The organism is Lysinibacillus sp. NPDC093210, from assembly GCF_044753985.1.
Taxonomy (GTDB): domain Bacteria; phylum Bacillota; class Bacilli; order Bacillales_A; family Planococcaceae; genus Lysinibacillus.
Genome location: NZ_JBIVOE010000009.1, coordinates 57,672 through 115,342, shown reverse-complemented (window position 1 = coordinate 115,342; position 57,671 = coordinate 57,672). Strand labels below are relative to the sequence as shown.

At 36.5% G+C, this 57,671-nt stretch carries 54 protein-coding genes and 1 riboswitch (2 of these 55 cut by a window edge); of the genes, 45 read left to right on the top strand and 9 right to left on the bottom strand.

The features are described 5' to 3' along the window. Positions 1–72, top strand: the 3' portion of a protein-coding gene (locus ACIP9C_RS19050; protein WP_401013154.1) for a C40 family peptidase. It extends 1,086 nt beyond the left edge of the window; 72 of the gene's 1,158 nt are visible here — the last part of the coding sequence; its start codon lies beyond the left edge, outside the window; it ends in the stop codon at positions 70–72. Between the two features lie 351 nt (positions 73–423). Here the strand turns inward: ACIP9C_RS19050 and ytvI are convergent, their stop codons facing one another. Beyond that, positions 424–1,482, bottom strand: a complete 1,059-nt coding sequence (gene ytvI / locus ACIP9C_RS19045) for a sporulation integral membrane protein YtvI (RefSeq protein ID WP_401013152.1) — start codon at positions 1,480–1,482, stop codon at positions 424–426. Positions 1,483–1,575: 93 nt separating this feature from the next. On the opposite strand from ytvI, the gene ACIP9C_RS19040 reads away from it, so the two are divergent. The 20 genes from ACIP9C_RS19040 (at position 1,576) to ACIP9C_RS18945 (ending at position 21,964) form a co-directional block, all read left to right on the top strand. Beyond that, a complete protein-coding gene (locus ACIP9C_RS19040; protein ID WP_401013149.1) occupies positions 1,576–2,124 on the top strand; it encodes a hypothetical protein in 549 nt (182 codons plus the stop codon). A gap of 231 nt (positions 2,125–2,355) precedes the next feature. Further along, positions 2,356–2,901, top strand: a complete 546-nt coding sequence (locus ACIP9C_RS19035) for a glutathione peroxidase (RefSeq protein WP_401013146.1) — start codon at positions 2,356–2,358, stop codon at positions 2,899–2,901. Between the two features lie 154 nt (positions 2,902–3,055). Beyond that, positions 3,056–3,264, top strand: a riboswitch (cobalamin riboswitch). A gap of 155 nt (positions 3,265–3,419) precedes the next feature. After that, positions 3,420–3,962, top strand: a complete 543-nt coding sequence (locus ACIP9C_RS19030) for a hypothetical protein (RefSeq protein ID WP_401013143.1) — start codon at positions 3,420–3,422, stop codon at positions 3,960–3,962. Between the two features lies 1 nt (position 3,963). Beyond that, the gene (locus ACIP9C_RS19025) at positions 3,964–4,923 is read left to right on the top strand and encodes an ABC transporter substrate-binding protein (protein WP_401013140.1); all 960 of its coding nucleotides are present in this window, start codon (positions 3,964–3,966) and stop codon (positions 4,921–4,923) included. A 288-nt stretch (positions 4,924–5,211) separates the two neighbouring features. Next, positions 5,212–5,979, top strand: coding sequence for a tyrosine-protein phosphatase (locus tag ACIP9C_RS19020; RefSeq protein ID WP_401013137.1), 768 nt, complete (start codon positions 5,212–5,214; stop codon positions 5,977–5,979). A gap of 144 nt (positions 5,980–6,123) precedes the next feature. Then, positions 6,124–7,503, top strand: a complete 1,380-nt coding sequence (locus ACIP9C_RS19015) for an MATE family efflux transporter (protein ID WP_401013134.1) — start codon at positions 6,124–6,126, stop codon at positions 7,501–7,503. Continuing rightward, positions 7,504–8,334: a putative RNA methyltransferase gene (locus tag ACIP9C_RS19010; RefSeq protein WP_401013131.1), complete on the top strand. Its 831-nt coding sequence runs from the start codon at positions 7,504–7,506 to the stop codon at positions 8,332–8,334. Between the two features lie 88 nt (positions 8,335–8,422). Next, complete coding sequence (locus ACIP9C_RS19005; RefSeq protein ID WP_401013128.1) at positions 8,423–9,031, top strand: lysophospholipid acyltransferase family protein; 609 nt, start codon at positions 8,423–8,425, stop codon at positions 9,029–9,031. A 59-nt stretch (positions 9,032–9,090) separates the two neighbouring features. Beyond that, positions 9,091–9,555 (top strand): low molecular weight protein-tyrosine-phosphatase, encoded by a 465-nt coding sequence (locus ACIP9C_RS19000; protein WP_401013126.1) that lies wholly within the window; start codon positions 9,091–9,093, stop codon positions 9,553–9,555. Between the two features lie 218 nt (positions 9,556–9,773). Continuing rightward, on the top strand, positions 9,774–10,493 hold the full coding sequence (locus ACIP9C_RS18995) for a YebC/PmpR family DNA-binding transcriptional regulator (RefSeq protein ID WP_401013123.1): 720 nt from the start codon (positions 9,774–9,776) through the stop codon (positions 10,491–10,493). A gap of 183 nt (positions 10,494–10,676) precedes the next feature. After that, positions 10,677–11,972, top strand: a complete 1,296-nt coding sequence (locus ACIP9C_RS18990) for an arsenic transporter (RefSeq protein WP_401013121.1) — start codon at positions 10,677–10,679, stop codon at positions 11,970–11,972. Positions 11,973–12,063: 91 nt separating this feature from the next. Next, on the top strand, positions 12,064–13,812 hold the full coding sequence (locus ACIP9C_RS18985; RefSeq protein ID WP_401013118.1) for a methyl-accepting chemotaxis protein: 1,749 nt from the start codon (positions 12,064–12,066) through the stop codon (positions 13,810–13,812). 209 nt (positions 13,813–14,021) lie between these two features. Continuing rightward, positions 14,022–15,764 carry a methyl-accepting chemotaxis protein gene (locus ACIP9C_RS18980; protein ID WP_401013116.1) on the top strand — a complete coding sequence of 581 codons (1,743 nt, stop codon included), beginning with the start codon at positions 14,022–14,024 and terminating at the stop codon, positions 15,762–15,764. A gap of 86 nt (positions 15,765–15,850) precedes the next feature. Continuing rightward, positions 15,851–16,426: a YdcF family protein gene (locus ACIP9C_RS18975; RefSeq protein WP_401013113.1), complete on the top strand. Its 576-nt coding sequence runs from the start codon at positions 15,851–15,853 to the stop codon at positions 16,424–16,426. An 81-nt stretch (positions 16,427–16,507) separates the two neighbouring features. Beyond that, positions 16,508–18,205, top strand: a complete 1,698-nt coding sequence (locus ACIP9C_RS18970; RefSeq protein WP_401013110.1) for a M3 family oligoendopeptidase — start codon at positions 16,508–16,510, stop codon at positions 18,203–18,205. A gap of 506 nt (positions 18,206–18,711) precedes the next feature. Next, complete coding sequence (locus ACIP9C_RS18965) at positions 18,712–19,800, top strand: AI-2E family transporter (RefSeq protein ID WP_401013107.1); 1,089 nt, start codon at positions 18,712–18,714, stop codon at positions 19,798–19,800. A gap of 13 nt (positions 19,801–19,813) precedes the next feature. After that, complete coding sequence (locus ACIP9C_RS18960) at positions 19,814–20,431, top strand: NUDIX hydrolase (RefSeq protein ID WP_401013104.1); 618 nt, start codon at positions 19,814–19,816, stop codon at positions 20,429–20,431. 230 nt (positions 20,432–20,661) lie between these two features. Further along, entirely contained in the window at positions 20,662–21,126 is a 465-nt protein-coding gene (locus tag ACIP9C_RS18955; protein WP_401013102.1) for a hypothetical protein, read from the top strand. A gap of 22 nt (positions 21,127–21,148) precedes the next feature. Further along, the gene (locus ACIP9C_RS18950; RefSeq protein WP_401013099.1) at positions 21,149–21,340 is read left to right on the top strand and encodes a hypothetical protein; all 192 of its coding nucleotides are present in this window, start codon (positions 21,149–21,151) and stop codon (positions 21,338–21,340) included. Positions 21,341–21,358: 18 nt separating this feature from the next. Then, positions 21,359–21,964, top strand: a complete 606-nt coding sequence (locus ACIP9C_RS18945; protein ID WP_401013096.1) for an alpha/beta hydrolase — start codon at positions 21,359–21,361, stop codon at positions 21,962–21,964. A 55-nt stretch (positions 21,965–22,019) separates the two neighbouring features. Here ACIP9C_RS18945 and ACIP9C_RS18940 read toward each other — a convergent pair whose 3' ends face one another. The 3 genes from ACIP9C_RS18940 to ACIP9C_RS18930 all read right to left on the bottom strand — a co-directional run bounded on the left by ACIP9C_RS18940 (position 22,020) and on the right by ACIP9C_RS18930 (position 26,134). Next, on the bottom strand, positions 22,020–24,128 hold the full coding sequence (locus ACIP9C_RS18940; protein WP_401013094.1) for an MMPL family transporter: 2,109 nt from the start codon (positions 24,126–24,128) through the stop codon (positions 22,020–22,022). A 348-nt stretch (positions 24,129–24,476) separates the two neighbouring features. Beyond that, entirely contained in the window at positions 24,477–25,493 is a 1,017-nt protein-coding gene (locus ACIP9C_RS18935; RefSeq protein ID WP_401013091.1) for an inorganic phosphate transporter, read from the bottom strand. Positions 25,494–25,513: 20 nt separating this feature from the next. After that, positions 25,514–26,134 (bottom strand): DUF47 domain-containing protein, encoded by a 621-nt coding sequence (locus ACIP9C_RS18930; RefSeq protein WP_173479367.1) that lies wholly within the window; start codon positions 26,132–26,134, stop codon positions 25,514–25,516. 422 nt (positions 26,135–26,556) lie between these two features. Between ACIP9C_RS18930 and ACIP9C_RS18925 the strand changes: the two genes are divergently transcribed. Together ACIP9C_RS18925 and ACIP9C_RS18920 are read left to right on the top strand one after the other, a co-directional pair. Beyond that, entirely contained in the window at positions 26,557–27,243 is a 687-nt protein-coding gene (locus tag ACIP9C_RS18925; RefSeq protein ID WP_401013088.1) for an ABC transporter ATP-binding protein, read from the top strand. A 1-nt stretch (position 27,244) separates the two neighbouring features. Further along, on the top strand, positions 27,245–28,564 hold the full coding sequence (locus ACIP9C_RS18920; RefSeq protein WP_401013085.1) for an ABC transporter permease: 1,320 nt from the start codon (positions 27,245–27,247) through the stop codon (positions 28,562–28,564). Between the two features lie 41 nt (positions 28,565–28,605). Here ACIP9C_RS18920 and ACIP9C_RS18915 read toward each other — a convergent pair whose 3' ends face one another. Then, a complete protein-coding gene (locus tag ACIP9C_RS18915) occupies positions 28,606–29,766 on the bottom strand; it encodes a class I SAM-dependent methyltransferase (RefSeq protein ID WP_401013083.1) in 1,161 nt (386 codons plus the stop codon). Between the two features lie 195 nt (positions 29,767–29,961). On the opposite strand from ACIP9C_RS18915, the gene putP reads away from it, so the two are divergent. The 12 genes from putP to ACIP9C_RS18855 all read left to right on the top strand — a co-directional run bounded on the left by putP (position 29,962) and on the right by ACIP9C_RS18855 (position 43,917). Continuing rightward, positions 29,962–31,452 carry a sodium/proline symporter PutP gene (gene putP, locus ACIP9C_RS18910; protein ID WP_401013081.1) on the top strand — a complete coding sequence of 497 codons (1,491 nt, stop codon included), beginning with the start codon at positions 29,962–29,964 and terminating at the stop codon, positions 31,450–31,452. A gap of 327 nt (positions 31,453–31,779) precedes the next feature. Beyond that, positions 31,780–33,066 (top strand): GTPase HflX, encoded by a 1,287-nt coding sequence (gene hflX, locus ACIP9C_RS18905; RefSeq protein ID WP_401013079.1) that lies wholly within the window; start codon positions 31,780–31,782, stop codon positions 33,064–33,066. Between the two features lie 377 nt (positions 33,067–33,443). Beyond that, complete coding sequence (locus ACIP9C_RS18900; protein WP_401013077.1) at positions 33,444–34,931, top strand: peptide MFS transporter; 1,488 nt, start codon at positions 33,444–33,446, stop codon at positions 34,929–34,931. 436 nt (positions 34,932–35,367) lie between these two features. Further along, positions 35,368–36,495, top strand: a complete 1,128-nt coding sequence (locus ACIP9C_RS18895; protein WP_401013075.1) for a M20 peptidase aminoacylase family protein — start codon at positions 35,368–35,370, stop codon at positions 36,493–36,495. Positions 36,496–36,510: 15 nt separating this feature from the next. Beyond that, positions 36,511–37,335 carry a GNAT family N-acetyltransferase gene (locus tag ACIP9C_RS18890; protein ID WP_401013073.1) on the top strand — a complete coding sequence of 275 codons (825 nt, stop codon included), beginning with the start codon at positions 36,511–36,513 and terminating at the stop codon, positions 37,333–37,335. 21 nt (positions 37,336–37,356) lie between these two features. Next, complete coding sequence (gene menC, locus ACIP9C_RS18885; protein ID WP_401013071.1) at positions 37,357–38,466, top strand: o-succinylbenzoate synthase; 1,110 nt, start codon at positions 37,357–37,359, stop codon at positions 38,464–38,466. 73 nt (positions 38,467–38,539) lie between these two features. Continuing rightward, positions 38,540–39,595 (top strand): YkvI family membrane protein, encoded by a 1,056-nt coding sequence (locus ACIP9C_RS18880; RefSeq protein WP_401013069.1) that lies wholly within the window; start codon positions 38,540–38,542, stop codon positions 39,593–39,595. Between the two features lie 285 nt (positions 39,596–39,880). Next, positions 39,881–40,831, top strand: a complete 951-nt coding sequence (locus ACIP9C_RS18875; protein ID WP_401013068.1) for an ABC transporter permease — start codon at positions 39,881–39,883, stop codon at positions 40,829–40,831. Then, positions 40,824–41,777 carry an iron chelate uptake ABC transporter family permease subunit gene (locus tag ACIP9C_RS18870; protein WP_401013066.1) on the top strand — a complete coding sequence of 318 codons (954 nt, stop codon included), beginning with the start codon at positions 40,824–40,826 and terminating at the stop codon, positions 41,775–41,777. Before ACIP9C_RS18875 ends, ACIP9C_RS18870 begins: the two co-directional genes overlap by 8 nt. Then, entirely contained in the window at positions 41,774–42,535 is a 762-nt protein-coding gene (locus ACIP9C_RS18865) for an iron ABC transporter ATP-binding protein (RefSeq protein WP_401013065.1), read from the top strand. The genes ACIP9C_RS18870 and ACIP9C_RS18865 overlap by 4 nt, the downstream gene beginning before the upstream one ends. 58 nt (positions 42,536–42,593) lie before the next feature. Next, positions 42,594–43,601: a siderophore ABC transporter substrate-binding protein gene (locus tag ACIP9C_RS18860; RefSeq protein WP_401013063.1), complete on the top strand. Its 1,008-nt coding sequence runs from the start codon at positions 42,594–42,596 to the stop codon at positions 43,599–43,601. Position 43,602: 1 nt separating this feature from the next. Then, positions 43,603–43,917, top strand: a complete 315-nt coding sequence (locus ACIP9C_RS18855; protein WP_401013061.1) for an antibiotic biosynthesis monooxygenase family protein — start codon at positions 43,603–43,605, stop codon at positions 43,915–43,917. A 324-nt stretch (positions 43,918–44,241) separates the two neighbouring features. On the opposite strand, the gene ACIP9C_RS18850 is transcribed toward ACIP9C_RS18855, so the two are convergent. Then, on the bottom strand, positions 44,242–44,880 hold the full coding sequence (locus ACIP9C_RS18850; protein ID WP_401013059.1) for a hypothetical protein: 639 nt from the start codon (positions 44,878–44,880) through the stop codon (positions 44,242–44,244). A gap of 376 nt (positions 44,881–45,256) precedes the next feature. On the opposite strand from ACIP9C_RS18850, the gene ACIP9C_RS18845 reads away from it, so the two are divergent. The 8 genes from ACIP9C_RS18845 (at position 45,257) to zupT (ending at position 52,578) form a co-directional block, all read left to right on the top strand. Continuing rightward, positions 45,257–46,159, top strand: a complete 903-nt coding sequence (locus ACIP9C_RS18845; protein WP_401013057.1) for a polyprenyl synthetase family protein — start codon at positions 45,257–45,259, stop codon at positions 46,157–46,159. 11 nt (positions 46,160–46,170) lie between these two features. Continuing rightward, positions 46,171–46,329 carry a competence pheromone ComX gene (comX, locus tag ACIP9C_RS18840; protein ID WP_139860011.1) on the top strand — a complete coding sequence of 53 codons (159 nt, stop codon included), beginning with the start codon at positions 46,171–46,173 and terminating at the stop codon, positions 46,327–46,329. Positions 46,330–46,376: 47 nt separating this feature from the next. Continuing rightward, on the top strand, positions 46,377–48,620 hold the full coding sequence (locus tag ACIP9C_RS18835) for a sensor histidine kinase (protein ID WP_401013448.1): 2,244 nt from the start codon (positions 46,377–46,379) through the stop codon (positions 48,618–48,620). Then, complete coding sequence (locus ACIP9C_RS18830) at positions 48,604–49,218, top strand: response regulator (protein ID WP_401013446.1); 615 nt, start codon at positions 48,604–48,606, stop codon at positions 49,216–49,218. The genes ACIP9C_RS18835 and ACIP9C_RS18830 overlap by 17 nt, the downstream gene beginning before the upstream one ends. A gap of 441 nt (positions 49,219–49,659) precedes the next feature. Further along, entirely contained in the window at positions 49,660–50,559 is a 900-nt protein-coding gene (locus tag ACIP9C_RS18825) for a hypothetical protein (RefSeq protein WP_401013055.1), read from the top strand. Positions 50,560–50,599: 40 nt separating this feature from the next. Continuing rightward, entirely contained in the window at positions 50,600–50,731 is a 132-nt protein-coding gene (locus ACIP9C_RS18820) for a hypothetical protein (RefSeq protein WP_401013460.1), read from the top strand. 89 nt (positions 50,732–50,820) lie between these two features. Next, entirely contained in the window at positions 50,821–51,426 is a 606-nt protein-coding gene (locus tag ACIP9C_RS18815) for a phosphatase PAP2 family protein (protein WP_401013443.1), read from the top strand. A gap of 342 nt (positions 51,427–51,768) precedes the next feature. Beyond that, on the top strand, positions 51,769–52,578 hold the full coding sequence (gene zupT / locus ACIP9C_RS18810) for a zinc transporter ZupT (protein WP_340821997.1): 810 nt from the start codon (positions 51,769–51,771) through the stop codon (positions 52,576–52,578). A 56-nt stretch (positions 52,579–52,634) separates the two neighbouring features. Here the strand turns inward: zupT and ACIP9C_RS18805 are convergent, their stop codons facing one another. From ACIP9C_RS18805 to thrC, 3 genes are read right to left on the bottom strand one after another with little or no spacing between them, the layout of a single operon-like run. Next, positions 52,635–53,300 (bottom strand): 2-hydroxy-3-keto-5-methylthiopentenyl-1-phosphate phosphatase, encoded by a 666-nt coding sequence (locus ACIP9C_RS18805; protein ID WP_401013052.1) that lies wholly within the window; start codon positions 53,298–53,300, stop codon positions 52,635–52,637. A gap of 52 nt (positions 53,301–53,352) precedes the next feature. Next, a complete protein-coding gene (thrB, locus tag ACIP9C_RS18800) occupies positions 53,353–54,246 on the bottom strand; it encodes a homoserine kinase (RefSeq protein ID WP_401013050.1) in 894 nt (297 codons plus the stop codon). Continuing rightward, the gene (gene thrC / locus ACIP9C_RS18795; RefSeq protein WP_401013048.1) at positions 54,243–55,295 is read right to left on the bottom strand and encodes a threonine synthase; all 1,053 of its coding nucleotides are present in this window, start codon (positions 55,293–55,295) and stop codon (positions 54,243–54,245) included. Before thrC ends, thrB begins: the two co-directional genes overlap by 4 nt. Before the next feature lie 204 nt (positions 55,296–55,499). On the opposite strand from thrC, the gene ACIP9C_RS18790 reads away from it, so the two are divergent. Both ACIP9C_RS18790 and ACIP9C_RS18785 read left to right on the top strand, forming a co-directional pair. Next, positions 55,500–56,714 (top strand): MFS transporter, encoded by a 1,215-nt coding sequence (locus ACIP9C_RS18790; RefSeq protein ID WP_401013046.1) that lies wholly within the window; start codon positions 55,500–55,502, stop codon positions 56,712–56,714. Between the two features lie 356 nt (positions 56,715–57,070). Next, positions 57,071–57,671, top strand: partial view of a MurR/RpiR family transcriptional regulator gene (locus tag ACIP9C_RS18785; RefSeq protein ID WP_401013044.1) — the 5' portion only. Its footprint extends 266 nt past the window's final position; the window shows 601 of its 867 coding nt (coding positions 1–601); the start codon lies at positions 57,071–57,073; its stop codon lies beyond the right edge, outside the window.

Below are 57,671 nucleotides of genomic sequence, written 5' to 3'. Positions count from 1 at the left end.
AATAAAGGGGTAGTCATTGAGTCACTTGATTGGTGGAACCAATATTTGGTGGGATTCGGTCGTATTCAATAAGCCTATATTAGTTAGACGATTTGAATAGCAAAAAAGTTAAATAAACTAATAAATAGCATTCATTATCAAGTAACGATAATGGGTGCTATTTTTATTTGGAAATTACACGAATAAAACGATTACGCCAACTGCTTACATTACCCGTGTAGAAGGAGCGGTAATAATCGAACGCTTTTTTAAGAATGCGGAATTAATCAATTTATAACTTCATATTTTCGTAGTCGTAAATAGCCAATAATATAAGGCACCCTCTGTTTAAAAAGAACAGAGGGTGCCTTTTGGTATTTATACTTTTGTGATGCCCATCAAATAGAATATCCTCAACTGCAGTATATTCTTTTCAATCTTATATTAAATTTTGATATTCAATTTGATAACCCCTGTTTCTTTTAAGGTGAAGAGGAAGATGATAACAAATGGTCCTACGAATAAGCCGATGACGCCAAACAATTGTAAACCGATAAACATCGCGATTAATGTTGGCAGAGGGGGTAAACCGATATGTGCACCCATTACTTTAGGCTCGACAGTTCGGCGAATAATTAATAAAATAGCTGCAAGAACAAAGAGCTTAATGCCAATCGCTGTATTACCCATCAGGAGGTGATAAGTTCCCCAAGGTGCTAAAATAATAATTGAGCCAAGGAAAGGGATAATATCAATAATCCATATAATAATGGTCATAACTATCACATATTTCGGTTGAATAAGTAGTAAACCTACAAGTGTAACCCCAGCTATAATAAAGCTAACAAGAATCTGAGCCTTCATAAAACCGAAAAATGCGTCTTTTAAACGATTAGTAATAATTTTCAATTTTTCTTCAGTTGTAGGCATTAAATATTTATAAGTTGACTGTTTTAATTTTGGTAAATCTAGCATAAATAGAAATAGGGCGATCATATAAACAAGAAGACTTATAAAGAGGCTTGGAATTTGTGAAAAGAAGGTCGTAACTTTGGTATAATTAAAGAAGTTTAAAAAAGAATCTTCAACTTTCTCAATGAAGTCGGTTGTCGTTTTTTGAAGTGAAGCACTCACTTCAGTTGGAAAGTCTTCTGTATATTTTGAAATATTCTCTTGCATATGACCCCACATCTCGGATAATTTAGAGATATAGTAAGGTGCTTGCTTTGAAATGGAAATAATTTGCGACATTAGTTGCGTAATAGTAAAGTAACAAATAATAGAAATAAAAATAACGCTTACTATGTATATAAAAGCAACAGCTATTTTGCGCGACATTTTCCATTTTCGTTTAAAAAACATAACAATGGGTTCTAATAAAAAAGCTGTAACACCTGCTAAAATAATTGGCACGGAGACAGGAATGATAAAATATACGGCTATAAGTAGGCATATAATCGCTAGCGTTCGTATAATCAACTTTCGAGTTATAGTTCTATTCATAAGCTCTCCTTTTATCGTTATTTTTAAGTAAAGTGTACCATAAAAAAAATAAAATTTGAAAACGTTCTGAAAGAATGAAGGTAGGGATAAATCATGGAAAAAGAGATTTTGCAACTTTTTAGTAATTTAACAGAGCGTGACCGTGAGATTGAATACGCGTCGTACAGAAAATTGATAAAAATTATGCAAGAACCAGTAGATTGGACATATGCTGTTTGGGAACAGCTTATTAAAGCCCTTACATATACAGATGGACATGCTCGTGCACGGGCAGCACAGTTTTTATGTGCATTAGCAGCAAAAAGTGACCCTGAAGAGCGTGTTCTGGATGATTTTTTAAAAATTTGGGCAGTAACATATGATGAAAAAACAGTAACAGCAAGGCATGCTCTTCAAGCAATTTGGCAAATTGGGCTTGCTGGACAAGTTCAAAGGGATTTAATTGTTTCATATTTAGCGAAAAGGTTCCAAACATGTATCGATGAAAAGCAACCATCGCGTATTCGATATGATATTATTGTCTCCTTCAAGAAGTTGTTTGATGCTACGAATGATCAAAACTTACTGGATATTGCAAAGAGATTAATAGATGAAGAGCAGGATATAAAATACAAAAAGAAATATAAAACAGCCATCCGTTAAAATAGCGAGATGGCTATTTTTATGCCCAAGTGTGTTGTTTTGAAGAAAGGAGAGTTATTGCTTATAATAAAAATAGGAGGATGGATTCAGTTTTTGATAGGTCTTATATACTGATGTAAGCAATGGTATAAGTGAGAGCTAGAAATATCTATAAAGGGGAAACACGTAAATATGCAACTGTGTATAGCATAATAACAGTATAATTTTGGTAAATTAGAAAGGGTCGAGAAAATGGGAATTTATAATTATTTAGTGAAAAAGCCTAACGGTGAAATTTTATCAATGGAGACGTATCGTGGAAAGACAATGTTAATCGTCAACACCGCCAACCAATGTGATTTTACATATCAATTTGAAGATTTACAAAAAATGTATAATAAATACGACAAGGAGAATTTCGTTGTTTTAGGTTTCCCATGTAATCAGTTTGGGCAGCAGAACCCAGAAGATGGAGTGGAGACAACACAACTTTGTCAAATTAACTACGGGGTATCTTTCCCGATTTTTGAACTAGTCCAGGTTAATGGAGAAGAGACACATCCGTTATTCAATTATTTAAAGCATGAAGTAGATTTTCGTGAATTCGGAAAAGCGAATATGCAGGAAAAGATGTTAGCTGAAGCTATTATCCAAATTGCGCCTAGCTTTTTAGATGGACGTAACATTCGTTGGAACTTTACGAAATTTTTAGTTGATAATCAAGGTAATACAGTTGAGCGCTTTGAACCAACAGATTCACAATTAGATATTGAACAAGCAATTGAAAAAATTTTATAGCAAGCTATTTTAATCAGAATTTTTAGGTTGGAATAACAAATAGCTGATCACTATGTAGAAATAGTGCTAAGTTTTGTATAAATATATTCGAATATTCCACAATCTCACAACTACTTTTTCAAATCAATATATGATAAACTGCTAATCAAGTGAATAATTCTTGCAGAATAATGGTGCTAATTTAGCATAATCGGGAATTCGGTGTAAAACCGAAGCTGTTTCCGCAACTGTAAGTACAAGAATCATAAAAAATGCCACTGTCGAAAAGGGAAAGTTCCGAGATGGGAAGGTTTTATGATATCGCTACTGCATTGGGTAGTGAGCTGTACGAGCCAGGAGACCGACCTTTATTTAATGTATAAAAACTCTTCGGAAGCTAGGAGGATATACGGCAAATACATAGGCAATGTCGCGTGAGGCGGCACTATATATGCTATTTTCGTCGTTCCCTAGGGAGCGACGTTTTTTTTATGCACCTTAAAGCAAAATCTGTTCATGAAAGAAAGAAGGGACTAAGTATGAAAAAAGATGCCCGTTATTCTTGCTACCCGTTCATGCGTGAAAAAATATCTACTGTAGAGTTTGAGATTCGTACGGATAGTTTAACAACTCATGTCGGTGTAGCATTGACGGCTGTAAAAGCTGAAGAAGTTGAAGTAGTGGCGACAGATTTATTGACTATTTTGCCAATGGCCTACCATGTAAATGGCTCAGTACGTGGCAAATTAGCGGTAACGGAAGAAGATTTGTTATGGCTTAGCAATCGCTATGATTTTTATGTAGGGCATGTAAAGGAAGAAATTCAGAACTTTGTTTTACCACAAGGTACGGGGGCTGCAACTGCGCTTCATTTATGTCGTAGTGAGGCAAAAAAATCATACCGTGTTCTACATAAAGTTTCTGAGGAAAGAGAAGTACCAGCCATCCTTTTCGATTACTTAGGATTATTAGCTAATGTATTTTTTGTAATGGCTGTATACATGAATCAACAGGCTGGTATTGCTGAAATACCGTTTATAAGCAAATCATATCCGATGAAGAAAAAGAAGGAGAATGTGTAAAGTGAAGAAACTATTTAATTTCCAATGGCTTTCAGTGTTAATGTTAGCCCTTGTATTGGCAGGGTGCGGCACAGCAAATGAAGCTAAAAAGGACGATACATCAAAAGCAGGACAACAAGCTGAGCAAACAGGCTACAAAGTGACAGATGATCGCGATGTAGAAGTAGCCTTTGATACAGTACCAAAAACGGTTGTGTCATTACAACCGAGTAACACAGAAATCCTATTTGCACTAGGTGTTGGCGATAAAGTTATTGGTGCAACTGAATATGATACGTACCCAGAAGAAGCAAAAGATATTGAACGTGTTTCTGATTCTGTAACATTCAACACTGAGCGAATTGTAGCATTAAAGCCAGATGTTGTTATTGCTTATTCAACAGGCAATGCCGAAACATTAGATGCGCTAAAAGGTCTTGAAGATGCAGGCGTAAAAGTATTTGCTATTCAATCAGCAGCATCATTTGAAGATGTATATGGAGATATTCAACAAATTGCTGAAGTGATGGGCGTTAAAGATAAAGGTGACCAATTAAACGAAAATATTAAAGCGAAAATCACGGATGTGCAAGCAAAAGTAAAAGGTGTAGAAACACCTAAAAATGTTTACTTAGAAATTAGCCCTAAGCCAGATATTTATACGACAGCAGCTGGTACTTTCCAACAAGAGATTCTTGATGCAGCGAATGTGAACAATATATTTGGTGATCAAACAGGATGGGTAAAAGTTTCTGAGGAAGATGTTATTGCGAAAAATCCTCAAGTTATTTTAACAACAGTAAACTATGTAGAAGACGCAGTAGGAGAAATCCTTGGGCGTGATGGATGGAATACAATTACTGCTATTCAAGATAAAGCAGTAAATTATATTGATACTGATATTTCAAATCGTCCAGGTCCACGTATTGGTGAAGCTGTTGAGATGGTAGCAAAAGCAGTATATCCCGAATTATTTAAATAAATATAAATGGTGAAAGCCAACCATTAGAGCTTGTGCCAAAGAGATAAAGTGTTAGATTGACTGCGTTCAATCTAACACTTTTTTGCTGTGAACGTTGCTGTCCGCTATAGCAGATATTTTCTGCTGCGTACAGACTTCACGGGCTTCAACCGGCGATATTTCCATGGCTACCGACAATTCATAGACTGTGGATTTCTTCTAAAAGGCTTTGTGAATAATTGGTATTATCTTCAGTTGTTCTATAAAATAGAGATATAGATGATTGCTTAAATAAGGGAGGCGTAGTGGATGACACAGTTTGGCATGAAAGTTATTCCGTTTGAGGCAGTCTTGAATTTCCGTGATATGGGTGGCTATAAGACGCGAGATGGCAGAGTGGTTAAGAATGGATTGCTATATCGCTCAGCTGCACTAGGTAAGATGACACAAGCGGACAAGGAGCGCTTTGAAGCACTAGGAGTAAAAACAATTTTCGATTACCGAGATCAACAAGAGGCACTAAATAATCCTAACCCCACATTTAAAGGCGCAAAGTATATTCAAATTCCTGCAAAGGGCAATCACGCATTTGAGATGCCGACAAATACCGGCGGCCACAATTTTTATAAGGTTGTAAGCCCAGAGATGTTCCGCGATTTTTATGCACAAATGCCATTTAACAATGCTTCATTTAAAAAATTAATGTCTACAATTCAAAATCCAGATAATTTAGGCCTCGTCCATCACTGTGCAGTAGGAAAAGATCGAACGGGAATTGGCGGTGCGCTCATTTTGCTCGCATTAGACGTACCCGAGGAAACCATTATGCAAGACTATTTAGATACGAATATTTATTTACGCCCTATGGTAGAAAGAATGGCACAGGCAATTCAAAATAATTTTAATGAACAAGAGTTACAACAGTTCCATGCATTAATGTCTGCACGTGAGGATTATTTGCAAGCTGCTTTTGATGCTATAGATAGTCGTTATGGTTCGAAAACAGCGTTTTTAGAGCAAGAGTTTGGTTTAACAACAGAAAAACGCCAGCAATTACAAGAAAATTGCTTATGCTAGTAGGACGCCCTTTCACAGTAAGTAAGTGAGAGGGATTTTTTTTGTAAGCTATTCAAAATATTTTTGTATTCGCTATCCTTTACAGTGGCAAATCTGTGATAAGATACAATAGATTTTTATGTAATATAGAGAGAAGTGAAGTTGTTGGGACATGCGATTAGAGAGAAACATTCGGCAGACCAGTTTAGTCTATTTCATTTAACATGGCCGATTTTTTTAGAAGTTTTTTTATTTATGTTAATGGGCTTAGCCGATACATTTATGTTAAGTGCCTTATCGGATAACGCTGTATCAGGTGTTGGCGCAGCAAATCAATACATTCATATTGCGATATTAATTCTTGAAGTGGTAGGCAATGGTGCTGCAATAGTTGTCTCGCAATATTTAGGTTCAAAAAGATTTTTAGAGGCTACAAAGATTTCGGCGTTGGCAATTACGATGAACTTAATTGTTGGCCTTATTATGAGTGCTCTGTTTTTCTTAGGCTCAAGCCATTTAATGTCGATGATGAATCTGAAGGGCGATGTCTTACAATATGCCCAAAGTTATTTAGTCATAATTGGTAGTTTTATTTTCTTACAAGCTATTATTAATGCATTAGCGGCTATTATTCGTGTACATGGTTGGACGAAGCAGACGATGTATGTATCACTCGGTATGAATGTCGTTCACGTCGTGTTAAACTACGGATTGATTTTTGGTAATTTTGGATTGCCTGAATTGGGTGTGAAAGGTGCTGCGATTTCCTCGATTATTAGTCGTGGACTTGCGGTTATTGTATTTTCATGGCTGTTGTATCAGGTAATGGAGATACGTGTGAAAATCGAATACTATTTCACTTTTTCAAAAGAGTATGTCCGAAAAATTTTAAATATCGGTTTACCGTCTGCATTTGAGCAAGTGCTTTATCAATTTTGCCAAATTGTTTTCCTCTATTATGCAACTTATATAGGGTCTGAAACGCTTGCAGCAAGACAATACGCAATGAATATTTCGATGTTTACGTACTTGTTTGCGGTTGCAATCGGTACGGGGACAGCTATTATTATAGGTCGCTATGTAGGTGCGGGTAAAAAAGATGAGGCATATCATCAATTATGGATAAGCGTGCGCTCAGCTTTTATTTTTACAATACTAATGGTAAGTGTTGTGACGATTTTCAGAAAACAGTTAATGAGCATATTTACAGATAATGCAGAGATAATAGCTATTGGTGGGTCTGTATTAGCATTAAGTATTTTATTAGAAACAGGTCGTACGATGAATATCGTTGTTATTAATTCATTACGTGCTTCAGGCGATGCAAGGTTTCCAGTGAAAATTGGCTTTTTATCGATGGTCTGTATGAGTTTGCCACTTGGCTATTTGTTTGTATTTGTTTTAGATTGGGGACTAGTAGGGATTTGGTTAGCTATTTCTGCAGATGAATGGATGCGTGCCATTATCGTATACTTTAGATGGAAAAGTCGAAAGTGGGAGCGTTTTGCAATTGTCTCACCTACTGAACAAAAGGAGGCGAATTAAATGGGGGCACTTTCAAAACGTGCTGCAGGAGCGGCGTTAATAGATGCAAATATCGGGCTATTTGCTTGTCCGATTTGTCAGGAGTCCATGCAGGTCTATGACCAAGGGAGGCTTACATGTTCAGCAAACCATTCCTTTGATATTGCAAAGCAAGGTTATGTAAATATGCTGACGCATAGTGTAGCTTCTAAATATAGTAAAGATCTTTTTGAATCCCGTAAAGCGATTATTGATAGTGGTCTGTATGATCCATTAGAGGAGAAAATAGCAGAGCTAATAGGAGAAGCCAAAACAGTGCTTGATACAGGCTGTGGAGAGGGATCACATTTAGCACGTATACTGTCGCAAAAACAAGGTATCGGCATTGGTATTGATATTGCAAAAGAGGGTATTCTTGCAGCTGCTCGGCATTATCCAGAGCAAATTTGGTGTGTTGGAGACTTAGCAAAAAGTCCTTTTGCCAAGACAAGCTTTGATGTCATTTTAAATATTTTATCCCCAGCTAATTATGAAGAATTTAAACGATTACTTACGTCAAATGGATGTGTCGTAAAAGTTGTACCACAAAGTGGCTATTTGCAACAATTACGTTCACAACTTTATGCTGACTCGGCAAAAGAAACATACTCCAATGAGCAAACTGTAGTACGCTTTCGTGAAAGTTTTTCAAATGTCACAGTAGAGCGTATAACTTATACGGTGCCACTTGCTTCAGTGCTCGTTCCTGCATTGCTTGAAATGACGCCGATGGGCTGGCATAAGGCGCAGCATACAGAAGTGACTGTAAATGAAATAACGATTGATGTCGATATGCTAGTAGGTCGGGTCTAAATCAAATAGATTTGACTTGGACAATTGCAGTATACAACTCTTTTCGATTACAATGATAATAACTATTGAATAAGGTAGGAATAAAACAGTGTATAAATTTACGGCAAATCTTGTCAAATTGATATTAAAATTATCGGGTTCAAAAGCACGTGTATATGATGAGGAAAACTTACCGAAGGATGGTGGGTTTATTATTGCATGTACACATACAGGGTATGTAGATATATTAAACTTAGGTGTTGCAGTCTTGCCTCGTGAAATTCACTTTATGGCGAAAAAGCAATTGTTTGATATTAAGGGACTTGGCTGGCTTATTAACCATTTAAACGCCTTTCCAGTTGATCGTGACAATCCAGGACCGAGTGTTATTAAAGTTCCTTCGCAGTTGCTGAAGGAAGGGAAAATTGTTGGGATTTTCCCATCAGGTACTCGAAATTCAGAAGGATCAGATTTAAAGCAAGGTGCTATAACGATTGCACAACTGTCTAAAACACAGATTGTTCCGGCTGCTTACGTTGGAGCGCGAAATGCGGGGGATGTGTTTAAACGTGGGAAAGGTTATCTCATTTATGGTGAGCCGTTTTATGTAACAGGCAAAGGAAAAGAAGGGCGTGAGGAATTTACACAACATCTTGAACACGAGCTTGTTGCCTTAACAGACGAATTAAATAAACGAATTGTAGCGGATAAAAAATAATACGGACAGCACTCAGAATCAAGTTGATTTTGGGTGCTTTGTCGTAGGGGGCATTTTTAATGATTAATATACTTTTTGTTTGCCTGGGGAATATTTGCCGCTCTCCAATGGCTGAAGCAGTCATGCGAGATTTAATAGAAAACGCAAAGTTGAATGACAAAATTAAAGTAGATTCAGCTGCAACAAGCTCTTGGCATATTGGTGAGCCTCCCCATCGAGGTACCCAAGATAAGTTACGAGAATATGGTATCTCTATGACAGGAATGCAAAGTAGACAACTACATAAGCGTGATTTTGAGCAATTCGATTACATTATTGGAATGGATGAAAATAATATTCGTAACATTTATACAATGCTTGGTAATCCCGATTCACCAAAAATTTTCCGCTTTTTAGATTTAACGGACCATCGAATGGATGTACCTGATCCATACTATACAGGGGATTTTCAGGAAACTTATGATTTAGTGCTAGAAGGCTGTCGAGCTTTATTAGATAAAATTAAGCATGAGCAAAAGCTATGAACATGTGAGAACGATTAAGAGCCTTGAAATTAATAAATTTCATGCAACATCCTGTTCTGAAAACATTACCTTAAACATTGGTATATCTAGCTTTGTAAGCATCAATATGTTATTATTTGCAGAGTAAAGATACGAAAAGTATTTAAATACCATTTGCAGATGTGCGGTTGTACATCTATGATTTTTATAAACTTTATTTTCGAAAGAGAGTGGAAACAATGGGTCGTAAGTGGAACAATATTAAAGAAAAGAAGGCGTCAAAAGACCAAAGCACAAGTCGAGTGAATGCAAAATTCGGTCGTGAAATTTATGTAGCAGCAAAATCAGGAGAACCAGATCCTGAATCAAATCGCGCTCTTAAAGTTGTTCTTGAACGTGCTAAAACTTACAGTGTTCCTAAACATATTATTGAAAAGGCAATCGAAAAAGCGAAGGGTGGCGGCGATGAAAACTTCGATGAATTACGCTACGAAGGTTTCGGACCAGCTGGAACAATGCTAATCGTTGATGCATTAACAAACAATGTTAACCGTACAGCTTCTGATGTACGTGCGGCATTTGGTAAAAACAACGGCAACATGGGTGTAAGTGGTTCAGTTGCTTATATGTTTGATTCCACAGCAGTTATTGGTTTAGAGGGCAAGACTGCAGATGAAGTACTTGAAATTTTAATGGAAGCAGATGTCGATGCTCGTGATATTCTTGAAGAAGAAGAGACTGTCATTATTTATGCGGAACCAGACCAATTCTTTGCTGCACAAGAAGCATTGAAGGCGGCGGGTGTTCAAGAATTTACGGTAGCTGAGCTTATAATGCTCCCTCAAACAGAAGTTACATTAACAGGTGATGATGTAGCGAAATTTGAAAAATTAATTGATGCATTAGAAGATTTAGATGATGTACAAAACGTTTACCATAACGCAGATTTAGGTGAATAATTTTTATTATAAGTCAGACCAGTAGCAATCCTTTGCTACTGGTTTTTAACTTGATTCAGCAAAAGTCCTCTACTTCTAAATATGAAGGATAATGCTAGGCAATACGTTTTTGTGGAGGTACAAACCATTTCTGAATCAAGTTAATAAGCCGTGTCGGATGTCACAGATTTAAGGAGGAGAATTGTGCAAACTTTTTTGGCTATCGTTATATTTTTAGTGACGTTATTTTTAGTAATTGTTCAGCCACGTAAATTATCAATCGGCTGGTCTGCATGTATAGGTGCAGCATTTGCCTTAATGTTAGGTGTCGTAACAATCAATGATGTCGTGGCGGTTACCGACATTGTTTGGAATGCAACATTATCGTTTATAGGGATTATTATCATTTCGCTCATTTTAGATGAAATTGGCTTTTTTGAATGGGCAGCATTGCATATGGCTCGACTTGCGCGAGGGAGTGGGATTCGGCTATTTATCTATATAGCCTGCTTGGGTGCGATTGTTTCTGCATTATTTGCAAATGATGGTGCAGCACTAATATTAACGCCAATCGTCTTAGCAATGGTAAGAAAGTTGAACTTAACAGAGCAAAGGGTATTTCCATTTATCATTGCAAGTGGTTTTATCGCAGATACAACGTCATTACCGCTAGTAATCAGTAATTTAACAAATATCGTGTCAGCGGATTATTTTAATATTGGTTTTATGGAATACGCAGTGCATATGGTCGTGCCTAATATCATTTCTTTAATCGCTAGCATTTTCGTGCTATATGTTTTTTTTAGAAGAATCATTCCGAAGCAGTATTCGATGGAAGCATTAGTTCACCCGAATGTCGCTATTCGAGATCAAAAGTTATTTAATATATCTTGGTACGTTATCGCGGTATTATTACTTGGTTTCTTATCGAGCGAGTATTTTACTATTCCAGTGTCATTTATTTTATGTAGTGTTGCAATTATCTTTTTATGGTTGGCACGGAGAAGTAAAAGCATTGATACGAAGAGGGTTATTAAAGGTGCACCATGGAGCATAGTGTTTTTTTCAATTGGTATGTATGTCGTTGTTTATGGTCTGAAAAATGTAGGTCTTACAGGTTTATTAGCAGATTTGTTAGAGCTTACTGTTCAGCAAGGCTTGTTTGTAGCGACATTAACAATGGGCTTTGTTGCAGCAATTTTGTCTGCGGTTATGAATAATTTGCCGACCGTTATGATTGATGCATTAGCTATTGCTGAAACAAGTGCAACCGGAACAATTAAAGAAGGACTGATTTACGCCAATGTTATAGGTACGAATCTAGGACCGAAAATGACACCGATTGGTTCATTGGCAACATTGTTATGGCTTCATATATTGGCACAGAAAGGCATTAAAATTAGCTGGGGACAGTACTTTAAAATAGGTATTTTACTAACTATACCGACACTTTTCATTACATTACTAGCATTAATTGCTTGGTTAGCAATAATATCGTAGTATAAAAGTCAAAATAGTTGAAAAAATAAAATATTCAGTAATAATAAGTAATTAGTATACTAGTAAAATGAAGAAGGAAAGTGCCAATAATATGACAAGAACAAATAAGTTAAGCAATAAAATTATTTTAATGTTATTAATGACAATAGTCGCTTTATTGATTGGTTTTATAGTAACTACTATTTACACAGCAAAATCATCTGTAAATAAAACGATGGGCACACAGGCTGTTGCGATGGCAGAAAACATTGCTAAACAGTTAAATGTTGATGACTATATTGCGCTTTCAAAAAGCCCATCGGAGTCTAAATTATACTGGGAGCTAAGAGAAGAGTTAAATGGATTACGTGAACAAAATGGCGTTCTCTATGCTTACACATTTGCCGTACCAAAAGAAGATCAAAAAGTAAGGTTTTTAGTAGATGGAATGCCTAAAGATGACCAAGAAAATGCAGGTATTATTAATACGGAATCCTCTTCTACATACTATAAAGATCTTAAAAAAGTAATGTCTACAGGCAGTTATTATTCAGCAATATTACATAGTGATTTTGGCGATTATTTATCAGGTACAGTGCCGTTAAAAGATGCATCAGGTACTATCGTTGCCTTTGTTGGCGTAGATATTGAGGCAACACAAGTAAGCGGCGTAACGAATACCGTATTAACTTCTGTTTTACCAGCTCTTATTGCAATTATGTTAATTTTAACGGCGATTGTTATGTACGTAGTGTATCGTTATGTAAATCGTTCATTAAAACCGTTAAGTTATTTAGGGGAAGCTGCAGAAAGCTTTGCGCAAGGTGATATTGAGGAAGCGACAAAAGCAGTGGAACAAATTCATTTTAAAAATAAAAATGAAATTACAGTTTTTGCACAGGCCTTTAAGGAATCGCTAATAAAGTTAAAAGACACATTCCAAACTATTCAACATCGTACTGTTGCATTGCAAGATGTTGTAGGCAAAATAGATGCTACATCGCAGCAGGTTGAAACATCCAATTTGAAGATTGCAGACCGTATTATCGAAATTGCAGCAGGCAGTGAGCAGCACCAGCAAAATAATAATGAGGTTGTATTAACGATGAACGAAATGTCGATTGGCATTCAACGTTTAGCAGATACAACTTCGGAAATAGCTGAGTCATCTACTGCTATGACAGGATTAGTCGAATCGAATGTTAACCATTCCCATGAGGTTGTTTCACAAATACAAAGTGTAGAATCTTCAGTCTTACGTACAGCAGGACATGTTGAAGAAATGGGCAATAAATTCCGATCCATCGAAGATATGGTCCATGTTATTACAAACATTGCTGATCAAACAAACTTACTTGCATTAAATGCAGCTATTGAAGCGGCGCGGGCTGGAGAAGCTGGGAAGGGCTTTGCTGTTGTAGCTGACGAGGTACGTAAATTGGCTGAAATGTCTAAGACTTCTGCTGATGATATTCAAAAGCATTTAATAAGTTTCAAAGATATTACGGAACGCGCCCTTTCTGAAATGGCACGAAGTACTGAGGATGTGCAGGCAGGTAATGTAGCAGTGCAACGTATCGGTACTAGCCTTTCTCAAATTTTACAATCCGTTGTGCTTGTTAATAATAAAATTCAGGATGATTCTGCAGTAATAGAGCAAATGTCAGCAGGCTCAGAAGAAATATTAGCGACAATAGAGCAAATGCAAAGTATTGCACAGCAAAGTGCTTTAGGAACTAAAGAGGTAGCGGCAGCTTCTGATCTTCAGGTGGCAATGGTTTCGGAATTAAATGAAGTCGTGGAAATTTTGGAACGGACATCAAAAGAAGTAATTGAAGCGATTAATACTTTTAAATTATAAAGAATATCAAAAAACTATTTTTCTACACATCGTATCCCTGTAGAAAGATAGTTTTTTTTGTTTGCGAAGAAATGTGTATATTAGCATATTTAAGCGAAAGGGTGAATAATATACACATTTATTGTGAAATACCCATTGTGTAAACTGTAAATCCATTCCATAATATTAATTAATGCATTAAACGATAGAAGTAAAAAGGGGTGTAAAGTATGAAATTTTTACGTTCAATACAGGGGAAATTAATTATCGTTTCAATGGCATTATTAATAGTGCCGAGCTTAATCATTGGTATAGTTAGCTATGGGAAAGCAAAGGACGGGATGGAAGGATTAGGTGAACAAGTCCTTCAAAATAGCGTTGAGTCTACTTTGCAATTAATCGAACTGGCAAATGAAAGTGTAGAAAAAGGCGACATCCCATTAGAGGTTGCGCAGGAAAAAGTACGTGAAGCGCTACTTGGGCCAAAGGATAGTGAGGGAAAACGACCAATAAATTATCCTGGTAATTTAGGTGAATATGGTTATTTATACGTGTTAGACGATAAAGGGACGCTAACAACACATCCTACTCGTGAAGGGGATAACTTGTGGGATGAACAGGATAGTAGTGGTAAGTATTTTATTCGCGATGTAACTGAACGAGCATTAGAGGGTGGGGGCTTTACACAATATGAATTTGCACTTCCAGGTCAGGATGTTTTAGCTGATAAAATCATTTACTCTACAAAAGATCCACATTGGGGATGGATTATAGCATCGGGTACATACATGCAAGATTTTAATAAGGAAGCCAATTCATTGTTATTAGTTATTGGACTGACACTATTAGGAGCCATTATTATCGGTACAGTTATCGTAATACTTGTTTCGAGACATTTGGCTTTGCCTGTTAAAAACTTGTCGACTCGTGTACGTGAAGTAGCACAAGGGAATTTAACGGTGGAAATTGAAAACCTACAACGTACAGATGAGATTGGCCAATTAAACACAGGCTTTAATGATATGGTAGATCAATTGAAGACATTAATTACAAATGTGGAAGAATCAATCGCTGAAATTCAATCCACTTCGGCTAATTTAACAGCCGTTGCTGAGGAGACAAATGCGTACGGTGATGAAATTGTGAAAGCTATAAATGAGGTTTCAAGAGGTGCAGTTAAGCAAGCTTCAGATGCTGAAGATACGAATCGCACAGCTATAGCATTTGCTCAGCAAATTGTAGGGCTGCATGATAAAAATGAATTAATGCTAGATGCATCTCAAATTATGAAGCATTCCAATGAAGAAGGGCTTGTAAATTTAAATAGTTTGAAGGACAAATCACAGGAATCGTCTACGCTTATTAATAGTGTACAAACAGTGTTTAATAGCTTAATTGTTAAAGTAAGAGAAATTGAAGGTATTGTAGGAACAATTAATGAGATTTCCGATCAAACAAACCTTCTTGCATTAAATGCATCGATTGAAGCGGCACGTGCTGGCGAGCATGGCAAAGGATTTGCAATAGTAGCGGAGGAAGTAAGAAAACTAGCAGACCAAACTTCCGTTGCAACAGATTTAGTACGCACAACGCTACGTGGTATTGAAAGTGAAACGAATTTAGTGAACGATGAAATGCAAAAAACAAGTGCAATTGTTCGAGAGCAAAATAATTCAGTTGGTATAATGGAATCTTCATTTAATGAAATTGAACTGGCTGTTGAAAAAATTATAGCAATTATTGGGGACATGACTTCAGGTGTGGCATATTTAAATAGCTCAAAAGATGATATGATGCAGTCGATTGAAAGTATCGCTATGATCAGTGAAAAAAATGCAGCAGCATCTGAGGAAGTAACAGCATCTGTTGACGAGCAACAAAGAGCTATACAACTTGTTAGCGAATCCTCCAACGATTTAACAGACGAAATCTCAGCATTACAGGAATCGATTCAACGCTTTACTATAAGATAGTTAATAAAGATGCTTGTACAGTAGCTACATTTGTACAAGCATCCTTTTTATATTGTGGACGTTGTAAGTAAAAAGGGGTGTTGCAATTGAAAAAGTGGTTGGTGGGAGGAATCACAATTGTCGTTTGTATAGGCAGTGCCCTCTATATATGGTTAGGACAAGAAATGAAACGAGGGACACAGCCAGTTGCTGATGGAACTGCACAATATGCCATAGTGCTTGGAGCAAAAGTAAAGCCTGGTGGGATATTATCTCTATCCTTAAAAAACAGATTGGAAGAAACTGTAACCTATCTAAATGAGTATCCGCACGTGAAGGTAATCGTATCGGGTGGTCAGGGGGCGGATGAGGATAGGACAGAGGCTTCTGCAATGCTTTCGTACTTGCAAGAGAAGGGGATTGACCCTGAACGAATTTTAGTGGAAGAACAATCCACATCGACATATGAAAACCTACTATTTTCAAAAGAATTACTCCCAGAGGGAACAAAGAAAATTACGATTGTCTCGAATGATTTCCATTTGCAAAGGGCAAAGTATTTAGCTAATAAGCTTCAGCTAGAGGCGGATGTCGTTGTTGCAAAAACGCCAAAATCTGTTGAAACGAAGTTAAGGATTCGTGAAAGAGCTGCATTGTTAAAAACGTATATCATAGGTCATTAATGGTATATTTACTATCTTTCTTTAATATATTTGTCATATAATAGAAATATAACGAGTAAACGACAGAAAGAGGGTACTTCTATGACAACGTTTAAAGATTATAAATACAGCCGACCAAACGTGGCAGCAATGAAAGAGCAGCAATTAGCTTTAATCGAGCAATTTAAAGAAGCGCAAACTGTTGAGGCGCAAAGCGAGCTAATTGAAAAGTTAAATGAATTAAGCAATGAGTTTGCGACAATGGCTAACCTCGTATATATTCGAGCATCGATTGATACGAACGATTCGTTTTATCAAGAAGAACGTGACTATTTTGATGAAGTAGGCCCAGAACTTGAAGAGATTACAACAGAATACTATAAAGCATTAATAGTTTCGCCATTCCGTGAGCAACTTGAAGAAAAATGGGGCCAACAGTTATTCGACTTAGCGTCCTATCAAATTAAAGGGTTCTCTCCGCAAGTTATTGATTTAATGCAAAAGGAGAACAAGCTAGTTTCCGAATATAATAAATTAGTTGCCTCAGCTCAAATTGACTTTAATGGTGAAACATTAACGTTAGCTCAGCTAGGACCTTATGCAGAATCGACAGATCGTGACATGCGTAAAGCGGCTACAGAAGCTCGCTTTGGCTTTTTTGCTGAGCATGAAGAGGAATTTGATCGGTTGTATGATGAGCTTGTCAAAGTACGCCATGAAATTGCTGTAAAGTTAGGCTATAAAAATTATGTAGAGCTTGGCTATATTCGTATGAACCGTATTGATTATAATGCGGAAATGGTAAAAAAATTCCGTGACCAAGTGCGTGATTTAATTGTTCCAGTTGCAACAAAATTATTTGAGCGTCAAGCTAAGCGTATCGGCATTTCGGACTTGAAGTTTTATGACGAAGCTCTAAACTTCTTAACAGGAAATGCTACGCCAAAAGGTGATGCGGATTGGATTGTTGCTAACGGTAAAAAGATGTATGAAGAACTATCACCTGAGACTGGTGAATTTTTCAACTTTATGATTGATCATGACTTAATGGACTTAGTAGCGAAAAAGGGAAAAGAAAGTGGCGGATACTGTACGTTTATTGAAAATCACCATTCACCATTTATTTTCTCTAACTTTAACGGTACTTCAGGTGATATTGATGTGTTAACGCATGAGGCTGGACATGCCTTCCAAGTATACTCAAGCCGTGATATTGGCATTCCAGAATATTTATGGCCAACATATGAATCGTGTGAAATCCATTCTATGAGTATGGAGTTCTTTACATGGCCTTGGATGGAATTATTCTTTAAAGAAGATACAGAGAAATATAAATTTACACATTTAAGCAGTGGCCTACTATTTCTTCCTTACGGTGTTGCAGTTGATGAATTCCAACATGTTATTTATGAAAACCCTACGATGACACCTGCTGAGCGTAAAGCTGCATGGAAAAAAATCGAGGAAACATATTTACCGCATCGTGACTATGATGGGAATAGCTACTTAGAATCAGGTGGTATATGGCAACGTCAGGCACATATTTATGCAAGCCCATTCTATTATATTGACTACACGTTAGCGCAAATTTGTGCATTCCAATTCTGGAAACGTTCACGTGAAGAGTTTGAGGCTGCTTGGAAAGACTATATCCATTTATGTGGCTTAGGAGGCTCTATGTCATTTACGAAGCTTGTGAAAGAAGCTGGCTTAATTTCACCATTCGAGGATGGCTGTGTAGAATCAGTAATCGGTGTTATTGAAAACTACTTAAATTCAGTGGATGATACAAAGCTATAAGATTGCGATAGAATCTTTCTAGAGCTAATGAAAAAATTTGTGTAACTTCTCTGGGAAACCGAGTTAGTTAGAGAGACTGAGATTTAACTTGGAATTTTAGAAACTAAAACACAGGTGCTCGTAAATCAGCTTTTGCTATTTATTATGAAGAAGAACTTTTTTACTTTTGCCATAAATAAAATTCAGCAAAGAAAGAGTACTAGTTGATGGTAGTGCAGGCGGTGACTCCTGCGGGAACGCACACAGCGTAAGACGCTACAGAATGCGCGCTAGCGAGGGTTGCGGCTTACGTGTGTGCCCGCGGAAAGCAACAGCCGTAGCGGATATCAACGGCAAAAAGTGTTAGATTGATGGCAGTCAATCTAACACTTTTCTCTTTTGTCCAAGATAAGTTGTTTTTTAGTCTGTTATCTTTTTTTATGTTTGTAATAAATACTAGGATACTTGCGAAATGGTTAATATATAAGTAGTATTTTCAGTAACTGTGATAAAAGGAAGTGAAGAACGTGACGAGGAAAGTATGGTTTCAAGTAGGAATAGGCACTTTACTAGTTCTACTAATACTTAAATATTTTATAGAAATTCATTGGATTTTTTCACCGCTTGCGATTATTTTAAAAGCTATATTTGTGCCGTTATTACTTGGTGGCGTGTTGTATTATGTGACAGAGCCGATTCAGCGTTTTTTAGAAAAGCGAAAATGGCCAAGATGGGCTAGTATATTAACAATTATTGTTGGACTGATTGCCATGGTAGTTATCTTTGGGTGGGTTGTTGGTAACCCGATAGCTACACAGCTTAATAATCTTGCGAAAAATGCACCGATGATTGGATCAAGTATTCAAGATGCAACTGATTATGTGGTCAGCTTGTTCAGCAATAAGGATAACTTACCTCCACAAATAACCGAATTTATCGATAATCTTGCTAATTCTGTACAAAGTATTGCTGTCGTGGCAAGTAAATGGCTCGTATCCTTTATACAGTCCATTGTTTCAGTTTCTTTATTAGCTATTTTAATTCCGTTTTTCTTCGTCTTTATGTTGAAGGATCATGAGAAATTTGCGCCATCCATTTATAAATATTTTAGTGGTGAGCGTCGGGAATGGATAAAAAAGACGTTAAGTGAAATTGATGATGTATTACGTAGCTATATACAAGGCCAACTGCAAATTAGTTTTTTATTAGCACTTATTATGTATGTTGGATATTTAATCATTGGCTTAGAGTATTCATTATTGCTCGTTATTTTTGCTTTCTTTATGAATATGATTCCGTTTATCGGACCGTGGATCGCCCTTGCACCAGCGGTAATTGTGGCAGTTATTCAGGATCCGATGCTTGTAGTTTGGGTATGTGTTGTTACGCTTATTGCACAGCAGATTGATAGTAACTTCATTACACCAAATGTCATGGGAAAATCTCTCGATATCCATCCGCTAACGGTTATTACGATTATTTTAGCAGCAGGAAATATAGCAGGTTTCATAGGGATTATAATTGCCGTTCCGTTTTATGCGGTATTAAAGGTTATTGTTTCGAATATTTATGATAAACGAATTGCGATAAAGAAAAAGGCTACGAAGTCTGTATAGGGGTCGAATAAAAATGGAACAAGAGATTGTGAAAGTTTTTAATGAGCAGCATGAACAAATTGGCACGGCTACACGAGCAGAGGTACATGAAAAAGGCTTGTGGCATGAGACTTTTCATTGCTGGCTTGTCAACGAGAACTATATTTATTTCCAAATTCGTAGTGCGCAAAAAAAGGACTATCCAGGACTGCTTGATATTACAGCAGCAGGTCACCTACTAGCCATTGAGACAGTGGAAGCGGGCATACGAGAAGTAAGAGAAGAATTAGGATTAACAATCGATATTAATGAAGTCGTAAAAATGGGTATGACTTCATGTAGTATCGTATCCGAAAAAATGATTGATAATGAATTTTGTCATGTGTATTTGTACCCTTTTGAAGACAATTGGGATTCTTTTGAGTTGCAATATGAGGAAGTTTCGGGTGTTGTACGAGCAAAGCTTGATGAAGCCGAAGATTTCTTTTTAGGAAAAACCGTCACGCTGAATATTGAAGGATATGAATATTTTCCAGATGGACAACGTGCGAGGGTAGTAAGACCTGTAAGCACAGCGCAATTTGTTCCATATCGTGAGTTGTATGTTGCAGATGTAATAGATTTTGTGAAAAATTCAATGTACAGTCGATAGATTAGCGTAATCGCTTGCTAGTTGATTAAGCATATGAAAAAACAATGAAGAAGGATAATAATCAGTGCCAACTCGCATGTGTGTAAAAATAGTACCATGCTGAATTATGCTCATAAAGATAACTTCGAATTGAATTGAAGTTATTTTTATGAGCATTTTATGTCTATATGTTAATTTGTGTAGAAAATAAGCTATACTTGTAATTACAATGAAAGAAAAGGAGCATATACATGCTAACATTTGAACAAAAACAAGCGATAATTGAATCGTTTTCTGAATTAACGAGAAAAGAAATTTCGATGAAACGAGTGAATTATCATTTTATGGACAGTCTGTTTGAAAAAACGATTGTCGTTGAAAAATTGCATCCAAACGGAAATGGTTTTGTCTTTGTAGGGGATTTATTGCGCTACGAAAATGAGGCAAATGATAAAGGATTAGTAAATATTCGTGATTACGATGAGCAACAACTGCGTTCCATTATTGAAGATGCGATTACGTATTTAGGCGAGGAACAAGAGGAAGAAGAACCGATTATTGAGACTTGGCGTAATCGTGAAGGTGATCAATTAGAGCTTGCCTTTGAACAACGTTCATGGAATGTGTACCATCGAGATAATCTAGAAGAAGCCTTTGGCACATATGATGCGGCAAAGGAATATTTATTGGAAGAAGGCTTTCGTAAAAAGAACTAAGTAATATGGGGGAAAACGCGCAATGAGTGGTAAAAAATTGGTGGGAGTTGTACTTATTGTTTTAGTAATTGCATGCTTATTTTCAGTTTTTACGATTCAAAATTTCTATAAAAACAATGAAGAACAGCCAAATAGCGAAAATCGTGAATTTAATAAGTCAAAAAGTTTGAATTTAATTTTACCACAAGCTACAATTATCTCGAATTCAAGATAATTGAAAGGTGATGTGTTCATGCAACATATATTTCATAAAGGAACAGATGAAACAAAGCCTACCTTATTGTTATTACACGGTACAGGTGGAGACGAGCATTCTTTAATTAGCCTTGCAAAGGAAATTGATGCAACGGCTAATGTTTTAAGTGTACGCGGTAATGTATTAGAAAACGGTATGCCTCGTTTTTTTCGTCGTTTAGCTGAAGGTGTTTTTGATATAGAAGATTTAATCTTCCGTACACAAGAATTACAAAGCTTTTTGGCAACAGCAGCAGAGCAATACGGATTTGATCGTACACGTATTGTAGCTATTGGTTACTCAAATGGCGCAAACATTGCAGCAAGTTTATTATTCCATTTTAAAGATGCGTTGGCAGGTGCGATTCTACATCATCCGATGGTGCCAAGACGAGGAATCGAACTACCTGTATTAACTAATACGCCTGTATTTATTGCAGCTGGAACAAATGATCCGCTGTGTTCAGCGCAGGAATCAGAAGATTTAGAGTCACTTTTATCTGGTGCAGGCGCTAATGTCACGACAGCATGGTTTAACTATGGTCACCAGCTTACAATGCCTGAAGTAGATTCAGCAAGAGAGTGGTATCGTAAATATTTTTAAACGAAAAATCCGAGAACGATGTAAATTGACGTTCTCGGATTTTTGTTAATAGAAATTACTTCTTCTTAGCAAATGGTAACCACCAATTCCAGTCGCCAAATAGCTTCATAAGACTTGGGACAAGCATAAGGCGAATAATTGTAGCGTCAATTGCGATAGCAATGGCAATACCAACACCGATTTGCTTTACAGGCATAACGTCGGTAAAAGCAAACGCTCCTGTAATAACAATCATAATAAGCGCAGCAGATGTAATGATACGGCTAGTAGATGTAAGACCCTCCACTGTCGCACGAGTATTATCCGCACCTTTTTGATATTCCTCTTGTATTCGAGATATTAAAAATACTTCATAGTCCATGCTTAAACCAAATACAAGGCAAAATACAATAACCGGAATGATGAGGACAATTGTGCCAGCTTCTATTCCAAAATGTCCATATTGGAATATATATACGAGTATCCCAAACGCTGAGGATAGCCCAATAATATTCATAATGATTGCCTTGAGAGGAATTAAAACCGAACGGAAGGCAAGCATTAAAATAAAGAATGTTGACACGATAATGATTAAGACAGCGAATACTATTTTATTGGCAATTTCATCGAAAATCTCTTGATTGAATTTACCTTGTCCACCTAGTTTAAAATCGACGTTTAAATCTTTGTTCATCCATGTTCTTGCAAATTTTTGTGCAGCAGAGGACGAACCAGCTACATTTAATGTAATAGGAATAAACAATTGTGTATCCTTCGAAAAGGTATGAATAAGTGGTTTTAATTGTTCTGCAACTTGTGGCATTTCCAAAGATGCTGTTAATTCCTCTGGCGATTTTATATTCGCGGCCGTATAAATAGTTGATACTTGATCAACGAGTGGATCGTCAAGCAGCTGTTCTTGTATATCAAACAGTAGCTCTCTTGCCTTCTCATCCTCCCAGCCTTCTTTACGTTCAGCTAGTAAATATAAAATCGAAGTATCACCGAGCCCAAACGTGTCATCTAATTTATCGTATGCTGCACGTGCATCATATTTAGTTGGTAAAGAATCCACTTGAGGTATAGCTAGTTTAATATCCTTTAATGGAATCATCCCGATACCAAGTAACAATAATGCAACAATGACAATTGTGACAGGTCGCTTCATAACAAAGCCAGCAAAACTGCGCCAACGATTTGTCCCACCAGGCTTTACGCGTATTATGCGCCACTTATTTAGACGGTCTCCCAACACCATCATTGTAGCAGGTAATAATGTGAGACCTGACAGCACTGCGAACAACACGACAATTGTGCCACCTAGCGCAATATTGCGGAATATTTCAACGTCAATTACGATCATGGCACCAAGGCCAATCATGACACAAACAGCAGAAAAGATTATTGAACGACCAGCTGTCTGGATAGCAATTTGTATTGCATCTGCAATTGTAGAGTGACCACGTTCTTCACGATAGCGATTAATAAATAGTAGAGCGAAGTCAATACTGAGGGCAAGTCCTAGCATTGGTACAATGTTTAAGACAAAAATAGATAAGTTAACGCTACCACTAAGTAGTGTCAACAATCCAAATGCTGTGACAACCGTAACGACACCGATTATAATTGGCAAAATTGCTGCTACAACGGTCCCAAAGGCTAGTAATAGTACGACAATAGCGATTGGTAATCCAATGGCTTCAGCAGAAGCCAAGTCTTTTTGACTAGCTTCATTTATATCTTCAGAAATCACAGGCCCACCTGTAATACTAATGCCTTCCTCCTCAATTAATGTTCGAACTTCTTTAACTGTATCGGGCAAATTTTCAATGTTATTTTTAAAATGTACCATGGCATAGGCGATGCCATTCTTTTGTAGCGAAGAATCCTCCAGTGGTGATTGGATTGAATGGATTTCTTGAATATCATCGAGTTTTTGTAAGGTGTCTTCGATTTTTTTATTGTCTACTTGGTCAAAGACAACCATTATAGTTTCTGCAGGTAAGTCGAATGTTTTTGCTAGTTCATTTGTGACATAAGTATGATCAGCTTCAACAAAAAAGCCATCTCCATGCAGTTTGCTTGGAAGCTGTATAGCAAACACAGCCATTGCGATAAAAATAACAATCCAAATTGCAACGATAGCTTTCGCATGTGCAGTGATAAAAGCTGAAAAAGTTTTCATAATTATAAAGCATCCCCCTTTTAAACTAGTGTAAAGGATGTGTCGCTTTTTGTCGTGTGACAAAGTAAAAACTCCTGCTCAAACGACAATTTTCCTAAAGCGTAAAAATCCACTGCGCTTTCCGCGTCCACAACGTAAGTCGCAACCATCGCTGATGCGGCGCCTGTTACATCTAACGTTACGCGCGCTTCCACAGGAGTCTTCGTGGATGTTTTACTTGGATATCAAAAATGTTTGCAAAGGGTTGCTCCTAATTGTGCGAGAATTGTGTGAGTGCCTGTCACTTAAAAAGGCACCTGAAAAGGCACCTAAAAAGGCACTTTCTGTGAGCAGAAAGTGCCGTAAAATTTAGAAGAATAAAGATAATATAAAGTAAATAACGGATGCCATAACAGCTGATATTGGCATTGTAATAATCCAAGTTGTCACAATTTTACGTGCCATTCCCCAGTTTACACCACGAACACGCTGTGCTGAACCAACGCCCATGATTGATGAGGAAATAACGTGTGTTGTCGATACTGGTAAGTGAACTAATGTCGCACCGAAAATAACAGTAGCAGACGCTAAATCCGCTGCAACGCCATTAACAGGACGGATTTTCATTATTTTACCGCCGACTGTTTTAATGATTTTATAGCCTCCAATAGAAGTACCAAGACCCATGGCAATTGCTGCAGCAGCTCGAACCCAAAAAGGAATATCATCCCCAGTGTGTAAGCCTCCAGCGATTAACGCCATTGTCATAATACCCATTGCTTTTTGCGCGTCATTTGTACCATGTGTAAACGATTGAATAGCCGCTGTAAAAATTTGCATTGTACGGAAGCCTTTGTTCGTACGATATAGATTTAAGTTTTTAAACCATAATTTAAACAGAGACATCATTAGAAAGCCGGCACAAATCGCGATGATTGGTGAAAATACTAAAGCCATAATAATTTTCGTAAAACCACCGTAGTTAAGTACGCCAAAGCCTGCAGAAGCAACTGCTGCACCAGCAATTGAACCGATTAATGTATGTGAAGAACTTGAAGGGATACCAAAGTACCAAGTAAGCAGGTTCCAAATAATAGCCGAAATTAATGCGGCTAAAATAACGACAGAACCTGTTGTATCTCCTTGAAATGCATTTAAAGAGAATGGATCTACAATATCTTTTGTTAGAGCCTTTGCTACACCAACGAAAGTTATAGCACCGATGAAGTTCATCGTCGCCGCCATAATAATGGCAACACGTGGAGGCAATGCTCTAGTTGAAACCGAAGTTGCGATAGCATTTGCTGTATCATGGAAACCGTTGATAAAGTCAAATGTTAGGGCAAAGATGACGACCAATACGGTTAGTATAATTATTGTATTCATTGTAAGTGATCCACTCCTAATTACGCGTTACGCATGATAATTGTTTCCATTGTGTTTGCAACGTTTTGACAATAATCAGCGATATCCTCTAGTTGTTCATAAATATCTTTAAACTTAATGATGCGGATTGGATCTTTTTCATTTAAAAACAATTGCTTAATCGAAGTTCTTTGTACTTCGTCACATTCGCGCTCATAGTCTTTTATTAAAATTGCATGTGGGCGCATGCCGATAAGATTTTTTTTCTTTAACTCTTCAGTAGCTTTAACAATTTCGTCGGCACTTTTTGAAATATAGCCTAAGAAAATACGCATCGCTTCATCAACTTCTGTTAAGGAGAACATTTCAAAGTGAGCGATACAATGCTCCGTACCATCTAACACGTCGTCCATACGGATTGCGAATTCTAAAATATCCTCGCGCTCAATCGGTGTCATAAATGATTTGTTTAGCATCACGATAAGTTCATGAATGAGTTTATCGCCAGCTGTTTCGTAATTCTTCATTGTAATGCTAATCTCTTTTAAGTCAGCTACACTTGTAATACGAAAATCATTTGCGTAATGTACGGCCTCTCTCATGTTTTCTGCAATTTTATGCAATGCTATAAAGAAAGGGTCTTGTTTTTTTGAGTTAAGCATGTAAATGAAATCCTCCTGGATGTATATAAAATAATCAACCTTTAAACTTTACTATCATAACAAAATCTTTCGTTTATCTACATAAAATTTATCTTCTCTACATAAAACTTTACAATCCTGTAATATACAATTTGTTCACAAATATGCTGTGTTGCTTGTGTATTTATTACTATTGGTACAGAAAAATGCCTATATAATAAGTATTTTTGTGAAAAATATAGTCTGTTTAGTACAGAATATAGCATTTACAATCACTCGATTATACTTGCTGGATAAATCGAATTGTAAACGCAATGTAAAGAAACGCCCCTTAAACATAGTGTTCCCTATTTTCTTAAGAATATCTTCATTTTTATCCTTCAATATTTTTAAGAATTATTTTCTACAATTGAGAAAGTACGAGAAAGGGGCATTAAGACAAAATGATTCAAGTCGAGAACTTACAACATACATTTTTAATTGGGAAAAAGGGCAAGGAAAAGCATGTACCTGTATTAAAGGGTGTTAATTTTGAGGTAAAAAAAGGCGAGATCGTCGCAATTGTCGGCAAAAGTGGCTCGGGAAAATCCACATTGCTTCAAACATTAGCAGGGTTTATGAAGGCTGAGCAAGGCTCTATTAAGGTGAATGGGCAAGAGACAGCGAAGCTTAATGAAACAGAGAGTGCAGCTTTTCGATTGCGCCAGTTCGGATTTATTTTTCAAAACTTTCAACTCATGCCGGGTTTAACAGCATTTGAAAATATTGAATTGCCTTTGAAATTGCAAGGTGCTAGCAAAGCTATACGTAAAGAAAAAGTGAAGAAGATAATGGACAAGGTTGGATTAACTGCAGTAGCTGACCATTATCCAAATGAATTATCAGGCGGTCAACAACAGCGTGTAAGTATTGCAAGAGCATTGATTACCAATCCTCCAATATTGCTCGCGGATGAGCCAACGGGGAGTTTAGATTCTGAAACAGAACAAGATATTTTACTCTTAATTCAAAGTTTAAATCGTGAGCTTGGCTTAACCTTTGTCATTATTACGCACGATGAAGAAGTGGCGACTATTGCTCATCGACGTTTCAGAATGTATGACGGCGAGCTTGTGAAGGAGGCAGAATAACATGATATGGAAAGATCAATTAGACTTTGTTATACAACATATAAAGAAAAATAAATTACGTGTATTCATGACGGTGCTGGCTGCAACGATGGGTTGTGCGTTTTTAATTGTCCTTGCATCCGTAGGGTTTGGACTACAGGATTCAATTCGTAACGAGATACTTTCGGATGAAAATGTAACAAAAATACAAGTATATGATGGGTCACAATTTACAGAGCAACAGAAAGATGAAATAAAGACGATAGAAAATGTTAATACAGTGCTTGAAACGATTACGATTAATGCAAGTGCGCATTCATATTTTGAAGATCGTGATACGAATTCAAACTTAATCTTAACGAATATGAAAGATTTTAAGGATGTCACTGGGAAACTTGCCCAAGGACAGTATCCAACAAAGCCGAATGAGATTATTGTTGGATATCATTTCGGTCAAACATTATTAAATGACGCCGATCGCGATACGATAAAAGAAAAAAGTAAAAAGGCTGAGGCAGAGGGAACGTATTATGATGGTAATGAAGAGGGATATAAACAGTCTGTAATAGGTAAAGAGATCGAGTTATCTTTAATATCTAATTCAAATGGAGTATCTGAAACTGAAAAGGTGAAATATACGATTGTCGGTGTGACAAAGAAGCCTTCTTATGATTGGATGATTGACAATACAGTTTATATGGATTCAAAACAGAAAGAGGCAATAGTCAGCAGTTTCGCGGCATTAGATGATATACCAGAAGATGAGGTATTTAATTCGGAGTTTAATATATATGCAGACAGTTTAGAGCATGTAAAGCCTATTTTGGAAAAGCTAAAAGACAAAGGCTACAATGTGTATTCAGTGACTGAACAATTAGATCAAATGGATGTATTTTTCCTTGTATTGAAGATTGGTTTAATTTTTGTTGGAACAATTGCCGTATTAATCGCCTCTATTGGGATTTTTAATACGATGACAATGGCGGTTACAGAGCGTACACGTGAAATTGGAGTATTAAAGGCAATCGGAGCAAGTCCAAAGCTTATTCAACGTTTATTTTTAATGGAAAGTACATTTATCGGCATTTTTGGAACAATCATTGCTGTAGTGATTTCGTATGCTATTAGCTTTACAGCAAATGCGATTTTACCGTTAATTTTAAAAGCGGCAACAGGTGAAGATGCGTTTGGTTCGTCTGATATTACATTTTCACTTATTCCATGGCAGCTCGTTATTATTGCGTCAGCTATCAGTATTGGTGTCGCTATGATTTCAGGCTACCGACCAGCTCGTAAAGCAACAAAAATTGATGTTATTCAAGCATTGCGACAAGAGCTATAAAAAGAACCCGAGGCACATAATGTGCCTCGGGTTCTCATAGTTTATAAATAAGATGTTAATTCATTTGCCAAAAATGGCTTCGCATTCAACAATGTTACAAAAGCGTCGTACTTAGCACGTTGCTGTGCACTTGGCTTTTTACCAGTATAATACGCTCGAATTAAAATGTTTTTCGGTGTGTTCTCCATGTCGATAAATTCCAGTAATTGTGCTTCATAGCCAACAAGTGATAAAATCTCTGCGCGAATCGAATCGGTAGCCAATGCAGCAAAGCGTTCGCGGACAAGACCATGCTGTAGCATGATGTCGAGTGCAGGTGTATCAAGTTGACGGTTTAACTCATGCTGGCAACATGGGACGCTTAAAATAACACTTGCTCCCCATTTCACTGCGCGTGATAATGCCATATCTGTTGCTACATCACAGGCATGGAGAGTCACTACCATGTCAACATTTGATTCATCATTATAGTCATTAATATCTCCAACTAAAAATTCAAGTTGCTCGTAGCCTAAATCCTGTGCAATACGTGAGCATTCCTCGATAACCTCTTTTTTTAAATCTAAGCCAGTGACACGAATATCCAAACCTTTTTCAATTTTTAAGTAATGATATAAGGCAAACGTTAAATATGATTTCCCTGAACCAAAATCTAAAATACGCACTTGGCGATCTTTTGGCAAATAGGCTAAGGCATCGTCGATAAATTCAATGAAGCGATTAATTTGCTTGAATTTATCGTATTTTTGTTTTTTTACTTTCCCTTCTTCACTTTGTACACCTAAGCGAATTAAAAAAGGATAGGGGGAGGACTCATCAAGTAAATAGTTTTTCTTGCGGTTATGTGATAAGTTTACTTCCTTTGGTGTAGCTGCTTTATCAGACTTCCATAACACTTTGTTCTTTTTCGATAGTTGCACCTGAACTTTTTCATCAATAAAATCGATATGTGCTTGACGGAAGTCAGCAAAAAACAGCTCGAGCTTAGGAGGAAAATCAGCTAGTATGACGTTCTCATGTTTTAAAATACGTTCATATTGGTATTCAATTTGTATATGATAAGCATCTTTCAGCATGATGGGCTTTAGTTTAATACGCTTTACTTCATTTGACTTCATACGAGGTTGACTGATTGTAGCTGCAACGAGTTGTTGTTGTGAAAATTGCTCTTGTAGCTGTGCTTTCATTTCTTCAAATGTCATTTATTTCGCCTTCTTCGTTGTGTAATAGATGGCATTAGTGTAACACAATTTTATTAATTCATTGTTATTTTCAATTTTAAACAATCGGTATATCGAATATTCAGATAAATGATTTTGTTTTTAATAATTTTACGGTATATTTATGGTGAAAAGTATTTTGAAGGTAAAGAATAATTGTGGATAGGAGGAAGACTTATGTCGGACAACACTTATCAGCTAATCGCTATTATTATTTATATGATTACAATGCTAGGAATCGGTTGGTATGCATTTGTAAAAACTTCAAATTTAACGGATTACATGCTAGGGGGACGCTCGTTAGGGCCTGCTGTTACAGCCCTCAGTGCTGGTGCTGCGGATATGTCTGGTTGGCTATTAATGGGGTTGCCAGGTGCGATTTATGTATCAGGACTTGTTGAGGCATGGATTGCAATCGGGTTAACAATCGGTGCATATTTAAATTGGATGTTTGTCGCACCGAGATTACGAGTTTATACGCAAGTTTCAAATGACTCTATTACAATTCCAAGTTATTTGGATAATCGATTACGTGATAATACGAAATTAATCCGAATTGCCTCTGGGCTAATCATACTTATATTTTTTACATTCTATGTATCTTCAGGAATGGTAGCTGGTGGGAAGTTTTTTGATAGTTCATTTGGCTATGAATACCATACAGGTTTATTAATAGTATCAGGTGTAGTTGTTGCCTATACATTGTTTGGTGGTTTTTTAGCGGTGAGTTATACAGACTTTTTGCAAGGACTAATTATGTTTTTAGCACTTATAACAGTACCGTTATTCGGGTTATTTTTAACTGGTGGATTTAGTGAAACTGTAGAATCCATTAAGGCAGTTAACCCAGAGCATATAAGTTTATTGCCTGCGACAGCAACTGCTGCCGCGATTATTTCTTCTCTTGCTTGGGGACTAGGATACTTTGGGCAACCACATATTATCGTACGTTTTATGGCGATTAGTTCTGTGAAGGAGACAAAACAGGCTCGTCGTATTGGTATTGGATGGATGATCTTAAGTCTTGCAGGTGCACTTGCAACCGCATTAGTAGGCGTTGCATACTACCAGCAAAATGCTGGGGAATTAAAGGACGCTGAAACAGTGTTTATTGTACTTGGCCAAATTTTGTTCCATCCATTTATTGCAGGTATCATGTTGGCAGCTATTTTAGCGGCAATTATGAGTACGATCTCATCGCAATTAATTGTCACTTCTTCAGCACTTGTCGAGGATATATACAAGGCATTGTTTAATAAAACAGCTACCGACAAACATTATGTTTTTATTGGCCGAATGGCAGTATTAGTAGTAGCAATTATTGCGGCAATTTTAGCTTGGAACCCTGAAAACTCTATTTTAAATTTAGTAGGTTTTGCTTGGGCTGGCTTTGGAGCGGCGTTTGGACCAATTATTTTATTATCATTATATTGGAAGAGATTGACGAATTACGGAGCGCTGAGTGGGATGGTGTTGGGTGCATTAACAGCCTTTGTTTGGGGGAAAATAGAATCACTTTCAACGGCTCTTTACGAAATTGTACCAGGCTTCCTAGTTTGTTTAGTAGTAGCCGTTATTGTTAGTATGATGACATATAAAAGAAATGAAGAGATTGAAGACGAATTTAATCGTAGCGTATCATTATTAAAAGAAGAACGAGGGAAATGATGCACAATACTTTAAAAAGTGCATATTGTTCGTTTCTTATATAAAGCAGGTTAAGCCTGTAAAATTTTGTGGAAGTGTTTCAGGTAGATTTATTCATTATAATAGGCTAAGGAAATAAAAAGAGTTTATCTACAGTTCGAATGCGCCTAATTTTAGGGCGCATTTGTTTTTAGCAATTAAAATTCAACGCTAGAGTAATTTTATTAAATAACTAGCGCTCTGGGGGAATTAATAGAACTCGACTAAAAGACACAGATCCGGGCATTATATGGTAAGATGAAGAAAATTTGCTGTAGCGTCACCAAGGCGTTGGTGGGAGGATTGTGAGTGGAAAAATTGAAAGAAGTAGATGTTTTACTAGAAAAAGCTATTCTTGTTGGCGTAAATTTACGCAATGATAAGCATTTTGAGTATTCTATGGAAGAGTTAACAAATTTAGCTGAAGCATTAAATGTGGAAGTCTTAGGCGTAGTTACACAAAATTTAGAGCGTGTCACATCTTCACATTATGTTGGCACGGGTAAAATCGAAGAGATAAAAAGCTTTTATGAAGAAGCGCAAGCCAATCTGGTGATTTTTAATGATGAATTATCACCTTCACAAATCCGTAATTTAGAGCGTGATTTAGAGACGAAAGTAATCGATCGAACGATGTTGATTTTAGATATTTTTGGCCGCCGTGCAAAAACACGTGAAGCGCAAATGCAAGTAGAGTTGGCGCAACTTCAATATATGCTTCCTCGATTAGTCGGGTTGCATGCTTCGTTAAGCCGACAAGGCGGTGGCACTGGAGGCGGTTTTAAAAACCGTGGAGCCGGTGAAACGAAACTTGAGCTAGATCGTCGTAAAATTGAAGATCAGATTTCAAAAATCAAAAAAGATCTAGAGCAAGTGAAGGAACAGCGAGAGACGCAACGAAAACAACGTCGGAAAAACGCCGTACCTGTTGTGTCCATTGTAGGATATACGAATGCCGGCAAATCGACAATTATGAACCAACTACTCGCTAAAATTGGTCAAGAAGATCACAAACAAGTATTTGAAAAGGATATGCTGTTTGCAACACTTGAAACGTCTGTCCGTTATATTGAATTACATGATAAGAAGTCATTTTTATTAACAGATACAGTCGGCTTTGTTAGTAAATTGCCGCATCATCTAGTAAAGGCGTTTCGCTCGACACTCGAAGAAGCACGTGATGCTGATCTATTGCTTCATGTTGTGGATGTCTCTAATGCAGAGCATGGTTTTATGATGGATGTTACAAACGAAACGTTAAAGGCAGTTGGCGTTGAAGGAATCCCTACTATATATGTCTATAACAAAGCAGACTTAGCAAATGTTCCGTATCCTGTCATTAGTGGGGATAATATTTGGATTTCTGCAAAGCAGGGTAATGGTTTAGATGAACTATTACAAATTATACGACAGCATATTTTTTCTGATTATGTCACATGTAAAATGCTTGTACCATATGAGCAGGGCAATGTAGTTTCTTATTTAAATGAAAATGCAACTATTTATGAAACGGCATATGAAGAAAATGGCACATTACTAAAGCTTGAAGCAAAAGAAGCGGATTACGCAAAATATCAACATTTCGTTGTTAAATAGCAATAAGATAATCAATGTGCGGATTAGTTTGCTGTTACGGTTATCAATTTGAATAGCATTGTTTGAAAAATCAACAGCAATCATTGCTGTTGATTTTTTTTAGTTCGAATATCTTACTATTCATTATTTTCTAACTTTAAATTTAAATACTTTTTTATAGAGGATAGGGAAGAGTGAGAAAACGTAGATATTTCAATATATTTAATAAAATATTATTTAATCAGTCTGAATATAAAGAAAAATGACAAATTTTCAACATTTTTTAAAACTCTTGCGAAAGTAATAAAAACGCTTTAGTATGATGAAACATAGTTTTTTATCCTTATCAATGGGGAACAATATTTTTAAGGAATAATGAAAGTGGGAGAGGAAATTGTATGTCTACTAAAGATGAAATTGTAAAATCTGTCCCTCAAAATGGATTTGTCGGACACCCTAGAGGGCTCTTTACATTATTTTTCACAGAATTTTGGGAGCGTTTTTCATACTACGGTATGCGAGCGATTCTAATCTTCTTCATGTATTATGAATTAAATGAAGGTGGATTAGGTCTTGATCGCGGTACAGCGAATTCAATTATGGCCATCTATGGTTCGCTTGTTTATATGTCAGGTATTATTGGTGGCTGGATAGCCGATCGACTTTTAGGGACACGCAAAACGATTTTTTATGGTGGCGTGTTAATTATGATCGGTCACTTACTGCTAGCATTCCCTGGCGGTATAACAATGTTATTTGCTTCTATGGCGTTTATTGTTATCGGTACTGGTTTATTAAAACCGAATGTCTCAAGTATTGTAGGGGATATTTATGCTGAAACAGATAGCCGTCGTGATGCAGGATTCTCGATTTTCTATATGGGTATTAATATGGGTGCATTCATTGCACCGTTTATTGTCGGAACAATTGGACAAAAGTATAGTTTCCATTTAGGCTTCAGCTTAGCAGCAGTTGGTATGCTAGTCGGATTAATTGTTTTTAAAGTAACAGAGAAAAAATATTTAGGATTAGCGGGCTTACAAGTAAATAACCCGTTAAAACCGGAGGAACGTAAAAAAGTCTTTACGCAATTCGGTATTGTAGCATTAATCATTATTGTTTTAGGTGGCATTGGTATTAAAACTGGTGTACTAACAATGGATGTCTTTAGCTTAATTATTACGGCTCTTGGTGTGTTAATTCCAGCAGTGTTCTTTATTTATATGTATCGCAGTAAGAAAACAACAAAAGATGAGAAATCTCGCCTTCTTGCATATATTCCATTGTTTTTAGCAGCGGTTATGTTCTGGGCTATTCAAGAACAAGGTGCAACAATTTTAGCAACGTATGCAGATGAGCGTACACAGTTAAATATAGGTGGTTTTCGTCTTGAATCGTCTTGGTTCCAATCGCTAAACCCATTATTCGTTATTACCATGTCGCCATTATTTGCGATGCTATGGTTAAAATGGGGCGATAAGCAACCATCGACACCACGTAAGTTTTCTTATTCACTATTCTTTGCCGGATTATCGTTTTTAGTAATGATGATTCCTGCACATCTTTCAGGTGGACAAGCTTTAGTAAGTCCATTGTGGTTAGTATTATCATTCTTCTTAGTTGTAGTTGGGGAATTATTATTGTCTCCAGTAGGTCTGTCTGCAACAACGAAATTAGCTCCACAAGCTTTTGCTGCACAAACAATGTCACTATGGTTCTTAACGAGTGCTGCGGCTCAAGCAATTAACGCTCAGCTAGTAAAAGTATATGAAGTTGTAAGCGAATTCACGTATTTCGGATTTTTAGGATCATTGTCAATTCTTATTGGCATACTCTTATTAGTACTTTCACCTATTATTTCTAAAGCGATGCGTGGTATTAATTAGTTAAAGAGGCTAGACAAAAGAAAAAAGTGTTAGATTGACTGCAGTCAATCTAACACTTTTTTGCTATACCGTTGATGTCCGTTACGGCGGTTGCTTTCCGTGGGCACACCGTAAGTCGCAACCCTCGCTAACGCGTGGTCTGTTGCGTCTTACTATGCGTGCGTTCCCGCAGGAGTCACCGATTCCGCTACAATCAACTATTTTTATCTGCTAAATTTTATCTATTGCAAAAGAAAGATAGCTAAGTCCTTATTCATACTAAATAGCAAATTTACATACACCTTTGCCCTGCTTTTAAAAGTTTTTGAGTAATGTCCCTGCATCTTTTTTTCTCTTGTGTAGTCTATTAGCTAGAAGATAATTTAATTTTCTGTCGAATAGGGCTGTTTTTAGTTATAATAATCTTACTAGTAACATTTTTAAGGGGGTGGTTGTCATGAAAGAAGCATTGGATCGTTTGAGGCCAAGATTAATGGAGATTTTTACGTATTTACATGCGAATCCAGAAATAAGCTGGAAAGAGGTAGAAACAACAAATTATATTTTTGATTTACTGACGCGTGAAGGATTTTCACCACAACGCTTTAAAAATAGCACAGGGCTGTATGTTGATATTGGTGATGGAAACCCAAAAGTAGGTTTACGAACGGATATTGATGCATTATGGCAAGAAGTAGATGGTGAGTTTAAAGCAAATCATTCTTGTGGTCATGACGGACATATGACAATGGCAATCGGTGCTCTTTTACTTTTGAAAGAGCAGTCTCAATCATACAAAGGCACAATTCGTGTTATTTTCCAACCGGCTGAAGAAAAAGGGACAGGTGCATTAGCCGTTCTAAAAGAGGGCATTATTGATGATTTGGATTTTTTATTTGGAGTCCATTTAAGACCCGTACATGAGCTTGAGGACGGCACATATTGTGCAGCTTTATATCATGGAGCATCTCGTTTACTTGAAGGTGAAATCATCGGTGAGGATGCACATGCGGCAAGACCACACCTTGGTGTAAATGCAATTGAAGTAGGTGCTACAATTATAGAAGATTTACGCACCATACATACAGATCCCATGGTGCCTGTATCCGTTAAGATGACAAAATTTCAAGCTGGGGGTGAGTCAGGTAATATTATTCCAGGAAGAGCAGCCTTTACGATTGATATAAGAGCACAACGAAATGATGTAATGGATACACTCGCACAAGGTGTTAAACGTGTAATTGATTCTTCGAAAATTTTGCATAAAGTGCAAATTGAGTTACGTACAGTTGCTAATATTGTGGCAGCGGAGGTAGACACAACTGCTCAATATGTTATGGAACAAGCCATTGTAAAGGCAGCGGGGTTATCTAATTTACGAAAGCCTGTGCATACACCAGGAGGAGAAGATTTTCACCACTATGCAGTTCAACGTCCACATTTAAAATCGACGATGCTTGGACTAGGCTGCGGATTAACACCAGGACTCCACCATCCGAAAATGAAATTTAAGCAGGCTAGACTTGTAACCGGAGTTGAAATTCTTACAAACGCTGTATTAGGAGCATTAGAACTCGAAACATAAAGGAGGCATCAGATAATGTTAGAAAACGTTTCTATAAAAAAAATGATGACACCTGAGGAAATTGCTGAGGTGCAATTCTTAAATGTTGAAATCTGGGGAAGTCAGGCAATTCCCTCACATCAAATGCTAGCGGCTGTTCAAAATGGCGGATTATTACTTGGTGCGTATTTAGAAGGTCGACTAATTGGGTTTAATTACTGCTTTGTAGGTTACCGCGAAGGAAAAATGTATCTACACTCACACATGATTGGCGTCGAAAAAACATATCGTGAACAAGGTGTAGGAGAGTTATTGAAGCATGCCCAGCAAGAATATGCGCGAGAGAATGGGTTTCAGCTTGTCCGTTGGCTAATTGATCCATTAGAAGCGCATTTGGCAAATTTATCGTTTTTAAAGCTAGATGCATTTAGCAATCAGTATGAAATAGATTATTACGGTCCGTTGCAAGATGATTTTAATGATGGACTGCCCTCAGACCGCATTGCAGTAGAGTGGTGGGTTGAGCGCAAGCATGCAGACGATAGTTTGGATGAGCTAGAAGAAGCGGCAGAACAAGTAGTGTCGTGGTCGTTGACGGTTGATGGATTACCTGTGCTCGATAAAGATAGTGCGTTTCCAAGTAACCAAAGATTTTATAAGGACGCTTATTTAGTCCCATTTCCCCAGTATTTACAAAAGATGAAAGTGGAAAGTCCGAAACTGGCAGAGGACTGGCGTTATAAGATTCGTACAATATTAACTACTTTTTTTGATCAAGAATATGCAATTGTTCGGGTGAAAAAGCAAAAAGAATATATTCATTTTTATCTGTTAGTCAAACGCTCTTTATTGGCTTTATAATAAAGCTAAGGAGTGAATTTTGTGAGAATAGAAGAAATTACAATAAGACATTTAAAAATGCCTATGAAGGCGCCATTCACAACAAGTTTTGGTACTGTGAGTGAAAAAGAGCTATTGCTTTTAGAGGCGAGGGATGCGTCTGGAACGATTGGATGGGGAGAGACAGTTGCTTTTGTAGCACCATGGTACACAGAGGAGACATTAAAGACGACATGGCATATGTTAGAGGACTTTTTAATGCCTATCTTGCTACATAAAGAGCTGTCGCATCCAGATGAGGTTAGTGCCTTGTTTGCTCCTATTCGGCGTAATTGTATGGCCAAAGCATCTATTGAAGGGGCTGTGTGGGACATTTATGCACAGCAAACGAAACAGTCCCTTGCCCATGCGTTAGGTGGAAGCAAAGATTATATTGATGTAGGAATTAGTTTAGGAATTCAAGCTAGCACTGAAAAACTTTTAGATGTGATAAAGGTCTATGTAGAAAAGGGTTATAAACGAGTAAAGGTAAAGATAAAACCTGGGTACGATGTCGAAGTAATTCGAGCTATCCGTGCTACATTTCCTGATTTGCCATTAATGGCAGATGCAAACTCAGCGTATACATTAAAAGATGTAAAAGTGCTACAACAGTTGGATGCATTTAACCTTCTAATGATTGAGCAACCACTTGCAGCTGACGACATAATAGATCATGCTAAGCTTCAAAAGCAGATGAAAACACCAATATGTTTAGATGAAAGTATTACATCACTTGAAGATGCCCGTAAAGCAATTGAGCTAGGTAGCTGTGGTGTCATTAATATAAAAATTGGGCGTGTAGGTGGTTTAACAGAGGCTAAGAAAATTCATGACTATTGTCAAGAGCATGATATTCCTGTTTGGTGTGGTGGCATGTTGGAAGCGGGAATCGGACGAGCGCATAATATCGCATTAACAGCACTCTCCAATTTTATATTACCTGGGGATACAGCAGGATCAAGCCATTATTGGTATGAGGATATTATTATGCCTGAGGTCGTAGTAGAAGATGGTGTTATTCGTGTGCCTCACAGCGTTGGCATAGGCTATAAGCCAAATATGACTGTCATTGATAAATTAACAATTAGCAAGAAAGTCTATACAGAGTAGCTTTAACAGATGGAGGCAGCCTTTTCCTCCTTCTGTTTGTCAGTACGGGATAAATAGTCGAGGAGAGAAGTGATTGAAAAAGAGCTTGCAAATCGGCGGTGCTTATGTAGGAATTATCGTCGGTGCGGGGTTTGCATCAGGGCAAGAAATCATTCAGTATTTCACAAGTTATGGCAATAAGGGGATATTAGGTGCTCTTTTAGCGACACTCTGGTTTGCCTTTGTGGGAATGTGTATAGCACAAATTAGTTCAAGGCTGCGGACAACGTCTCATAAGGATTTGATTTATCAAATTTCTGGTAAAACTATCGGCTTTATAATGGACTTTGTTCTATCGCTTTTTTTGTTTGGTGTGTCAGTCATTATGTTTGCAGGAGCAGGCGCCACCTTCGAGCAAATGTTTGGACTACCAGTATGGCTAGGGAGCATTTGTATGATTGTCCTTACCATGATGACCGTTATGATGAATGTAAAAAGTATTATTAATATTATTGCCATTGCCACGCCTTATTTGTTAGCTGTTGTAACGATTATTGCCGTTTATTCAATAGCTACGATGGATCTATCATTTGCAGAGCAAGCAGTTATAGCTGAACAACAATTACAAACTTCCTCAAAAAGCTGGTGGGTAACGGCTTTGCTATATATGTCTTTTAATATCGGCGTCTGCTTCTCTCTCCTCACGGTGATGTGTGGCGCTATTCGTAATGAACGAATTGCAGGCATGGGTGGAATTATCGGGGGACTATTATTAGGCGCCCTCATTTTACTTATTCATTTTTCACTTCTTGCTAAAATGAACGTTATTGTTGGAATGGATATTCCAATGCTCGCATTAGCAAATGAAATTCATCCAATAGTAGGTTTATTAATGTCATTTTCATTATTAGGAATGATCTACAATACAGCGGTAGGAATGTTTTATTCTTTTACAGTGCGGTTTTTTAAACCAACAAAGCCAAGCTTTAAGGCTGCTGTCATTTTTATGGGCGTTCTAGGCTTTTTTGCTAGCCTAGTGGGCTTTACGACACTCGTATCGAAATTATATTCAGTAATGGGCTATTTAGGCTTTATTTTAGTAGCGTCCATAATTTTTGCATGGCTACGAGGAATAAGAAGAGTAGCTTAATAAGGTGATTGAGAAGGGCAAGCTATGTCATTCTCAATTACCTTTTTATTTTACTAGAAATTTCAGAGGAAATAGAGCACTACTTTCGAAAGAAAAATATCTCATTTTGTCGGTGTTTTTGTTGAAAAATCATAGTTTTTAAGTATTTCCAAATAAAGCGAGAACAATTCTCAATAGTAGGTTGACTGATAATAAAAAGATGCTTATAATGAGAATCGTGAGTAATGATAATCATTTTCAGCTGTTTATTAATTACACTCAATAATGAATCTACCGGGGATTACAATGAAAATAAGATATCTTTTAACAGCAACTGTTGTGTTGTCTATTGTGTCACTATTCATTGGTGTAGTAAACATTAAACCAAGTGACTTATTAGACTTCGGATCAGAAGAAACTAGACTATTTTTAATTAGTCGTATACCAAGACTTGTGGCAATTTTGTTAGCAGGTGCAGGTATGAGTATTGCTGGTTTAATTATGCAAAGCTTAAGTAGGAATAAGTTCGTGTCACCAACTACAGCAGGAACTTTAGATGCTACGAAATTAGGCGTACTAATTTCAATGATGTTTTTTACAAACGTCACGTACTTTCAAAAAATTTCCTTTGCTTTCATATTTGCTTTAGCCGGCACTTTAATATTTATGCAAATATTAAATCGAATAAAGTTCAAAGATGCGATTTTTATACCGCTTATTGGCTTAATGTTCGGAAATATCCTATCTTCTATTACGACATTCTTTGCGTATAAGGCTGATATTATCCAAAACATTTCTGCATGGTTACAAGGAGATTTCTCATTGATAATGAAAGGTCGTTATGAGCTTTTATACATAAGTGTACCTGTTCTAATTTTAGCTTACATTTATGCAAACCGTTTCACAGTAGCTGGAATGGGTGAGGATTTTGCCAAAAATCTTGGCCTTTCCTACAAATTCGTTGTGAATTTAGGTTTAGTGTTAGTAGCATTAGTGACAACTACTGTGGTACTAACAGTGGGTGTGATTCCGTTTCTTGGTTTAATTATTCCAAATATTATATCGCTATTCAAAGGGGATAACCTTGCAAAGACATTACCACACACGGCTTTACTCGGTATGTCGTTCCTATTATTCTGTGATATTTTAGGGCGCGTATTGATTTTCCCTTATGAAATTCCGATTAGTATGACGGTCGGTGTCATCGGAAGTGCAATCTTTCTAATTATGTTATTTAGGGGGAGAGCATATGCGTAACCGTACCAAAATGTTGATATTAATTGGACTAGCAGTAGTCGCTATGTTACTGTACGTCTTTTATGCACTTAATGGGAACTATCATTATGCATTCCCTCGTCGCCTTATTAAAGTGGTAGCGATGACATTAACGGGAATTGCTATTGCATATTCAACAGTAGTTTTCCAAACAATTACACATAATCGTATATTAACACCAAGTGTTATGGGGCTGGATGCTTTATACATGATGGTGCAAACAATTATTTATTACTTCTTTGGCTCGATGTCCATATTTGTTATTAATGCGCAATACAATTTTTTACTAGCTGTTTCAGCAATGGTTATCTTCGCGTTAATATTTTATCGAGTATTGTTCAAAGAAGGTAAACGTCCGATTTACTTCTTGCTGCTAGTCGGTATGATTGTCGGAACGTTTTTGGGAAGTGTCACAACATTCTTCCAAGTATTAATTGATCCTAATGAGTTCCTAAGCTTACAAAGTAAAATGTTTGCAAGCTTTAATAATGTGAATTCAGATTTAGTATGGTTAGCAGGGCTTGTAATTGTAGGTACTTTTATATATGGCTGGCGTCATATGAGTCAACTTGATGTTATGTCACTCGGTCGTGATACAGCAATAAATCTTGGAGTACCTTATGATAAGCTTGTACAACGCATGCTTATATTATCTTCGATATTAATCGCCGTTTCTACAGCTCTTGTTGGTCCAATTACATTCTTTGGCTTAATCGTAGCGAATTTATCGTATCAGTTTTTCAAGACATACAAGCATTCTGTGTTAATTGCAGGTTCTTGTGTGATGAGTATCGTTGCTTTAGTCGGTGGTCAGTGGATGGTCGAGCGTATTTTCAATTTCGATACAACACTAAGCGTTATTATAAACTTTGTAGGTGGTGTGTATTTCATCTACCTATTATTGAAGGAAAGTAGGTCAGCAGGATGATCCAAGTAAAAGAAATTTCTAAGTTTTTTGGGAAAAAGCCGGTCATTCAAGATGTTAGTGTAGACGTTGCGCCAGGTAAAATTACTTCCTTTATTGGACCAAATGGTGCGGGTAAATCAACACTGCTTTCAATGGTAAGCCGTTTACTTAATGCAGACACTGGTGAAGTACTACTCGATAAGTCAGATGTGCGTCGATGGAAATCTGATGACTTTGCAAAACGCGTATCGATTTTAAAGCAGTCAAATTACATGAATGTGCGCCTAACAATACGTGAACTTGTTTCCTTTGGTCGTTTTCCTTATTCAAAAGGGAATCTAAAACCTGAGGACGAGCAAAAAGTAGATGAGGCAATACAATATATGAATTTAGCGGATATTCAACATAGTTATCTGGATGAATTATCAGGTGGTCAGCGTCAACGGGCATTTATTGCGATGGTCATTGCGCAAGATACAGACTATATTTTACTAGACGAGCCACTCAACAATTTAGACATGAAGCATTCCGTGCAAATCATGAAAATACTGCGCAAGTTGGTGGATGAGTTAGGGAAAACGGTTGTCATTGTTTTACATGATATTAACTTTGCATCCGTATATTCTGATCATATCGTCGCTTTAAAAAATGGACGTGTTGTTAAAGACGGTCCTACTAATGACATTATTAACTCAGATGCGCTAAAGGAAATCTATGATATGGATATTCCTGTCCAAGAGCAAAATGGTTGTCGCATTTGTGTGTATTTTAACTCTTAGTAACAATAGATAGTCATTACTATCTAAAAATATAAAAACAATTAAAGGAGATTTCACAATGAAGAATTGGAAATTACTTACTGTATTAATGGCAATGATGCTTTTAGTATTAGCTGCTTGTGGTTCTAAAGAAGAATCAAAAGAAGATGATAAAGGTTCAACGGATAATAAGCCTGCTGAAGAGCAAAATGAAGCTGCTTCTGCTTACCCAATTACAATCCCAGGTAGCACATCGGGTGAAAATACTTTTGAAGATGTAACACTAAAAGAACAACCAAAAAATGTTGTTGTATTTGACTATGGTTTCCTTGATACTTTAGATGCTTTAGGCGTTGAAGTTGCAGGTGTTCCACAACAATCAGTACCTAACTATTTAAGCAAATATGCTGACACTACTTACGTAAATGTTGGTTCTTTAAAAGAGCCTGATTTTGAAGCAATCTCTTCTATGAGCCCAGACATCATTTTCATTTCTGGTCGTCAAGCGTCTGCATACGCAGAATTATCTAAAATTGCGCCTACTGTATTCGTGGGTGTAGATAATAATAATTTCATGGAATCATTTAAAACAAATACTGAATTAGCTGGTAAAATTTTTAATAAAGAAAAAGAAGCTGCTGATGCATTTGCTGCATACGAAGCAAAAGTAGAAGATCTTAAAGCGAAAACTGCTTCATCTGAAGACAAAGCATTAATCGTTTTAGGGAATGAAGGTTCATTATCTGCATATGGTCCTGGTTCACGTTTCGGTGTTATTCATGACGTATTTGGCGTAAAAGCTGCAGATGATAAAATTGAAGCATCTACACATGGTGCTAACGCTTCATTCGAATATGTACGTGATACAAACCCAGATATTTTATTCGTAGTTGACCGTGACGCTGCCGTTAACCCAGAAGGTGAGTCTGGTACTAAAGCTGCTATTGAAAACGAAATCGTTGGTGCTACTAACGCTGCTAAAAACGGCAAAATTTATTACCTTGATCCAGAATATTGGTACCTATCAGGTGGCGGTTTACAATCAGAAACTGCAAAAGCTGAAGATATTTTAAAGGCGTTTAACTAATATGTTTGTACAAATTAAACGTATGGTCGTAACAGAGGGTAACGGAGATAAGGTTGTTGAACGATTTGGAGCTAAAAAAGATGGTCCATCATTACTTGAACAGCAACCAGGATTTATCGATAAGCAAGTCCTTGTAAAAAAAGTACGCCGTGGAGATGAAGAAGTGCTAATTATGGTTCGTTGGGAATCAGAAGAAGCATGGAAAAATTGGGAGAAGAGCCCTGAGCATATTGCTGGTCATAAAGCTAATGCTGGTAAGCCTAAACCTGACTATATCATCGAAAGCGGACAAGATGTTTACTATGTAAAAGGTTAATAACATCAGAGGTGTCTCACAAGTTAATTGTGGCACCTCTTTTTTTTGTTATCTAACTTCTTAAATAGTGCAACATAATGCGATCTGGGTGTGAACAGTTAGGAATTAACTTAGGAGATAGTCCATTAATTAGAAGTCTAAGTATTTTTGTTGGATTGGTGGTGTTAATGATTGTTTTAGGAAGTGAAAGGGACGGAAGGCAAGGAGTTTTTAGTTAAATTGCGCCACACCTCGCCACACATAGAAGGGTGAAATTTGAGGTAAACAATAAATTTCTCTTAAATCAAGTAGCACATACAGCTGTGCATAACGTAAAATATCTGCTTAATGTTTAATGGAAGCTTTGCTCCAAATATTAAATGCTGAGTTAATGTTGAAAGAGATGCCGCTGTTATTAATGAATAATCCAGTAATATTGGTTGGATAGTACTGATAGGCGTCATTTTCCTCTGTAACTGTATGAACCATTTTTGAAGAAGTACTATGATCTATATTTGGGAAATCGGTTGATGAGTCTGTAAAGCTGCTTAATTCAACGACGTTACTGCTATTTTGACCATTCTGCGTTCCTCTAGCGTAAACAATGCAGTACTGGGAAGTTTTATAGAGCATCGGTGTATGGATATTCAAACCAGATGTAAAAGGGCTCACTAAAGACAATAATGGTAAACCTTTTTCTGGGACTTTTACAATGTCATGTTGCGCCAAATATGTGTCTAGTTTTTGCTGAAAAGTATCTTCAAATCCAGGAATATCACAAATGAAGTTAGAAATAGAAGACTTATGTTTATACTCTGCTAAAGCTTCTTGATAAGCTCGTTGTTCAGCTTGAATGATCAATTGTTCAATAGATTGTTGTTCATTAGAAGGCTTTTTAATAGTAATTTCTTCTGCAGAGACAGAAATTGTACATGAAAAAGTTTCTGTAAGTATTAACACGTTGTCATTTACTCCATTAGTCATTTCAATCACTCCTTAATGTTGGAGAATATATTATAGAGAACTTTAAAATATCATAAGGCTTGCATTGCAAATCGAGTCACATACAATACTAATGTATTTTACTTATCTTAAGCGTAACATCAGTCAGGACGCCATTTCAATGGTCAGTTAACGCCAAAAACTGGCGGTCTCCTTTGTGACACCGCCATTTTTTTACTATTTCTTAGCAAAAAAATGGCGTGCAATCTATAAATACCGCCATTTTTTGGCGGTATTTATGTATTTATAATAGTGATTAATAGAAAATGCGAGTGATTCATTTAACACATAAAGTCTAGAATTAATTCCCATTAATATGTATAATATTTATCAATATGTATAGGGGAGTAGAGGACTATTGGGTGATATAGATGGACGTATTAATGATTCATTAGACAGTCTGATTGAAAATGATTTGATGCTTGGTGATGAATTAAAATCAATGCTTAAAAGTTTTAAAGCAGAAAAGAAAGTAATGGGCTATTCATTTGGTAAACTCTGTTTTTGGCATTATGAAGCATTTGTTGATTGTTTAAATGAAGATATATATAAAGTTGCTGCAGCTATTGAACTTCTAATTTTGTCCTATGATATTATTGATGATTTGCAGGATAAGGATACAGATTATATTTGGAGCAAAACACCTGAACTTTCTTTAAATGCTGCACTTGCCTTGCTCGTAATGTCATCTAGAGCTATACATGACACTTCATTTGAACATAAAGATATAGCCATGCGTTTACTTGAACAATATGCTTTACGTAGTATTAGTGGTCAGCAGTTAGATGTACTTAATGCTTGTCGAGATGAGCAATCCTACTTACAAATGATTGATCAAAAATCAGGGTCTCTTACAGCAATGAGTTGCGTCATTGGTGAGGCACTTGCAAAAGGTAATGTGACTGCTGAAATAGAGGAGTACGGGAAATATATAGGTATTATCCAACAAATAAAAAATGATATTTTAGATTTAAAAACTTGGGGACCTAAAAATGATCTTTTAAACAGAAAGTATTCATTGCCAATTATTTATCTAATGGCACAAAAAAATAGTGTATCAAAATCTGTGATAAACTATTATAATAAAGATATAGTTACATTTTTGGATAATAATGTTACAGAACTTGAGTTGACAAATAGTGGTGCAATACGTTATGCGGTTGCAATTAAAAATCTCTATAAGATAAAAGCATTGAATAATCTTGAAAAAGTTGCTATAAACAAGGTAGGTAAAGAATACCTAATAAAACTAATGAAATGAGGAGAGATTTTATGATTAATGTAATTCAGTACCTAGAAGAAAACCCAGCACTAGTACCACTGTTAAAAGAACAAAAAGTTGCATTAATTGGTGTTTCTGCAATTGAACAACAGGCAATACTTGACTCATTCGAAGATGTACTATGCTTAAGAGACCCTATTTGGAATTAAATTTATATAATCAAAAATGGTTTATGCTTGCTATAAGTGTTTACATAATGCTAGGTGTTTACCTGCTATATGTTCCTTATAGCAAGCCTTATTTGGGTATAGATTTGATAGAAGAAAAGGGAAACTGGGTAATAGAGCATTCACATGATCAACTAGTGGATGGTCAGAAAATATCTGCGGGGGATATTGTATTAAAAGTAGATAATATTGAAATTGAAGACATTTCTTATATTAAGTATGATTTTACAATTAGGGCTGCAAATTCACTAACAATATTAAAGTCTAACGGAGAAATTATTAATATTAAACCAAGTGGTTTAGATTTTTCGGAACGGTTTTATTATATATTGTTAATCCCTGCATGTTACTATTTTCTTACATTATTTGTTGTATGTTATTTGCATTATAAACAGAAAAACAACTCGCTTTTAAGGTTGCTCATCTTATTTATGCTAACTGTCTCCATGGCATATGTGAGTATTGGTGCCTCTGGTAGTCTCGATATCATAGGAATTATGGCCAATCGAGGTAGTATGTTGTTATGTTTAGTGTTACTGTTACATTTTTTAAGAAACTATTTTTCATTTTTAAAAGCTAATTGGTTACTTTTTAACAATATTAAGGTACTTTATTTATTGCCTATAATTGCGATGTTACTTAGTTATGTTGGCATTATTAATAATAATTTGCATAACTTTCTTTCTTATATTGTTTTAGCTACTTTTTTATTTTTACTTATTTTAATACTCATTATTTTATTGTTTAGTTATTTTAAATATAAATCACCTCAGTTAAAAATTTTATTGAATAGTGTAATGATTCCATTTCTTCCATTCTTATTTCTCTATGCACTTCCAAATATTCTATTTCATCATCCCGTGCTTTCCGCCGAAATCAGTGCTTTATTTTTATTATTGATTCCTTTTAGTTTTATTTTTACACAACTAACGGAACGGTTATTTGACATTGAGTATCATATTACAAGGCTTCGTTACTATGTCATATTTTCTGTAATTTTTACTGCATGGTTTACTTTTGGTTTGTATTGGATCGCGGGAAAATTTTTAACTATGACTATCATGTCAGGTGTTTCATTATTTACTTTTTTATCGTTAATTGTTCTTTTCTACATAAAAGAAAAGGTAGATTATCGCAAGCGAAAAATTTTGTTTTCTACTAAAGGAGATTATATACATCAGTTATATACTGCTGTAGATAGAATTGGTAAGACGATTAAATTAGACGAGCTTCTAGAAAAGTTTGCTCAGGAAGTTTCGCTGCACCTAGAGCTTGAGCATGTATTTGTATTAACCTATGACTATGACACAAATCAGTTTACTTCAATGGTTGAGGGAAAGGTTCCGATAAATCCTATGCTAATGGAAGATTTGAAATTAGGAGAAATACGGAAAATTGACAAAGTCTATCTAGCTTTCCTCCATCAAGATGCTCATTACAAAAGAGCCTTAGTATTGGGGCATAACAATTCTATTCATTTAAAAGATGAAGAGCTTTTATGGCTCGAATTGCTCCTGTTATATGTAAATAACTTTATTGAAAATACAAAAATGGTGGAAGAACTGTTAGAGGAACTAAAGCATATGAAGCAAGCAGATGAAGGTCAATTACCTTGGCTAAATAAGCTGTTATGGCTAAGGTTTGAAGAGGAGAAATATCAATTAGCTCAAGAGTTGCATGATACTAATTTACAAGAGCAACTCCATATTGCTCGTGAAGTAGATGTTTTAATAAATGCAAAAGATGATACAGAAATCCAACAAAAACTTGTCAAGATTCATAAACAAATGGTTGCATCTTTACATGATTTAAGAGCATATTGTGAGAATCTAAAGCCCCCATTATTAGACACATTAGGTCTAAATGCCGCATTAGAAAAGCTCATTCGAAAAGTAACAGAAAGAGCTAACTTTTTGTTGCTTTATACGATAGACCGCCTTTATTTAGAGGATGAACGAATGAATTTAATGATTTATCGTCTATTTCAAGAATTACTCAATAATGCTTTGAAACATTCCTATGCGTCAACAGTTGAAATTTACCTCAAGGAAATGGACAATGGATTTGAAATCATCTATAGCGATGATGGAGTAGGTTGTAATGTTAATGATATTATTGTTGCTGAATCGATGGGAATCCGTGGTATGCAAGAGCGTGTAAAAGCATTTGATGGACACTTTTACATTGATACTCAAGTTAATGAAGGGATGTCTATTAGAATTACTGTAAAAGAAGGAAGTGACACACTTGATAACAATGCTCATAGTGGATGATCATCCTATTGTGTTAGAGGGAACGAAAAATTTATTTAAAGAGAATGAAGACATTTTAGTTGATACAGAGAGTGATGCAACTTCTGTAATACCGAAAATTAAAGACAAGCCATATGATATTTATCTAATTGATATCAATATGCCTTTAGAAAATGGCATTCATTTGGCGAGAAATATTAAAGCGATACAAATAGATGCTTCGATAATCCTTTATACGGGGGATGACATTACAGATTATTACCCACTAATTTTAGAAAAGAAAATAGAGGGGATTTTAGCTAAGACGGCTTCTAAAGAGCAGATCTTACGGACGGTTCGTGCGATTGCAAATGGAGAAATTGTTTTGCCGAAAAATTTCTTAGACTTTCTAGATAATCGTTTTAAATTACAAGATGCTAAGCTCGATATACATTTAAATGAAAAAGAAAAGAAAATTTTAAGATTGATTGCTGAAGGGCATACAAATAAAGCAATAGCTATAGAGTTAAACATTCCTCAACGAACAACTGAGAGATATTTAACACAACTGTTTTCCTTGCTAAATGTAGATTCGCGAACAGAAGCAGTAAATCTTGCTGAACGAATGAATTTACTATAGCTTAGCAATATGTTAGTATAAAAGTTAATTGTTATATTTTTCTATAAAAGGATAGTGTTTAGGTAATGTAAAGACACTATAATATTAATCAGGACAATTTCTTATTATGATATAACTAAATACCTATAAAATTGAATGTACACCGCCACTTTTTGGCGGTGTTTTTTTCGTTACCGCCAAATCACGCCAAAAAATTAGCGAAGTCCGCCAAAAAACTGGCGTAAACCCAACGTTGAAATGGTGGTATAAGTACTGGTACGCTTAGATTAATCGAGGTTAAGTAATTTTTTCCATAGTGAGTAATAGTTTAAGAGAATATATCGTTGAAATAAGCAGTTTAACTATTTAATTATATAGTAGAAAATGTAGTAGATTTTTTAAGGATGTTACTAGCTAGACAGCATACTCACGAAAAAACTTTAATAAAGGTAGGCGTATAATTTGAAAGTAGAACTTGAAAATTTAATCTCTATAGATGAATCTAACCAAGATCAAGTCATTAAAGTTTATAATCGCTACGGTATTTATGTAGGTGCGCCTGAAATCAGAAAAAGAAATTTGAAGGCATCTTTTAATCCTATTTTTACTTTAAATGAAGATGTGACGTATGAGCAGGTGGCAGCATTATATAAATCGTTGGAACATGAGTTGGGCATTGTATCTATTGGGGAACGTTTCTATTTTGACTTTTCAGACAGCGAATATGAACAAACGCCATTATTTACGTTAAACTCTACGGGCAACTCGCCAGAAATGTTTTTAGATGATCGAGGCACTTTATTTTCAATAAGTACATATTGTAAGCATTGTGGGCTTATGGAAAAAGAGCAACTTTCACCTTTAGTTATTGATACTTCGCAAATGAAAGATCGTCATTTAGTCCATGTGAGTGGTTACTGGGTGGCCTCTGAAGAATTAGTAGCATTAATGAAACAAGCAAATATTGAAGGCTATGAACTTCTAGAAGTAATTCATAGCGGATCAGAAGTAGGGAAGCAACCTGCGTATCAAATAATACCTACACAAATGCTACCGTATAGTAATGCTGAAAGAATAAAGCTGTATTTTGCGACTGAGCAGCCACCTTGCAAATGTGGGTTAAGTGGTGTAATTCTAGGCCCTGATATTTACGATGCGAAGGATATTATGAAATTAAATGGAGATGTATTCTATTCTTCAGAGTGGAGTCATGATGGCAGCTATCTTTACAGAAAAACAATATTCAGTAGAAAGTTTAGAGACTTAATTATTAATAATCGTATTTCTCGAGAAGTTAGAGGGGAAAAAGATCGAAACTTCGGACCGAAAGATTGGTTATTCGACCCTGTATTATTGAAATAGTTTGAACTATAGAAGAATAAAAAGTGAGGGAGTGTTGATGTTGTTTAGAAAAATACTACCTATCGTTGCTATTTTATTTATCGTAGCATTAGCGCTTTCAAATTACTTTAATAAGCCGAATGAAGAATCCATTATATTAGCTAATATAATTAAGTACATTTTTATGCTATAAATCAGATGTCGTATATTTTCCTCAAGTTCACCTAATTATGGTATGATGTGAAAAAACATTGCGTGAATGTGCTTTGAGGTGAAATTTTGATAAAAAAATGGTCATATCCATTAGCGATTTTAACACTTATTGTATTTTTTGCGTTGCGCTTAACATACCAGAGTGACATGATTTTAAGTTTCGATAAAAAAGTGGCAGAAATACTGTTTGGCAATCGGTTTATAGAAATTTTTCATTATATTGGTGAGCCAAAATTTGTAGTCGGGGTCGCTATTATATTAATTTTATATTTAGCATGGAGAGCGAAAAATTACCGAGGCATGTTATTTGTAGTGTTAACATTTGCCGTAGGGAATGTGTTAAATCAAATGTTGAAAAAATGGGTGCAACGTCAGCGCCCTGATATAGAAGATCAATTAACATCATTTAGTTTTCCGTCTGGACATGCTATGTCGGGCATACTGTATTTATTTACTGTTGCTTATTTATTATCCGAAAATAACACTAAGGCACGTCAAATACAGCTTTGGATAGGCGCAGTTGTGCTAACCATCCTTATTGGTCTATCACGAGTAGCAGGAGCACGGCATTTTGCATCCGATGTGCTAGCTGGGTGGAGTATAGGTTACACTTGGTTCATCATTTGCGTTTTTTGGTATGAGCGACGTAAGCGACTGTTTAAACCCAAAAACTAAGTGCCAGTCACCCAAACAATTCTGAATTCTTATAGCATTGCTAGCAGGTTATTTAAATATAGCTAAGTAAAAATCCACGAAGACACCTGCAGGAACAGCACTATAATAGGTAAGACGCAACAGGCGGCTTACAAAGTGCCAGCAGAAAGCGAAGTGGATTTTTACGCTATAGATAGCCCAAATTATGTATTTATCAGCAGTACCGTATTCACAAGGTGCTGCTTTTTTATGAAATTTTTTATGGGACATCCATTAAATATTTTCCTTACAAAAAAGAATTGCTTATAGGAAACTTTTAAGCTAAGATGAGTACAATAAAAAAAAGAGAAAAGGAAGAAGGAATTGGAAGGACAAATTTTGTTTGCTTTAGGGTTAACCCTTTTTGCTGGACTTGCAACAGGAGTAGGGAGTTTAATTGCATTTTTCACCTCAAGAACTAATACTAAATTTTTATCAATAGCTCTTGGTTTTTCGGCGGGGGTTATGATTTATGTGTCACTTGTAGAAATTTTTGTGAAAGCAAAGGATGCATTAACCAATGCCTTAGGTACAACTAATGGTTATTGGATGACGATAGCAGGTTTCTTTGGCGGAATGTTATTTATAGCTTTGATTGATAAATTTATTCCGAAATCGACTAATCCTCATGAAGTAAAGCTTGTGGAAGATGTTAATGCTATTAAACCACAGGTAGATGAAAGCCACTTAATGAAAATGGGCGTATTCACTGCACTTGCAATAGGAATTCACAATTTTCCTGAAGGCATAGCAACATTTATGTCTGCTATGAATGACCCGAATGTCGGTATTGCGATTGCAATTGCTGTAGCCATTCATAATATCCCTGAAGGAATTGCTGTGTCCGTTCCTATTTATTTTGCTACAGGAAATCGTAGAAAAGCATTTAAACTTTCCTTTTTATCAGGGTTAGCAGAGCCTGTTGGTGCGCTAGTAGCTTACTTGCTATTAATGCCGTTTTTATCGGATGTCATGTTCGGTATAGTATTTGCAGGTGTGGCAGGAATAATGGTATTTATATCATTAGATGAGCTACTACCAGCCGCACAGAGGTACGATGAAACACATTTATCAATGTATGGTTTAGTTGCCGGAATGGCAGTGATGGCTATTAGTTTAGTATTATTAGCGTAAGTGCTTAACTTGCTATTTAAAAAAGGAATCTAGTCTTATCGGCTAGATTCCTTTTATTATGCTTCTATTAATTCTTTAACTGACTCTAAGCAGTCATAAAAAGTGTTAAAAGGCTTATAGGGGATATGTAAATCTTTACAGCGATCAATTAATTGCTCCCTAGCTAATACTAAATCTGCTTGTTTAGCAGCTTCAAAATCGGAAATAGAGTCACCGATAACGATTTTAAATTGATCGTGCTGTGCCATTTCTCGCATGACGGTTGGCTTGCAACAACCACAACTTTGTGTAGAAAATTTTGCACATTGTTCATCGCAGCTATGAGGATAGACAACAGTAATTTGCTCTCCAGAAAAGTCAGCACTATTGCAATAAATTCCTGAAAAGGGGCCGAATCTTTCAAGCAATGGTTGAATGAAAAAATCTACACCGCCACTAACAATGTAAAATGGAATGTCGTGCTCCTGTGCATAGCGGACAAATTCGCTAAAGCCCTCACGGATAACAGCGGTCTCCATCAAATATTGAATGATATCATCTTTTTGGCTAGTCGATAAAAGATCAAACATAGCAGTAATACCTTCTTTAAAGCTAATTGTTTGAGCCATCATTGCCTTTGCAATTTTCTCAGATTGCTCAGGAACGAAATGCGTCATCAGAGAGACAATATTATCTGTTTCTGTAATAGTACCATCAAAATCGCAAAATATAATTGGTTTCACTGTACTTCCTCCTTCAAGAAAAAACGCCTACTTTGAAGTAGACGTTCTACACTTATTTTACTTGTACACCATGCTCATCGGCCTTCGTTAAAATGATTTGATGTTCTGGGAATTTTGATTGCATTGTTGTAACAAAGTTATCAGCAATCGTAGTTGGAATAATGGAAATGAGTGTCGGACCTGCTCCACTTAATGCTGTGCCGTATGCCCCATGTGCTTTTGCAGCTTCACGGATTTCTGCATATTGTGGTATCAATGTTGACCGGAAAGGTTCATGGAACAAATCCGCTTCCATGTAATGTCCTGCACGTTTAAAATCTCGTGACATTAAAGATGCAGCTAGCATATTAGCATTTGCAGAAGCATGTACTGCATATGCTCGATCCAATTGTTTTGGTAAAACGGAGCGAGACTCACTCGTTTTTAGCTCAACATCTGGTACATACACAACAAAAGAAGCATTAATATCGTTTACATGGAATGTATCTACTATTCCGTTTTCATCCATTGAGGAAATCGTCAAGCCGCCAAGTACTGAGGCAGTCGCATTATCAGGATGCCCTTCAATTTGAGAAGATAAATTTAGTTTATCCTGTATAGTTAACTTTAAATCGCATAATTGGTTAGCTAGCTCAATACCCGCAACAATGACAGCAGCGCTACTTCCTAAACCACGAGCTAATGGTAGTTCACTTGCCATTTCAACACGGCAAGCAGGTAATTGTTTATTATACTGATCAGCAATTTTTTTGGCGATAATGTATAGTAAATGTTGTTCTAGCTCAAATTCACTAGGACCGTTGTCATCGAGATGTATGATCTCCCAACTATCCTGTAGGGAAACATCTAATTTCAAATAAAGAGACAAGCCGAGTCCGATAGAATCAAAGCCAGGGCCTAAATTGGCTGTGCTCCCAGGAACGGTAATTTGCCACTTTTTACTCATAGTACACCCTCGATATATTTACGAATTTCTTCTTCATCATTTTTAAGAGATACGACGTTTACTGTTGAAACGTTCATTGCAGTGTCAGGATCTTTTAACCCGTTACCAGTAAATACTGTCACGACTTTTGAGCCTTTAGCTATTTTACCGTTTTCAACAGATTTAATAACACCTGCTAATGATGCAGCTGAACCGGGCTCAACAAAAATCCCTTCAGTTCCTGCGATTAGCTTGTAAGCTGATATAATTTCTTCGTCTGTTACAGAATCAATAATACCGCCAGACTCATCACGAGCTGCTTCAGCAAATTGCCAGCTGGCAGGGTTACCGATACGGATAGCTGTTGCAATTGTTTCTGGGTTAGGGATTGCTTCACCTTTTACAATTGCTGCGGCTCCTTCTGCTTCAAAGCCGTACATTTTTGGTAAACCTGAAGCTTTCACATCGTTATATTCTTTAAAGCCTTTCCAGTAAGCAGTAATGTTACCTGCGTTCCCAACTGGAATGCATAAATAGTCTGGAGCAGAGCCTAAAGCGTCCACAATTTCAAATGAAGCTGTTTTTTGCCCTTCAATACGGTATGGGTTAACTGAATTGACAAGTGCTACTGGCGTCGTTTCACTTACTTGGCGCACAATATTTAAAGCATCATCGAAATTGCCATCGATTTCAATAATTTTTGCACCGTACATTGTCGCTTGTGCTAGTTTACCAAGGGCTACTTTCCCTTTAGGAATAACTACAATCGACTGAATACCTGCGCGAGTTGCGTAAGCTGCAGCTGCTGCGGAAGTATTTCCTGTTGAGGCACAAATTACACATTTACTACCGTCCTCAATAGCCTTTGCTACCGCAAATACCATACCACGGTCCTTGAAAGAGCCGGTTGGATTTGCGCCTTCTATTTTACCATAAAGCTCGATACCAAGCTGTTTTGATAGATTAACTAAATGTATAAGAGGCGTATTGCCTTCGTTTAATGTTAGAGCAGGTGTATTTTCTGTTACGGGTAAAAATTGTTTATATTCTTCAATAAGGCCTTTCCACATAACGTAACGATCTCCTTTTGTTCTCATAGAAAGAACAGTTGTTTTTGTATAAGAGACATTTTAACGCAAATGACTATATATTTTCAATAGCAATTATTAAATTGTCTAAACAATTCGGTCATTTGAATTTTACTTGTCACTTTCTCGAAACAACTGTATAGTAAACTCGTAATGTAAAGTCATGTGTAAAGACAGGTGGTTATTATGACAACAATAAAGACAGAACAATCCATTTCACGTAACAAGCTCCTAGGTGTTGCAGGTGTTGGCTGGCTCTTTGATGCGATGGACGTCGGTATTTTATCTTTTGTTATTACAGCGTTAGCGGTAGATTGGGATTTAACAAAAAGTCAAATGGGCTGGATTGGTAGCATCAATTCGATTGGTATGGCAGTAGGGGCACTTGCATTTGGAATATTTGCCGATAAAGTCGGGCGTAAGCAAGTTTTTATGTGGACACTAATTCTATTTTCCGTAGCAAGCGGCATTTCTGCATTTACAACAACATTAGTAGCATTTATGGCGTTACGTTTTTTAGTAGGAATGGGGCTCGGTGGAGAACTACCAGTAGCATCTACACTTGTTTCTGAGAGTGTAGAGGCGAAAGAACGTGGAAGAGTAGTCGTATTGCTGGAAAGCTTTTGGGCAGCAGGTTGGCTAATTGCAGCACTCATTTCTTATTTTGTCATACCTACATGGGGATGGCGTGTAGCTTTATTATTAACAGCAATTCCTGCTGTGTACGCTATTTACCTACGTTGGCATTTGCCAGATTCACCGCAGTTTACTGCAAAGGCTGAATCTAAAAAGCGCAGTGTCTTTCTCAATATACGGGAAGTATGGTCGAAAAAATATGCACGTTCGACATTAATGTTATGGGTGCTTTGGTTCACCGTTGTATTCTCGTATTACGGAATGTTTTTATGGTTGCCGAGCGTAATGGTGGGAAAAGGTTTTGATATGATTACTAGCTTTAAGTATGTACTGATTATGACGTTAGCTCAGCTGCCAGGATACTTCACAGCTGCATGGTTTATCGAAAAGTTCGGACGCAAATTTGTACTTGTTTCCTATTTAATTGGAACGGCTGTAAGTGCTTTCATTTTCGGTAATGCAGACACGATGGCAGTGCTATTAATATCGGGTATGTTTTTATCTTTCTTTAACTTAGGTGCATGGGGAGCACTCTACGCTTACACACCGGAACAGTATCCAGCAGTAATTCGCGGTACAGGTGCAGGTATGGCAGCAGCAGTTGGAAGAATTGGCGGTATTTTTGGGCCGTTATTAGTAGGATCCTTGTTAACAGCAGGCTATGATATCGGCTTTATTTTTGCGATATTCTGTGGTGCGATAATTATCGGGGTCATTGGCGTTATATTTTTAGGGACAGAAACAAAACAAATTGAATTAGAGTAAAAAAGAAAGTCTTGGATTCTAACTGAATCCAAGACTTTTTAAAATGCTCAACATTTAATAAAAAAATAAAAGTTTATTTTTATACATATTTTTCTGAAATATGTTAAAATTTCGAATTGAATATTATATACAGTTAGATTACCAAGTTAATAAAAATATTTTTAATGTTATGAATATATAAATTATATGTCAATTTATTACGAACTATCACATTAGTGTATTAATGTGTTAAAGATTTTTCTGAAAAGTCATTGTATTCAAATTGTAATCGTGATACTGTATTTTTAATCGAATTTAGAATCAGTAGGGAATAATCTCCATTCGTGATAATTTCTTTGAAAGAAAGGTTGTTAGGAATGAGTATAAAAGAAGATATAAAGAAAAGGTATGTAAGGCTATCAAAAGGACAACGTAAAGTCGCGCAATTTGTTATGAGTAATCCAGCGGTTGTGATTGCCAATGGGGCGGCTGAAGTGGGTAGACAGGCGAATGTAAGTGAATCAACCGTTATTCGTTTTTGTTATGCAATGGATTTGTCAGGTTATGTCGAGCTACAGGAGGAATTAAGAAGTTATTTAAACTCTCAAAATGAGGGAACGCCTCTCCAATCCACATATATGACGAGCAAGCAGAGGACTTCTAGCTTTGGTAAGGTAATGCAACGCGATATGCAAAACATTCAAGATACAATACATCTAATTAATGATAATATGCTTCAGAAAAGCTCTAAATGGATGCATGAAGCAGATACTATTTATATTTTAGGTGCACGCCAAGATGCTTCAGTTGCAAATTGGTTATCGTATACGTTGAAAACTTTACGAACAAATATAAAGCAGCTACGTACAGATTCCGATGATCTCGTTCAACAAATAAACAGTATGAGCGAACGTACTACGTTAATCGTCTTTTCATGTGATAAACAATCCAATGATGTAAAAACAATTGTTGAAATTG

Coding starts and splice junctions, on each gene's coding strand:
- ytvI (WP_401013152.1), bottom strand. CDS start 1,482: ATGAATAGAACTATAACTCGAAAGTTGATTATACGAACGCTAGCGATT.
- ACIP9C_RS19040 (WP_401013149.1), top strand. CDS start 1,576: ATGGAAAAAGAGATTTTGCAACTTTTTAGTAATTTAACAGAGCGTGAC.
- ACIP9C_RS19035 (WP_401013146.1), top strand. CDS start 2,356: ATGGGAATTTATAATTATTTAGTGAAAAAGCCTAACGGTGAAATTTTA.
- ACIP9C_RS19030 (WP_401013143.1), top strand. CDS start 3,420: ATGAAAAAAGATGCCCGTTATTCTTGCTACCCGTTCATGCGTGAAAAA.
- ACIP9C_RS19020 (WP_401013137.1), top strand. CDS start 5,212: ATGACACAGTTTGGCATGAAAGTTATTCCGTTTGAGGCAGTCTTGAAT.
- ACIP9C_RS19010 (WP_401013131.1), top strand. CDS start 7,504: ATGGGGGCACTTTCAAAACGTGCTGCAGGAGCGGCGTTAATAGATGCA.
- ACIP9C_RS19000 (WP_401013126.1), top strand. CDS start 9,091: ATGATTAATATACTTTTTGTTTGCCTGGGGAATATTTGCCGCTCTCCA.
- ACIP9C_RS18995 (WP_401013123.1), top strand. CDS start 9,774: ATGGGTCGTAAGTGGAACAATATTAAAGAAAAGAAGGCGTCAAAAGAC.
- ACIP9C_RS18985 (WP_401013118.1), top strand. CDS start 12,064: ATGACAAGAACAAATAAGTTAAGCAATAAAATTATTTTAATGTTATTA.
- ACIP9C_RS18980 (WP_401013116.1), top strand. CDS start 14,022: ATGAAATTTTTACGTTCAATACAGGGGAAATTAATTATCGTTTCAATG.
- ACIP9C_RS18970 (WP_401013110.1), top strand. CDS start 16,508: ATGACAACGTTTAAAGATTATAAATACAGCCGACCAAACGTGGCAGCA.
- ACIP9C_RS18960 (WP_401013104.1), top strand. CDS start 19,814: ATGGAACAAGAGATTGTGAAAGTTTTTAATGAGCAGCATGAACAAATT.
- ACIP9C_RS18955 (WP_401013102.1), top strand. CDS start 20,662: ATGCTAACATTTGAACAAAAACAAGCGATAATTGAATCGTTTTCTGAA.
- ACIP9C_RS18950 (WP_401013099.1), top strand. CDS start 21,149: ATGAGTGGTAAAAAATTGGTGGGAGTTGTACTTATTGTTTTAGTAATT.
- ACIP9C_RS18945 (WP_401013096.1), top strand. CDS start 21,359: ATGCAACATATATTTCATAAAGGAACAGATGAAACAAAGCCTACCTTA.
- ACIP9C_RS18940 (WP_401013094.1), bottom strand. CDS start 24,128: ATGAAAACTTTTTCAGCTTTTATCACTGCACATGCGAAAGCTATCGTT.
- ACIP9C_RS18935 (WP_401013091.1), bottom strand. CDS start 25,493: ATGAATACAATAATTATACTAACCGTATTGGTCGTCATCTTTGCCCTA.
- ACIP9C_RS18930 (WP_173479367.1), bottom strand. CDS start 26,134: ATGCTTAACTCAAAAAAACAAGACCCTTTCTTTATAGCATTGCATAAA.
- ACIP9C_RS18925 (WP_401013088.1), top strand. CDS start 26,557: ATGATTCAAGTCGAGAACTTACAACATACATTTTTAATTGGGAAAAAG.
- ACIP9C_RS18920 (WP_401013085.1), top strand. CDS start 27,245: ATGATATGGAAAGATCAATTAGACTTTGTTATACAACATATAAAGAAA.
- ACIP9C_RS18915 (WP_401013083.1), bottom strand. CDS start 29,766: ATGACATTTGAAGAAATGAAAGCACAGCTACAAGAGCAATTTTCACAA.
- putP (WP_401013081.1), top strand. CDS start 29,962: ATGTCGGACAACACTTATCAGCTAATCGCTATTATTATTTATATGATT.
- ACIP9C_RS18900 (WP_401013077.1), top strand. CDS start 33,444: ATGTCTACTAAAGATGAAATTGTAAAATCTGTCCCTCAAAATGGATTT.
- ACIP9C_RS18895 (WP_401013075.1), top strand. CDS start 35,368: ATGAAAGAAGCATTGGATCGTTTGAGGCCAAGATTAATGGAGATTTTT.
- ACIP9C_RS18890 (WP_401013073.1), top strand. CDS start 36,511: ATGTTAGAAAACGTTTCTATAAAAAAAATGATGACACCTGAGGAAATT.
- ACIP9C_RS18875 (WP_401013068.1), top strand. CDS start 39,881: ATGAAAATAAGATATCTTTTAACAGCAACTGTTGTGTTGTCTATTGTG.
- ACIP9C_RS18870 (WP_401013066.1), top strand. CDS start 40,824: ATGCGTAACCGTACCAAAATGTTGATATTAATTGGACTAGCAGTAGTC.
- ACIP9C_RS18865 (WP_401013065.1), top strand. CDS start 41,774: ATGATCCAAGTAAAAGAAATTTCTAAGTTTTTTGGGAAAAAGCCGGTC.
- ACIP9C_RS18860 (WP_401013063.1), top strand. CDS start 42,594: ATGAAGAATTGGAAATTACTTACTGTATTAATGGCAATGATGCTTTTA.
- ACIP9C_RS18855 (WP_401013061.1), top strand. CDS start 43,603: ATGTTTGTACAAATTAAACGTATGGTCGTAACAGAGGGTAACGGAGAT.
- ACIP9C_RS18850 (WP_401013059.1), bottom strand. CDS start 44,880: ATGACTAATGGAGTAAATGACAACGTGTTAATACTTACAGAAACTTTT.
- comX (WP_139860011.1), top strand. CDS start 46,171: ATGATTAATGTAATTCAGTACCTAGAAGAAAACCCAGCACTAGTACCA.
- ACIP9C_RS18835 (WP_401013448.1), top strand. CDS start 46,377: ATGCTAGGTGTTTACCTGCTATATGTTCCTTATAGCAAGCCTTATTTG.
- ACIP9C_RS18830 (WP_401013446.1), top strand. CDS start 48,604: ATGCTCATAGTGGATGATCATCCTATTGTGTTAGAGGGAACGAAAAAT.
- thrB (WP_401013050.1), bottom strand. CDS start 54,246: ATGAGTAAAAAGTGGCAAATTACCGTTCCTGGGAGCACAGCCAATTTA.
- thrC (WP_401013048.1), bottom strand. CDS start 55,295: ATGTGGAAAGGCCTTATTGAAGAATATAAACAATTTTTACCCGTAACA.
- ACIP9C_RS18790 (WP_401013046.1), top strand. CDS start 55,500: ATGACAACAATAAAGACAGAACAATCCATTTCACGTAACAAGCTCCTA.